Source organism: Micromonospora sp. RL09-050-HVF-A, assembly GCF_019374995.1.
GTDB classification, from domain to species: Bacteria; Actinomycetota; Actinomycetes; order Mycobacteriales; family Micromonosporaceae; genus Micromonospora; species Micromonospora antibiotica.
Map to the genome: position 1 here is coordinate 2,907,818 of NZ_JAGKQP010000002.1, position 57,671 is coordinate 2,965,488.

Sequence of the window (57,671 nt, forward strand, 5' to 3'; positions counted from 1 at the left end):
CCGGCGGCCCGGCGGTTGCCGTCGTCGGGCCCGGCCGCGGCAGCCGACCTCCCGGCAGCGATGACAGTCACCACTGGAGGCCCACATGGACCACGATCAGGTAGCCGGACGGCAGGCGCGGCCGGACGTCGCCGGCGGGGCACCGGTCGGCCGGCAACCCGACCGGGCAGCCGACCCCGGGCCGACCACCGGGCCGACGCCCACGCCGGACGACACGTCGGGGCTGCCCCCCGGCTACCGCCCCTGGCCGGCGCTGTGGGCGATGCTGGCGGGCATCTTCATGATCCTGCTGGACTCCACCATCGTCTCGGTGGCCGCCGACGCCATCTGGGTGGACCTCAAGACCGACCTCAACGCGGTCGTCTGGGTCACCAGCGGCTACCTGCTGGCCTACGTGGTGCCGCTGCTGCTGGCCGGCCAACTCGGTGACATGTTCGGCCCCAAGCGCCCGTACCTGCTCGGTCTGCTGCTGTTCACCGCCGCCTCGGTGTGGTGCGGGCTGTCACCCACCGCGGAGGTGTTGATCGCCGCGCGGGTGGTCCAGGGCCTCGGCGCGGCGCTGATGGCGCCGCAGACGATGGCCGTGATCACCCGCACCTTCCCCCGGCAGCAGCGCGGCACCGCCATGGCGGTGTGGGGTTCGGTGGCGGGGGTGGCGATCCTGGTCGGGCCGTTGGCGGGTGGCCTCCTCGTCGACGGGCTCGGCTGGCAGTGGGTGTTCTTCATCAACCTTCCGCTGGGCGTGGCCGCCTTCGTCGCCGCGACGGTGCTGGTGCCGACGCTGCCGGCCCACCGGCAGCGGGTCGACCACCCGGGCATCGCGTTGAGCGGGGTCGGGCTGTTCCTGGTGGCGTTCGGGCTCCAGCAGGGGCAACGGTACGACTGGGGGCTCGTGCGTGAGGTGGGTCCGGTGCCCATCACGGTGTGGAGCCTGATCGGCACCGGCGTCGCCACCCTGCTGCTGTTCGTGTGGTGGCAGACCCGGGCGGCCCACCCGCTGATGACGCTGGCGCTGTTCCGGGACCGCAACTTCGCCCTGTCCAACGTGGCCGTCGCCTGCATGGGTTTCTCGATCACCGGCATGGCCGTCCCGCTGATGCTGTTCGCGCAGAAGTCGATGGGCCTGAGCCCCACCGGGTCGGCGGCGCTCCTGATCCCCCTGGCCGTCCTCGCCGGGGCGCTGGCGCTGCCGGCGGGCAAGCTGGCCGACCGGGTGCACCCCCGCTACCTGACCGGGTTCGGTTTCGCCACCAACGCCGGCGCCCTCTTCTGGCTGGGTCTGGTGACCGGGGACGACACCCGGGTGGGCACCGTCCTGGCACCGCTCGCTCTGGTCGGTGTCGGCAACGCGTTCATCTGGGGGCCGCTGACGGCGACGGCCAACCGCAACATTCCGCTGCGGCTGGCCGGCGCCGGTTCCGGTGTCTACAACACCACCCGTCAGGTCGGTGCCGTGTTGGGCAGCGCCGCCGTCGGCGTACTCATGCAGCACCAGGTCGAGAGCAGGTTCGGGCAGTCCGGCGGCACGGTGTCGGCGGGGGCCGCCGCCCAGTCCACCGGGCCGCTGCCCGAGGTGCTGCGGGGATCATTCGCCGAGGCGATGGGCACGAGCATCTTCCTGCCGGCCGCCGCGTTGGTGCTCGGCTTCGTGGTGGTGCAGTTCTTCACCCACACCGAGCCGACTCACGATGCGTGAGCGGTGGCGGACCCGAACCACCGGGCCAGTTCGGCACGCAGTTCCTGCTGCTCGTCGCCGACCCACGCCACGTGTCCGTCCGGGCGCAGCAGCAGCGCGGGCACGTCCAGTTCCTCGCTGACGTCGTCGGCCCGGTCGACCCGGTCCGCCCAGCCCGCCACCGAGAGCCCGCCGGTCTGATCCAGCAGCAGCCCCCGCCCCTGGTGCATCAGCCCGTAGAGGCGTCCCCGCTTCAGCCCCACGTCGCGCAGCCGCCGGCCGAGCAGGTCGTGGCCCGCACCGAGGTCGTACCGGACCGAGATCGCGGTGATCTTCTCGATCAGGTACCGGTTGACCTCCTCGAAGTCCATCAGCTCCGCCACCAGCTTCCGCACCGCCTGCGGGCCCGCCTCCAGCGCCATCAGCTCGGTCTGCGCGCGGGTGTTGTCCAGCACGTCCGCCGCCACCGGCCGGCGCTCGGCCTGGTACGTGTCCAGCAGCGCGTCGGGTGCCCAGCCGGCGACCTGTGCGGCCAGCTTCCAGCCCAGGTTGAACGCGTCCTGGATACCGAGGTTGAGCCCCTGTCCGCCCAGCGGCGGGTGCACGTGCGCCGCGTCGCCGGCCAGCAGCACCCGGTCGACCCGGTACCGGTCGGCCAGCCGGGTGGCGTCGCCGAAGCGGGACAGCCAGCGGGGCGAGTGCACCCCGAAGTCGGTGCCGGCGGTCGCCTGCAACTGCTGCCGGAAGTCCTCGATGGTCGGGGGGACCGCCCGGTCCTCGCTCACCCCTGCGGCGGGTACGACGACGCGGTACAGCCCCTCGCCGTCCCCGACCGGGCCGACCCCGAACCGCAGCTGCGTCCTGCGTACCCGGGTCATCACCGCGACGACCTCGTCGTGCGGCGCGGTCAGCTCCATCACGCCCAGCAGCGTCTCGTTCCGGGTGGGCTCACCGGGAAAGCCGACACCCAGCAGCTTGCGAACGGTGCTGCGACCGCCGTCGCAGCCGACGAGATAGCGGGTACGCAGGCGGGTGCCGTCGGCCAGCTCGGCGGTCACCGCGTCGGCGTCCTGGCTCAGCCCGACCAGTTCGGTGCCCCGCCGGATCTCGACGCCGACCCCGGTGGCGTGCTCGGTCAGCAGCCGCTCGGTGACCGGCTGCGGGATGCCGAGGATGTATCCGTGCGCGGTGTCCATCCGCGACGGCCACTCCTTGGCGATGCCGGCGAAGTAGCCGCCGACCTGGAACTGTTTGCCGTGGGCGAGGAACCGCTCCAGCAGGCCCCGCTGGTCGAGGACCTCGATGCTGCGTACGTGCATGCCGAGCGAGCGCACCACGCTTGTCGGTTCGGCGTCGCGCTCCAGCACCACCACCCGTACGTCGTGCAGCCGCAGCTCCGTGGCCAGCATCAGGCCGGTCGGTCCGCCGCCCACGACGATGACGTCGATCATGGAATCCCCGTTCGGTTGTTCGCGCCGCCCGCTGCGTCGATACCAGCACATGCTTCGCGAATCACAGATTTCGCCAGGTTCTGGCGTCGAGTGGAGATTCTGCACCAGCACCGGGGTCTTGCCACAAGCCCCAGGGTGCGATATACGTTAGAGGTGGCAGGGAGGCGTCTACTCCCTGCCTTTGCTTTTGCCCGCTCCCGGCCTTCGCCGACCCGACCCGCCGCCGCCTGCTCGACAGCCTTCGCCGGGAAGACGGTCAGACCCTGGGCCAACTCTGTGCCCAGCTGGCCATGACCCGGCAGTCAGTGACGCAGCACATCGGCGTGTTGCAGGAGGCCAACCTGGTCAACGCCGTCCGGCGAGGCCGGGAGAAGTGGCACTATCTCAACCCCGTCCCCATCCACGAATTGCCGCAACGCTGGATCGCCGCCTTCGAGGAACCTCGGCTGCGGGTGCTCGACGGGATCCGCCGACAGGCAGAGGAGCCGCAGATGAACGTCACCAGGCCCACGTTCGTATACGTGACCTACATCCACGCCACCCCGGAACGGGTCTGGGAGGCGTTGACCGATGCGGACCTGACCGGCACCTACTGGGGCCACCGCAACGTCTCCGACTGGCGGCCCGGCTCCCGGTGGGAACACCAACGCACCGACGGCTCGGGCATCGCCGACGGCGGCGGCACGATCCTCGAAGCGACCCCGCCGACCCGGCTGGTGATGACCTTCGGCGACGTCGACGCCGAAGCCGGGCCGGACGCCTCCACGGTCACCTTCCTCATCGAACCGCACCGGGACATCGTCCGACTGACCGTCACGCACGTAAACCTGCCGTCCGACGACGACTTCGAGGCCGTCTCCGCCGGCTGGCCCGCGGTCATGGCCAACCTGAAGTCACTGCTCGAAACCGGCCGCGTGCTGCCCCAGGCGCCCTGGGAGATGCCCGCCGCCCAGCAGAACGGCCACGACGGCACAGAACGGACCGACTCGACGCGCCCCGACGCCGACCCTGCCGCCCGTAACGGATGAACCTGGACAACCCCGGGTACGCGGGCACCGGCAGAGCACCGACTGACCATGTCTGCGCTGGTGGGCCGGAGGTACCACCATGCGAACCACACCGCCACGATCGCCGGTGACCCGCTTCCACTCAGGTTTGCCGACCCAAGGGCGTCAGGCCGATGATCCTCGGGCGGCCACCGTCAGGACACCGCGAGCAATCGGAACTCGCAGCGGACGCCGCTGGCCTTGGCGAGCCGACCATCACCGGTCACGAGTGGGCAGGCCACCAGCTCCGCCGCCGCGACGTAAGCCGCGTCGTACGCCGTGACATTGCCCCGCAACTGCCACATCCGGTCGAGCAGCACAGCGATGGCAACCTCATCGATGACCAACGAGGGCAGGGTGTCGATCGCCTCCTGAGCCCGGGCAAGGCCCAGCTTCCCACCGAGAACCTTGCCTCTGATCACCGACATGACCTCAACCAGAAGATGGCTCGGTGCGGCCCAGTGCGGATCTCCGGTCAGCTCCGCCCGCGCCGCGTCGCCGACCGGCCCGTCGTCGACCAGGGCATCGGCCAGAACCGACGCATCCACGACGATCATGCCGCGCTTCCCCATGGTCCGCGCTGCTCCCGCTGGTCATTCAACTCGGCCGCGCTCTCCCCCGGTAGGGAGCGAGCACCGTCCGATCGGCCGGCGAAGCGATCAAGGGCCGCGGTGTTGCGCAGCCGCCGGGCCTGCGTTTCCACCAGATCCAGCAGGTACGCCTGGAGTGACTGCCCGCGCGCCTTGGCCTGTGCCGCCAGGGCGTCTCGTACTTCTTCCGGCACGTCCCGAATCTGGAGAGCAACCATGCATTCATTATGCATGCATCATCAACCGCTCGCCAGGAAAGGCTCGAAACTTCGATCAACCGGTTCGCATGACGACTGCGACATGGCCAAGAACCGCAGGTCAGAGAAGTCCGTGGGGCGGGCGGGGCTCGAACCCGCGACCGAGGGATTATGAGTCCCCTGCTCTAACCCGCTGAGCTACCGCCCCGATACCGCGCCGGATCGTAACCTGCCCGCCAGACCACCTGCCAGCACCCGAACCGGTAGGACGAGAAGTCACCGCCCGGTACGATGGGCAACGCGAGAATAACAGTCAGCAGTCGATCCGGACGCACCCGAACCGGTGTTGCGCGAGCCTGCGGATCAGCCCGCCGCGCGCAGTTCCGTGAGCACCGCCCCGGCCGTACGCCAGCCGCTGGCCAGAGCCCCCTGGATGGACGGACTGTCCCGGTGGTCACCGGCCACGAAGATCCCTCCGCCGAGCGCCACCGGCTTACGCAGCCGTCCCTGCGGCGGGGGTGCGGCGGGCAGGGCGTGCGGCACCGACACGGTGGTCAGGTGGTCCCAGTCCGCTGTGGAGCATCCGTAGAGCCGGTCCAGTTCGGCCCGGACCGTCGGCTCGGGCGGAGCGTCGGGGCCGACCACGGAGGTCGCCACGAGGTGCCGCCCGGCCGGGGCGTACGACGGGACGGCCCGGCTGACCACCACCGTGTTGGCGACGAGTTCCCGCCGGTCGCCGTCGACGAGCAGGATCGGCTCGTCGAGCGGCGCCTCGGGGGCGCTGTGGTAGTAGGTGGTGTAGCTGTGGGTGCGTACCCGGGGCAGGGTGGGCAGCAGCGTGGTCGCGGCCGGCGGGTCGGCGGCGACCACGACGGCGCGGCAGGCGATCTCACCGTCCGGGGTGCGGACCCGGCCGGGGGCGACCGAGGTGACCGGGGTGTCGCAGGTGATCAGGTCGGCGGGCAGCGGGGCGGCCACGGCCTGCGGCAGCGCGGCCATCCCCCGGGCGGGCAGGCCGATGCGGCCCCGGACGAAGGACCGCAGGATCATCGCCAGCACGCGGCTGGAGGTTTCCAGTTCCCGGTCGATGAGCACGCCGGACAGGAACGGCCGGATGAGCTCCTCGATGATGGTGTCGGACAGGCCGGCCCGGCGCAGCGCCGCCTCGCTGGTGGTCTCCGGCGCGGTCAGCAGCCGGTGCGCCGGCAGGGTGGCGCAACCGGTGGCGAGGGCGGCGAAGCGCAGCCGGTCGGCCAGCGAACCGATGCCGGCGAGCGCGGTAGCGGGTGCGCCGCCGGGTTCGCGCAGCGGATGGACCAGCCGGTCGAGCCGGTCGCCGCGGCGGACCAGCACCCCGGAGGTGAACCACCCGAGGTCGAGGGTGCCCAGGTCGAGCAGGGTGCCGAGCCTCGGGTACGCGGTGTTGAGCACCTGGAAGCCCCGGTCGAGCAGGTAGCCGTCGACGGTGTCGGTGGCGACCCGGCCGCCGATCCGGTCGCCGGCCTCCAGCAGCCGCCAGGGCACCCCGGCCCGGTGCAGCCGGCGGGCGACCGCCAGCCCGGCGAGTCCACCGCCGACGATCACCACGTCCGTCTCAGCGGGCACGTTGCACCTCCGTGTCGTTGCGCGCCGACCGGGACAGCCGGCTCGGCCACCACACCTTCGGCCCGATGTCGTACGACAGTGCGGGCACCAGCAGCGAGCGGACCACGATGGTGTCCAGCAGTACCCCTACGGCCACCGCCACACCCAATTCGACCAGTACCACCAACGGGAGTACGGCCAGCGCGGAGAAGGTGGCGGCGAGCACGATGCCGGCGGAGGTGATCACCCCGCCGGTGACGGTCAGCCCGGCCAGCACCCCCGCCCGGGTGCCCCGGCGGACCGACTCCTCGCGGACCCGGCTCATCAGGAAGATGTTGTAGTCGATACCCAGGGCGACCAGGAAGACGAAGGCGAACAGCGGGAACGACGCGTCGACGCCGGGAAAGTCCAGCAGGTAGCGGAAGATCACCGCGCAGAGGCCGAGGGTGGCCAGGAACGACAGCACCACCGTCGCGATCAGCAGCACCGGCGCGACCAGGGCCCGCAGCAGCAGCGCCAGGATGACCGCGATCACCGCCAGGACGACCGGGATGATGACGTTGCGGTCCCGGGTGGACGCGTCGGAGGTGTCCACGTCGATCGCGGTGAACCCGCCGACGACGGCGTCGGCGGCCGGCACCCGGTGCACCGCCTCACGCAGGTCGCGGATGGTCCGCTCGGCCGCATCGCTGTCCGGCGGGTCGGTGAGGGTCGCCTCCAGCTGCACCCGCCCGTCGACGACCAGGGGCGGGGCGTCCGGGTCCGGCGGACCGGTCTGGTCACGCCGGGTCACCGGGCGGACGGCGGCCACCCCGGGCACGCCCTGCGCGACCTGGGCGACCTGCCCGGCGCCCTGCTGGCGGGTGAAGATGGTCGCCGGGCTGCCGGTGCCGGCCGGGTAGTGCCGGGCGATCACCTCCTGCCCGGCGACCGAGTCGGTGCGGTCGGTGAACAGCTCCGACTGGCCGAGGGTGGTCGCACCGAGCTGGGTGAGGCCGAGGGTGAGCAGGGCCAGCACCACGGCGGTGGTCAGCCAGACCACCCGGGCCCGCCGGGCGACGAAGCCGGCGATCCGGGCCCACAGCCCGTGTTCGGCCTGTGGGTCCGCCCGGTCCACCCTGGGGGTACGCGGCCAGAACGCCCGCCGGCCGCCGAGCACCAGCAGGGCGGGCAGGAACGTCAGCATCACCAGCAGGGTGGCGGCGATACCGATGGCGGCGACCGGGCCGAGCGCCCGGTTGGAGTTCAGGCTGGACAACAGCAGGCAGAGCAGACTGACGATGACGGTCGCGCCGGAGGCGGCGATGGCCGGGGCGGCACCCCGCCAGGCGGCGCGCATGGCGTCCCAGGGGCGCTCGTGCCGGTGCAGCTCCTCCCGGTAACGGGCGATCAGCAGCAATGCGTAGTCGGTGCCGGCGCCGAAGACGAGCACGGTGAGGATGCCCTGGGCCTGCCCGTTCAGCTTGATCACGTCGTTCTTGGCCAGGGAGTAGACGAAGACCGACGCCAACGCGTACGACATCCCTGCCGCCAGCAGCGGAAAGACCCAGAGCACCGGGCTGCGGTAGACGATCAGCAGGATGATCAGCACCACCACCAGGGTGACCAGCAGCAGTGGCCCGTCGATGGCGGAGAAGACCTCGATCAGGTCGGCGAGCAGACCGGCCGGGCCGGCGACGTCCACGGTGAGCCCGTCGCGGTCGCCCCCCGCGATGCTCCGCAGTTCGTCGACCACCTGGCCGATCCGCTCCCCCTCGGAGTCGTCGATCGGCACCACCACCTGCAGGGCCTGCCCGTCCTGGCTGGCGATCGGTGGGGGCAGCGGCCCGACGACCCCGTCGACCTGGGCGAACCGGGCACTGTCGGCGACCGCCCGCCGGGTGTCGGCGGGGGTGATGCCGGTGCTTCGGGCATAGACCACCAGGGCGGGGGTGGTCGGCTCCGCGACGAAGCCGGCGGCCAGGTCCTGCGCCCGGGTCGCCTCGGCGTCGGCAGGCAGGAAGGAGGCGTTGTCGTTGGTCGCGACGTCGCCCAACTTTCCCGCGTACGGCCCGGCGATCCCACCGACGACCAGCCACGCCAGCACGACCGCCACGGCGATCAGCGTGGCCGCGCCCCGGCTCCGCCCACCGGCCATCCCCGGTCCACCCCTCAATCGACGCAGCAATCGACGCAACAGGAGTCTAGGTCGACAGTTGTCATCCTGCCGTCCGAATACGCCGCCCGGGGCCGAAACCGCCCATCCACCTCGCGTCAGCCCTCACGCCACCTGCCGGCGCTGCCCCGAGTCGTACTCCCGGCCCCCTCACCGCCCCGGCCCCCTCACCGCCACCGCCCCGGCCCCCTCACCGCCCCCGACCGGCGTACCCACCGTCCGCACCCGAGGATCGTGGAGACTTCTTGCTGCCCCGGCGACAACAAATCTCCACGGACGGACCCGGCGGCACCGGCGACAGCAGCCGGACACCGAGCGAGGCGAACGGAAGCGGGGCGGGCAGCAGAGCGGGGCGGGTAGCGGCGACGCGGGCAGCAGAGCGGCGCGGGCAGCAGAGCGGCGCGGGCAGCGGTGACGCGGGCAGGGGGCAGCAGAGCGGTGGGCGAAAACAGCAGAGCAGCAGAACGGAACAGCGGGGCGGGTAGCGGTGGCGCGGGTGTGGCGATGACCGCGCGCGGGTCGCGGCGGCGGGGGCGGGCGCAGGGAAAAGCCCGTCGGCAGGTGCCGACGGGCTCGTGGTGGGGATTGTGCTCCCCCGTTTGGACTCGAACCAAAAACCTGCCGGTTAACAGCCGGCTGCTCTGCCAATTGAGCTACGGGGGACTGCCGTGTCGCAGTGAACCGGATCTCTCCGGCGCTCGGCGACGGCACAAGAGTACAGGACTTCGGGGGGGTTCGGTCCAGGGGGTTGCCGCTTTCGACCGCGTCGCCACGGGGTGGGACGATCAGCCCCAACAATAAGGACAAATCGCCATCCCCACCCAAGCAGGTATGACTGCGGAGCAGGATGGGTAGTTAGCTGTCGACCGAGAAATTGTGGGGCGCGACGATGGTCGTTCCCGACCGGCACCACCGGGCGGGAACGACGGGAGCGTCAGGTACGGAAGGAGCCGCCATGCGCGGAAAGATCATGTTTCTTGGCGGGCTGGCTGCGGGCTTCGTCCTGGGCGCCCGTGCCGGCCGGGAGAAGTACGAGGAGCTGGTGGTGCGGGGCCGCAAGGTGCTCGACCACCCGACCGTCCAGGAGGCGGCCGGGGTCGCGCAGGCCCAGGCCAACCGCCTCTACAGCGAGGGCAAGGACAAGCTCGGCCAGTCCAAGCTCGGCGAGAAGCTGCACACCGGCAACGGTGGCAAGCCGGAGCTGACCCCGGCGGACGACGCCTTCGCGGGCGCCCCCGCCACCGTCGGCGCCAAGTCGGGCGTCAGCCCGACCAGCTCGTCGGTGACCACCCCGAAGCCCAAGGCGCCGGGCACCGGCACCAACGGCAGCACCCTCTGATCGTCCGTACGTCGTTCGGGCCGGTCGCCACGTGGCGACCGGCCCGAAGTACGTCTCAGTCCTTGCCGCTGCTGAACGCCGCGTCGAACGCCGCCGTCGGGGCGTCGAAGGCGAGCCGGCGGACGAACTCCAGCGCCTCCGGCGCACCGACCAGCCGGTCCATCCCGGCGTCCTCCCACTCCACGGAGATCGGCCCGGTGTAGCCGATCGCGTTCAACGCCCGGAAGCAGTCCTCCCAGGGGACGTCACCGTGGCCGGTGGAGACGAAGTCCCAGCCGCGCCGCAGGTCGGCCCAGGGCAGGTGGGAGGCGAGCCGGCCCCGCCGACCGTCCCCGGTGCGTACCTTCGCGTCCTTGCAGTCGACGTGGTAGATCCGGTCGGCGAAGTCGAAGATGAAGTTCACCGGGTCCAGCTCCTGCCACACGAAGTGCGACGGGTCCCAGTTGAGGCCGAACGCGGGCCGGTGGTCGATCGCCTCCAGGGTCCGCTTGGTGGTGTAGTAGTCGTACGCGATCTCGCTGGGGTGCACCTCGTGGGCGAACCGCACCCCCACCTCGTCGAAGACGTCGAGGATCGGGTTCCAACGGTCGGCGAAGTCCTGGTAGCCGCGTTCGATCATGGCCGGCGGCACCGGCGGGAACATCGCCAGGGTGTGCCAGATGGACGATCCGGTGAAGCCGACCACCGTGTCCACCCCGAGCTTCGCCGCCGCGCGGGCGGTGTCCTTGATCTCCTCGGCGGCCCGCTGGCGTACCCCCTCGGGTTCGCCGTCGCCCCAGATCCGGGCGGGCAGGATGTCCTGGTGCCGCTCGTCGATCGGGTGGTCGCAGACGGCCTGGCCCACCAGGTGGTTGGAGATCGTGAAGACCTTCAGGTTGTGCTTGGCCAGCGTCTCCCGCTTGCGCTCGACGTACGAGTCGTCGGCGAGCGCCTTGTCGACCTCGAAGTGGTCGCCCCAGCAGGCGATCTCCAGTCCGTCGTAGCCCCATTCGGAGGCGAGCCGACATACCTCCTCGAACGGCAGGTCGGCCCACTGGCCGGTGAAGAGCGTGATCGGTCGCGCCATCGTCTGTCTCTCCCCTGTTGTGGTGGGGATTCCTGGGCGGGACCGGGGCGAGGGTGACCGGGCCGGGCCTGTACGTCGGCGGCCGTGCCGGATCACCGGTGGGTGCACATGCACCTGGGCCCAACGGGTTGCGCCTCCCGTCGGGTCACCGGCCACCCGCAGGTCGCCGCCCACCACTCTAAGCCCACCCCACCCCCCACGAAACCCCTCTCCCCCACCCACCAGCCCCCGCTCCCCACCCGCCTCAGCCCGCCCACTCGCCCACTCGCCCACGACGATCAAGAGGTTTGCGTCACGACGGGCGACCCGCGTGACGCAAACCTCTTGATCACCGATGCGAACCCACGGACGGGAGCCGGGGGCGGAGTGGGTGGGTGGATGGGGTTACTGGGGGAGGGTCCACTTCTGGTTGGGGGCGGAGGAACTGCACGTCCAGAGCAGGACCACGGTGTTGTCGGCGGAGTTGTTGCCGGAGACGTCCAGGCACTTGCCCGAGGCGGGGTTACGCAGGGTGCCGTCGGACTGCGACGACCAGACCTGCGGGCTGCCACCGGTGCAGGTCCACAGCTGGATCTTCGTGCCGTTGGCGGTGCCGCCGCCCGAGACGTCCAGGCACTTGCCCAGCGCCTTGATCGGGCCGTTCGGGGTCACCGTCCAGGTCTGGCGGGCGCTGCCGTTGCAGGTGAAGATCTGGATCTGGGTGCCGTCGGCGGTGGCGCCGTTGCGCACGTCCAGGCACTTGCCGCCCAGGCCCTTGATCGGGCCGGTGCCGTTGGTCGGCGTGGTGCCGCCCAGCTCCTTGATCCGGATGTTGCGGAACGAGGCGTCGTCACCGGTGCCGTGGTTCTGGATGCCGATGTGGCCGGCGAGCGAGCGCACCGGGTTGGTGTTGGTGAAGTCGTTGATCTTCGCTCCGTTGAGGAAGACCTGGAGCCGCTCCCCCTCGACCAGCAGCTCGTAGGTGTTCCACTCCCCCGGCGGGTTCAGCGCCGCGTCCCGGGCTGCCTGGTCGGCGGCCTGGAACGAGTAGACCGAGCCGGTGGTCCGGTCGACGGTGTCGGTGGCGTCGATCTGCACCTCGTAGCCGTTGTCCATCGCCGAGTTCGGGTCGCTCGACGGCGGGAAACCGATCAGGACGCCGGAGTTGTCGTCCCCGTCCACCTTCCAGTCCAGCTTGAGCGAGTAGTTGGTGAACTGCTTCGCGCTGTACCAGAGCATGCCCAGCCCGCCGACGGAGCTGAGGGTGGCGTTGGAGTTGGTGAAGCTGCCCGGCCCGGCCTGCGACCAGCCGTTGGTGGAGCCGTTGTAGAGGGCGGTGTAACCGGTCTCGGGCCGGCAGTCGGCCTTCGTCCGGCCGGCCGCGTACCGGATGCCGCCGAGCAGGTGGGCCCGGAACGCCGGCTCGGAGTACGCCGACTGGTTGTGCCCGGCGCCGGTGTAGAACGACCGGCCGCCGTTGTACGTCTTGCACCACACGTGCGGGTGGTCGGCCCCCATCCCACCCCCCGAGTACGACGACTCGTCGAGGTTGGCCAGCACGTGCGCGGTGGAGCGGGCGTTGGTGCGGAAGTTGTACCACTCGTCGGTGCGCTGCCAGGTCGGGCCGAGGTGGGCGGTGGCCGCGTGCGCGCGGTCCTCCACCCGTACGGTGGCCTGCTGGATGGCCGGGTGGGAGGCGAACCACGCCCCGACCAGGTTGCCGTAGAACGGCCAGTCGTACTCGGTGTCGGCGGCGGAGTGCACGCCCATGTACCCGCCACCGGCGGCGATGTACGACTCGAAGGCGCTCTGCTGGCTGGCGTTGAGCACGTCGCCTGTGGTGTTGAGGAAGATCACCGCCTCGAACCGGGCGAGGTTGGCGCTGGTGAACTGGCCACCGTCCTCGGTGGCGGTGACGGTGAAGTTGTTGGCCGCGCCCAGGTCACGGATGGCCTGGGTGCCGACCGCGATGGAGTCGTGCCGGAAGCCGGCGGTCTTGGAGAAGACCAGCACGTCGTAGGCGACGTCGGCGGCCGACGCGGGGGTGGCCGGGGCGGTGCAGGCGAGGGCGGCGAGGACGGCGGTGGCCGCGCCGAGGATGGGCCGGAAAAGTCTCATGTCGTGCTCCAGTACGCCGGGGGCGCGGGACCGGACACTGCCGGTCCCGCGCCCGTCAGGTCAGGGCAGGGTCCACTTCTGGTTTGCGGCGGCGCTACAGGTCCACAGCAGGACCACGGTGCTGTCGGCCGAGGTGTTGCCGGAGACGTCCAGGCACTTGCCCGAGGCGGGGTTGCGCAGGGTCCCGTCGGTCTGCGCCGACCAGACCTGCGGGCTGCCGCCGGTGCAGGTCCACAGCTGGATCTTGGTGCCGTTGGCGGTGCCGCCGCCGTTGACGTCCAGGCACTTGCCCAGCGCCTTGATCGGGCCGTTCGGGGTGACCGTCCAGGTCTGCCCGGCCCCACCGTTGCAGGTGAAGATCTGCACCTGGGTGCCGTCGGCGGTGGCCGCGTTACGCACGTCCAGGCACTTGCCGCCCAGGCCCTTGATCGGCCCGGTGCCGTTGGTCGGCGGCGGGACGGTGCCGGTGTTGAGGGTGAACGCGTCCAGGTCGTAGAGCAGCCCGGTGCCACCGGCGAAGGTCAGGTAGAGCGTGGTGGTGCCGGTGGGTGCGCCGGACACCGTGCCGGTGACCGTGGTGAAGGTGTCCCAGCCGCCGGTGACCGGCACGGTGGCCTGCCCGAGCACGGTGCCGGTGGCCGAGCCGGCGCGGATCTGGAGGGTGCCGCCGGCACCGGCCGAGGAGACCCGGGCGGTGAACGAGGTGACGTTGCCGATCTGGTACGGGGAGAACCCGATCCAGTCCCCGTTCTCGATGTTGCCGACGGTCTTGCCGCCCTCGGCGGGGGTCTTGTCGAAGGTGGCGACGCCGGACGAGGTCTTGAAGTGCTCGGCCTGCCGGTGCCGGGGCTGGAGGGTGTGCTGGGTGTGCGTGGTGAGCCCACCGGCGTCGGTGTACTCGGCGTCGAAGATCGCGAAGATGTTCGCCGCGTCGTCGTGCTCGCCGTCGACCGGGATGGTGATCGTGCCGGAGCAGCCGTCGACCGAGGAGATCTGGTGACCGTGCTGGTCGTGGCCGAGCACGTAGGTCATCTTGACCTTGGTGCAGTCGACCGTGCCGTCCTCGGGGTCGGTGACGGTGATGCTGAACGGCACCGTGTCACCGAAGGAGAACAGCGAGCCGTCGACCGGGCCGTTGATGGTGACCGTCGGGGCGGTGTTGCCGACGCTGACCGTCACGCTGTTCGTGCCGGTCGCCCCCTGCGGGTCCCGCACGGTGAGCGTCGCGGTGTACGAGCCGTCCGCGGTGTACGTCTTCGTCGGGTTGGCCGCCGTGGAGGTGGTGCCGTCACCGAACGCCCACGAGTAGGTCAACGCCCCGCCCTCGGGGTCGGCGGAGCCGGCCGAGGAGAAGTTCACGGTCAGCGGCGCGGGTCCGGAGGTCCGGTCGGCGCTCGCCCGGGCGGCCGGCGCCCGGTTGCCGACGCCGACGTAGTCGAAGCGGTACAGGGCCGAGTTGGCGTCACCGTTGTAGTAGCCGGTGCCGTAGTCGAGCAGGTAGTACGCCCCGTCGGGGCCGAACGCGGAGTCCATCACCTGCTTGCCCACCCAGGGGAAGCTGTCGATGGTGCCGGGCGACCCGTCGGAGTTGACGTGGATCGGCTTGACCCAGCCCCGGCCGAACTCGGTGGCGAAGAACTGCCCGTCGAAGGTCTGCGGGAACTTCGTCGCCGAGGGGTTGTTCGGGTCGTACCGGTAGACCGGGCCGGCCGCCGGGGATTCGGAGCCGCCGCCGAACGCCGCCGGGCTGCCGGCGTCGCCGCCGTACCGGATCCAGGAGGGCTTGGCCGGCGGGAGGGTGGTCAGGCCCGTGTTGCGGAACGAGTTGTTGGTCGGCCCGCCGGTGCAGTTGTACTTGGGGCCGGTCGAGTTGGTGGCGAAGTTCCACTCGTTGTACGTCTCGGACGTGGTGTTGGTGCCGGTGCAGTACGGCCAGCCGTAGTTGCCGGGGCCGGTGACCCGGTTGAACTCGACCTGGCCGGAGGGGCCCCGGTTGGCGTTGGTGCTGCCGGCGTCCGGCCCGTAGTCGCCGACGTAGACGACGCCGGTGGCCTTGTCGACGCTGATCCGGAACGGGTTGCGGAAGCCCATCGCGTAGATCTCGGGGCGGGTCTTCGCGGTGCCCGGGGGGAACAGGTTCCCACTCGGGATCGAGTACGTCCCGTCGGCGTTCATCTTGATCCGCAGGAGCTTGCCCCGCAGGTCGTTGGTGTTGCCGGCGCCGCGCTGGGAGTCGTACGCCGGGTTGCGGTTGGTCCGCTCGTCCAGCGGCGAGTAGCCGGCGGAGTCGAAGGGGTTGCTGTCGTCGCCGGTGGACAGGTAGAGGTTCCCGGCGGCGTCGAAGTCCATGTCGCTGCCGACGTGGCAGCAGATGCCCCGGTCGGTCGCCACGTCCAGCACGTCGACCTTGCTGCTCTGGTTGATGGTGAAGTCGCTGTTGAGGGTGAACCGGGAGAGCCGGTTGACGCCCTGCCAGGCGGACCAGTTGCTGCCGGTGGCGGGCGCGTCGCCGCCGGGGGTGGACAGCGGCGGCGCGTAGTAGAGGTAGATGAACCGGTTGGTGGCGAAGTTCGGGTCGACCCCGAGGCTCTGCAACCCCTCCTCGTCGTGGGTGTAGACGGGGATGGTGCCGATCACCCGGGTCACCCCGGCGGAGTCGGTGCGCCGCACGGTGCCGTTGCGGGCGGTGTGCAGCACGGACCGGTCCGGCAGCACGGCCAGCGACATGGGCTCGCCCATCTCGTTGACGCCCCGGGCCAGCTCGACCTGCTGGAAGTCGCTGGCGTTGATGGTGTGCGCGGCGGCCGGGGCGGTCGGGCCGGTGGTGGTGGCGGCGACCGTACCGGCGGTGACGGCCAGCAGCAGTGCTGCTGCGGAGGGTAGCCACCGTCGGGAACGGTGACCGGTGTAGTCCTTTGTGGACATTGGAGGGCTGTCCCTTCCTGACGGATCACGGCCAGGGCGGGACGCGTGCCGCCGCGCCGGATGCCGGGGTGGTGGGGTGGAGTAGTGGGGTGTGGCAGGGCAGGCCGGGCGGCCGGGGGTGCCCCGGTCGGCCGGCCAGAACCCTCGGCCGGGGCGCGAACCGCCGGCGGAAGGTCGCTCGCCGAGGGGTTACCGCGCCGCCGGTTCACCTTGACGAAACATGCCCGTGATGCCACAAACATTAATGGTGACCTATGTCAATGTCCATACCCTCTGCCCACCGGTGTGGGTTTTCATCAGATGAAGCCCGTCCACCGGTCGGGCATCCCCGGTCCCGCGCCGAGCAGCGGCGGGCCGGTCGACCCGTGGGTCACCGAACGGTGACGAGCAGTTCCACCCCGGGTAGCCCCGGCCTGCCGCAGCCCGGCGGCACCGGCCGGCAGGCGGGGACGACCCGGCCGTACGGGAATCCACATTCATCTGATGAAAGACCGGGTGCCTGCCGGTCGGAGCACCGCCCACCGCGCCGGACCCACAGCCCGGACCGTCGGAGCGGCCCGGCTCAGCGCTGCCGGTGCACGGCCTGGTCGGCCAGGCCCGCCAGGGCGGCACGGGCCGGCTCCGCCAGCGGCACCTGGGCCAGCGCGACCCGGGCGGCGTCGGCCCGGACCCGGATCAGCCGCTCGATCTTCTCCCGCGCGCCGGTCGCCTCGATGATGGCCCGCAGGTCGGCGGCCCCCGCCGCGTCCAGCTCAGGATTGCCGAACAACTCCCGCAGCCGGGCGGCCTGCGCCCGGTCGGCGGCGTCGCGGGCCATCGCCATCATCACCGTCGGCTTGCCCTCCCGCAGGTCGTCCAGGATCGACTTCCCGGTCACCGCCGGATCACCGAAGACACCCAGCACGTCGTCGCGGAGCTGGAAGGCGTCCCCCAGCGGGTCACCGAAGTCGACGAGCGCGGCGACCAGCTCCGCCGGGGCACCGGCCAACGCCGCACCGATCTGCAACGGCCGGGTCACCGTGTAGCGGGCCGCCTTCATCCGGATCACGGTGAGCGCACTGGCCACCGAGCCGTCCCCGACCCCGGAGACCAGATCCAGGTACTCCCCCGCGATCACCTCGGTACGCATCCGGGCGAAGACCCGGTATCCCTGCCAGATCTGCGCGGAGGTCATCCCGCACTCGTGGAACATCTGATCCGACCAGGCCGCGCAGAGGTCCCCGCAGAGCAGGGCGGTGTTGCGGCCGTAGGTCTCCGGGTCGCCCCGCCACGCCGAACGGGTGTGCAGCTCGGCGAAGACCCGGTGCACCGACGGCGCACCCCGACGGTGGTCACTGCCGTCGAGGATGTCGTCGTGGATCAGCGCGAACGCGTGGAACAGCTCCAACGCCGCCGCGGCCACCACGATCGGGCGGTCGTCCGCTCCCCCGGCACCCCGCCAACCCCAGTAGCAGAACAACGGCCGCAGCCGCTTCCCGCCGGCCAGCACGAACCGGTGCAGGGCGGAGAAGATGCCCCGTGGGGCACCGTCCGGCCAGTCCGGGCCCTGCCGGTCGAGAAAGGCCACCAGCTCGGCGTCGAAGCGGGTCCGCAGCTCACTGGCGTCGGTCGGGGCGGCGGTGAGGGTCACCGCCGGTCCCCGTGCCCGGCGGGCCGGTCGGGGCCGTCGACGCCCCGTCGGCACCCGCTCCCAGCCCGGCGAGGTCCAGCAGCAGCGCCTTGACCTCCGTCGCGGCGAAGGAGTCCCGGGCCAGCGACGGGTCGGAACAGAGCAGCACCGGGCCGTCCGCCGGGTCGGCCGGCAACCGGCCGTGCGAACCCCGGACCGCCCGCGCCCCCGCGTCCAGACCCACCACGCTCATCAGGTAACGCATGCCGAGCTTCTTGCGGGCCAGCGCCACCCCCGCCCGCCGCTTCGCCGCACCCGGCGCGGCCGGGTCGAAGAACAGCTCCGCCGGGTCGTACCCGGGCTTGCGGTGGATCTCCACGTTCCGGGCGAAATCCGGGGCACGGGCGTCGTCGAGCCAGTAGTAGTAGGTGAACCAGGAGTCCGGCTCGGCCACCAGCACCAGTTCACCGGCCCGCTCGTGGTCCAAACCGGCCGCCGCCTTGCCCTCGGCGTCGAGCACCTCGGCCACCCCGGGCAGCCCGGCGCAGAGCTTCGCCACCGCCGCCACGTCCGCCGGGTCCTTCACGTAGACGTGGGCTATCTGGTGGTCGGCGACGGCGAACGCCCGGGACGTCCACGGGTCCAGGTACTCCATGCCGTCCTGGGTGTAGACCCGCAGCAGCCCCTCGGCGCGCAGCAGCCGGTTGACGTCCACCGGGCGGGAGACGTCGGTGATGCCGTACTCCGACAGTGCCACCACCGTCGCGTCGGCGGCCCGCGCGGCGTCCAGCAGCGGCGCGAGCACCGCGTCCAGCTCCGCCGCCGCGGCGGCGGCCCGCGGCGAGGACGGCCCGAAGCGTTGCAGGTCGTAGTCGAGGTGCGGGACGTAGACCAGGGTCAGGTCGGGGGCCTGGTCGGCGAGGATCCGCTCAGCCGCCTGACAGATCCAGCGGGACGAGGGCAGCCCCGCCCCGGCCCCCAGTAGGTGAACAGCGGGAAGGTGCCCAGCGCGGCGGTGAGCGTGTCGTGCAGCTCCGGCGGGTCGGTCCAACAGTCCGGTTCCTTGCGCCCGTCGGCGTAGTAGATCGGGCGGGGGTGACCGTCCAGTCGACGTCCGCGCCCATCGCGTACCACCAGCAGACGTTGGCCACCGTGTAGCCGGGCTCGACCCGGCGGGCCGCCTGCCACACCTTCTCCCCGCCGACCAGCGCGTGGTGCTGCCGCCACAGCAGCACCTCACCGAGGTCACGGAAGTACCAGCCGTTGCCGACGATGCCGTGCCCGGACGGCTGCTCACCGGTCAGCAGGGTGGCCTGCGCCGAGCAGGTGACCGCCGGCAGCACGGTACCCAGTTCGGCGGAGAACCCCTGCTCGGCGACGGCACGCAACCGGGGCATGTGGGCCAGCAGCCGGGGGGTCAGCCCGACCACGTCCAGCACCACCAGCCGGCGGCTCATGCCGACATCCCGCTGCGCCCGGCACGGCGGTGGCACCGCACGGTGCCCGGTCGGTGACGCTCGCTCATCGTCGTACCCCCAGGGTCGTCGGGACGGCTCGCTCGGCCGGGGTGAGGCCGAGGGTGACCAGTTCGTCGCGGGCGAAGGCCAGCTCGGCGGCGATCCCGAGGGCCAGCTCCGCATCGGTGCGGGGACGCCGCGCCGCCGGCAGCACCCCCCACGTGTACGTCTCGACGTCCAGGTGGTCGCAGCCGGCCGTCGGGCCGGCGAGCAGCGCGGCCAGCGCGGTGCGCAGCACCGGCAGGGTGGAGGTCAGCGGCGGCTCGGGCGGGGCGTGCAACGGCACGTGGTAGTGCACCCGCCACGCCCCGGGCAGCCGCGCGGCCAGCGCCTCATCCAGGTCGTCGGCCGCGTACCCCGGGTCGGCCGGGTCGGCGGCGTGGGCGCAGCCGGCGGTGCGGGTCTGGTGCAGGAACCTCGGCTCCACCCAGCGGCCCAGCGCCTCGGCGTCGGCGACCGGGTCGGCCGACTCCAGCGCGGCGGAGACCTGCACCTTGACCACCGGCAGTCCGGCGGAACGCAGCCGGGCCAGCGCTTCGACGGGCTCCTCCCAGGCGCAGGCGAGGTGGGCCAGGTCGAGACAGATCCCGAGGCGTTGCGGGTCGAGGTCGGCCAGCAGCGCGGCGGCCTGCCCGCTGCTCTCCACCACGCACCCCGGTTCCGGTTCGAAACCGACCCGCACCGGGCGGCCGGTGTCGCGTTCCACCTCGGCCAGGCCGGCGGTGAGCGCGTCGAGCCGGCGGCGGGCCGCCCCGGCGTGCGTCGGGTCCCAGGGCTGCCGCCAGGCCAGCGGCAGGGTGGAGATCGATCCCCTGGCGGCGTCGTCGGGGAGCAGGTCGGCCAGCACCCGGGCCAGGTCCAGGGTGTAGCGCAGCCGCTGCCCGGTGGTCCAGTCCGGGTGGTAGACCGCGCCCTTGACCACCGGGGCCTGGAAGGCCGCGTACGGGAAGCCGTTGAGGGTGACCACCTCCAACCCCCGGTGGGTCAGTTCGGCGCGCAGCCTGCGACGGGCGGCCGGGTCGGCGGCCAGCTCGGCGGCGACGGGGGCGGCCAGCCACAGCCCCAGGCCGAGCAGGTCCGAGCCGAGCGCCTCGCGCACCGGCAGGGCGTACGTGTCGAGTTGGGCGAGGATGCCGGCGGTGTCCTCGGCGGGGTGCACGTTGGTGCAGTAGCCGAGGTGGACGGTGCTGCCGTCGGCGTGCCGCAGCCGCATCAGTCGCCGCCGCGCAGGATGGAGTTGCCCTCGAAGGTGCCGGTGGACGTGGTGTCCAGGTCGGTCAGGTCGAGCCGGCCGGACTGCCCGTAGAACTCCACCGGGTTGCGCCAGAGCACCAGGTCGACGTCGTCGTCGGTGAACCCGGCGGCCAGCATCGCCTCACCGGTGGCCCGGGTCAGCAGCGGGTCGGAGCGGCCCCAGTCGGCGGCCGAGTTGACCAGCATCCGCTCGGTGCCGTACGTGCGCAGCAGCTCCACCATCCGCGGCGGCGACATCTTGGTGTCCGGGTAGATGGAGAAACCGAGCCAGCAGCCGCTGTCGCGGGCCAGCTTCACGGTCACCTCGTTGAGGTGGTCCAGCGCCACCCGGCCCGGCGCGATGCCGCTCTCGGCGACCACCGCGAGGCTGCGTTCGACGCCGCGCGCCTTGTCCCGGTGCGGGGTGTGCACCAGGGCCGGCAGGTCGTGGTCGACGGCCAGCGCGAGCTGGGTGGCGAACGCCTCGTCCTCGGCCGGGGTCATGTCGTCGTAGCCGATCTCGCCGACCGCGACCACGGCGTCCTTCTCCAGGTAGCGGGGCAGCAGGTCGAGCACCGGGCGGCAGCGCGGGTCGTTGGCCTCCTTGGGGTTCAGCGCCACGGTGGCGTGGTGCCGGACGCCGAACTGGCCGGCCCGGAACGGCTCCCAGCCGATCAGCGAGTCGAAGTAGTCGGCGAAGGAGGCGGCGCTGGTGCGCGGCTGCCCCAGCCAGAAGGCCGGCTCGACCACGGCACGGACCCCGGCGGCGGCCATCCGCTCGTAGTCGTCGGTGGTCCGCGACGTCATGTGGATGTGCGGGTCGAAGATGCGCATTCACGCCTCCCTGATGGTGAGCCGGTCGAGCAGTGCGGTGGCGTCGGCGGGGAGCTGCCGACCGGCGGCGTGCCGTTCCGCCGCGAGCGCGGCGAGCATGGTGGCCAGTTCCCCGTCGGCCCGGTCGTCGAGGTCGGCGACGACGGCCAGCGGCACCCCGATGAAGACGCACTTGAGCACCGCCTGCCGCCAGGCGTCCGCCGCCAGGTGCCGGGCGTACGGGCCGAGCGCGGCGGCGACCAGCCGGGTGTCGTTGGTGCGGATCGCGTCGTGCAGCAGCGGCACCCCGGCGTCGCCGATCGGCAGCAGCGGCAGGGCCTTGAGTACGGCCCGCTTCTCGGCGGCGTCGCCGTACCGGTAGACCTCCTCGGCCTGCGCGGCGGCCTGGTCGGCGGGGAGCGCGGCCAGCAGCAGCGCCCGCGCCGCCTCGTCGGCGGTCCAGCCGGGGGCGCCGGGCAGGTCGTGCCGGCCGCACCGCCGGGCGACGGCGGGAAAGTACCGTCCGACCGCGCCGGGCTCGGCCGCGACGCGGCGCAGTGCGGTCTCCAGCCAGTCGGGATCGGGTGCGCCCTCCAGCGCGGCCCGCAGTCGATCCGGTGTCATCCGTCTCCCCTCCCCAGGTGTGTGCGTCCGGCGGTGGTCAGTCCGCCCCGGTGGTGCCGGCGGGGGCGGGTGCCGCGCCCGCCACGAGGCCGGCGTCCCGGGCGGCGGTACGCAGGAAGTCCAGCGACCGGGCCGCCACGGTGGGTGCGGCGTGCGAGTGCCGGGGCAACTCCACGGCGACCAGTCCCCGGTAGCCGGCGTCGGCCAGGGCGCGCAGCACCGGCGGGAAGTCGATCTCGCCGGTGCCGAACTCCAGGTGCTCGTGCACCCCCCGGCGCATGTCGTCGATCTGCACGTTGACCAGGTGCCCGGCGACCTGGCGCACACAGTCCGCCACGGTCGACGACTCCAGGCAGCGGCAGTGTCCGATGTCGAGGGTGATGCCGAAGCGGGCCGGCTCGCCGAGGGCCCGGTGCAGCCGACGCCAGCCGGCGATGTCCTCGACCAGCATTCCGGGCTCCGGTTCGAAGCCCAGGGTCACCCCGGCCCGGTCGGCGGCGGCGGTCACCGTCGCGCAGCCGGCGACCAGCCGGTCCCACGCGACCTCGGGGGCGACGTGACCGGGTCGGATGCCGGCCCAGAAGGAGACCGCCTCGGCACCGAGGTCCGCGCCGACGCGGACGGCCCGGTCCAGGAAGTCGATCCGGCCGGCCGGGTCGTCGTGCAGCAGCGTCGGGGCATGCTTGCGCCACGGGTCGAGCAGGTAGCGGGCACCGGTCTCGACCACCACGCCGAGACCGAGCGCGGCCAGCCGGTGCGCCACGGCGTCGACCCGGCGGGCCAGTCCCGGCGCGTACGGGTCGAGGTGGTCGTGGTCGAGGGTGAGCGCGACCCCCTCGTAGCCGAGGTCGGCCAGCACCGTCAGGGCGTCGTCGAGCCGGTGGTTGGCGAAGCCGTTGGTGCCGTAGCCGAACCGCAGCCGGTCCACCTCGCCGGCCGGCGGGCCGGCGGGGTCGGCCGGGCGGTCCGGGGCCGGGCTGCGGCGGGGCGTGCCGGCAGCGGTCGGCGGGACGGCGTCCGGGGCGGTCATGTCGGGGAGAGTTTCCGGGCCAGCCGGCCGCCCAGCGGCGCGGCGAGCGCGACCAGCGCGCCGACCAGCCCGGCACCGGCGCGGGCGGTGAGCGCACCCTGCAACGAGGGCAGCCCGGTGATGCCGGCCCCGACGGCGGCCCGGACCCGGCCGGCGGTGGGGTCGGCGGCCACCCGGGCCTGCGCGCCGCCGTACCGGGCGACGTACCAGCCGGCCAACGCCACCGGCAGCGCGCCGGCGAGTGACCGGCCGACCCCGACGGCACCGGTGCGGACGCCCGGTGCGCTACGACGGCCGGGCGCGTCGGTCGCCGCCGGCGCATCGTCCACGGGGGACGGCCGGCCGGCGGGACGGGGCGGGGTGGTGGCGCGGGGCAGGGTGGTGGCGGCCAGCGCGACCAGGGCGGTGCCGGCGAGGGTACGCCGGGGCAGCGCCGCGTCGGCCCCGGTCACCTCACGACGGGACAGGGCGGTGACCGTCCAGGTGTGCGCGGCGACGGTCAGCGCCGCCGGCAGCGCCCGGACCGGTCGGCCGGACGACGCGCCGAGTAGCACGTCCAGCCCCCGGCAGGCGGCCATCACGGCGGGACCGGCGGCGGTGTTCTTGGCCACCAGGTCGTACCCCCAGATGGTGGCGGCGAGCGGGAGCGCGACGGCGGTGGCCCGCCGGCCGCCCACGGCGGCGGCCAGGCCCAGGCCGGCGGCGGTGAGCCCGATGGCGACCCCGGCGGCGGCGGCCGGGGTGATCCGGCCGCTGGGGATCGGCCGTTCCGGGCGTTCCTCGGCGTCCAACCCCCGGTCGGCCCAGTCGTTGGCGGCCATCCCGGCCCAGTAGAGCAGGACCGACGCGCCGGCCAGCCCGGCGGTACGCGGGCCGAGCACCCCGGCCGCCGCCGCCCCGGCCACCAGGTCCCCCGGTACGGACAGTGCGGCCGGTGCCCGGACCAGCTCGGCCAGGTCGGCCACGCTGGTCACCCGGCACCCCCGGCGTGCAGCTCCCGGGTGAAGTCGACCAGCCGCTGCCACTGCTCGCTCAGCGAGTGGGTGGGTGCGTCGATCGGGTCCTTGAAGAAGAAGGCCAGCTCGGGCAGGGGGCCGACCCGGCCGGCGGCGTGCGCGGCGGCGGTGAGCCGGGCCAGGTCCAGCACCAGCGGGGCGGCCAGCGCGGAGTCGCAGCCGTGCCAGGTGAACTCCATCCGCATCCCGGTGCCGAGGAACCCGGCGAAGGTGATCAGGTCCCAGGCGGTCTTGAAGTCACCGAGGTCCTCGACGTAGTCGATCCGGGTGCCGCCCTGCGGCACGTAGCCCAGCGTCTCGCCGAGGACCCGCTGCTTGCTGTCCACCTTGGCGGCGTTGGCGCCCGGCTCGGCCAGGGTCGCCCCGTCGCCGCCACCGAGCAGGTTGACCCCGGACCAGGAGCGCACCGCGAGGTGACGCATCGCGAACATCGGGGCGAGCACCGACTTGACCAGGGTCTCCCCGGTCTTGCCGTCGTGCCCGGCGTACGGCAGGCCACGCTGCGCGGCGAGCGCGGCGAGCGCCGGCAGGCGCAGCCCGGTGGACGGGGTGAAGTCGACGTACGGGCAGCCCGCCTCGACGGCCGCGTAGGCGTACAGCGAGCTGGGCGGCAGCACCTCGTCGCCGCTGGCGAGGGCGGCCCGCAGGGCGTCCGGGTCGGCGTGGCCGGGGTGCGGTGACGGGGCCGGTTCGGTGGCCGAGACGTTGACCACCACCACCCGGTCGAGCCGGTGCCGGTCGCGGAACGCGGTCAGGTCGGCGGTGACCGCGGCGGCCCGGTCGGCCTGACTGCCGCCGGTCGGCGCGGGCCGCAGGTCCTCCTCGACGGCGGCCAGGTCGGCGGCGAGCGCGGCGGCCAGCCGGCCGGGCAGCACCCCGGCGGCGGCGAGCGCCTCGGCCCGTTTGGTCAGCGGCGTGGTGGCCACGTCGTGACCGCCGAAGACCAGGTCGGCGAAGGGGGGCAGGGCGGGTCCCCGCAGGTCGGGTAGTTCGGTGACGCAGCCGGTGGGGGCGGTGAGGCCGGCCCGTAGGGCGAGCCCGCCGACGATGCCGGTGGTCGCGACGGAACCGCGCGCTCCCACCAGCCAGACACCTGTACGCATGGTGCTCCTTCCGGATGGAACGTGCTCGGTTCGGTCGTGCCGGCGGGGCGCGGGGTGGCCCCGCCCGCCCGGTCGTGCGGGATGGCACCGGTGACGGCGTAGACGTCGGCGGCGTCGACGCCGTACCCGGTCCCGCACGGCGTGCGGGCGGGGCTGGCAGGCAGGGCCGGTTCGGCGTCTCGGCCCTGCCTCCCCGCATCCGGCCAACGGCGGCGGCGCGCCCTCGGCCGGACGAATGGGTGGTGATGAACCGGATTCCCCAGGGAACCCGAATCATACTTATCTATATTCCTACTGGCGGCCCTCCGGTGCGACCGGGGAATCCCGGTCCGGCCGCACCGGACGGCCATCGTGCGCGTGTCCCCGGGCCGGGTGGCCCGGGTGCGCGCCCTCCACTGCCGACCCCGGCCCGGCCGCGGGGCGCAACCGCGGCCGGTCCCTCGCCGGTCGACGGCGGAGGTGCCTGGGTCAGACGGCGAGCGCGGCCAGGGCCGGCTCGACGTCGGTCCACCGTGAACCGAGATCCGCCGAGCGGGTCACCGCGTCCAGCACCAGCTGGACCTGCAACGCGTCGGCGAACGACGGGGTCGGGTCGACACCGTTGGCGACCGCCTCGACGAAGTCGCGCATCTCGTGGGTGAAGGAGTGCTCGTAGCCGATGATGTGGCCCGGCGGCCACCACGCCGCCATGTACGGGTGTTCGGCCTCGGTGACCAGGATCCGGGTGAATCCCTGCTCGGTCGCCGGCCGGGAGGCGTCGTAGAACTCCAACTCGTTGAGGCGTTCCAGGTCGAACACCACCGAGCCGAGCGAACCGTTGATCTCCACCCGGAGGGCGTTCTTACGGCCCGTGGCGAACCGCGTCGCCTCGTACGTGGCCAGTGCCCCGTCGTCGAGCCGGGCCACGAAGATCGCGGCGTCGTCGACGGTGACCGTGCCGGTCGCCGTCGCGGTGCCGTCGACCTCGGCGGCCAGTCCGCTCGACGCACCCGGCAGCGGGCGCTCCTTGACGAACGTCTCGGTCACCGCGCTGACCCCGGTGATCCGTTGGCCGGTCACGAACTGGGTCAGGTCGATGATGTGCGCCCCGATGTCACCGAGGGCACCGGAGCCCGCCTTGTCCTTCTGCAGCCTCCAGACCAGGGGGAACTGCGGATCGACGATCCAATCCTGGAGGTACGTCGCGCGGACGTGCCGGATCGTGCCGAGCCGGCCTTCGGCGACCAGTTGTCGCATCAGCGCGACGGCCGGCACCCGGCGGTAGTTGAACCCGCACATGGACCGGATCCCGGCGGCCCCGGCGGTGGCGGCGGCAGCGGTCATCGCCCGCGCCTCCTCCACCGTGTTGGCCAACGGTTTCTCGCAGATCACGTGCTTGCCGGCGGCGAGCGCGGCAAGGGCGATCTCGGCGTGGCTGTCACCTGGGGTGCAGATGTCGACCACGTCGATGTCGTCCGAGGCGACCAGGGCACGCCAGTCTGTGGTGTGCGTGTCCCAGCCCAGCCGGTCGGCTGCCTCGGCGACCTTCGCGGCGTCCCGGCCGCAGATCTGCGCCATCCGAACCCGGGCAGGCAGTTCGTACACCCGGTTCACGGTGCGCCACGCCTGTGAGTGCGCGGCGCCCATGAACGAGTATCCGATCATGCCGACCCGGAGTTCGCGGTGATGAGTGGACAAGGTGGGTCTCCCCCCGTGTATCAGAACCCGAGCTTGAGGTAGTTGCTCGCGTTCTCCTTGGTGATCGTCTCCGAGGCGAGGACGATCTCCTTGGGCACCTGGAGTTCCACCAGGTCGGACATGCCCTTGCCCTGGCCGATCAGGCGGGCCAGGGAGATGGCCGAGGAGGCCATCGACGGGCTGTAGGTCACGGTCGCCTTGAGCACCGTGTTGTCGGCCTGGATGTCCTCCATGGCCTTCTTCGAGCCGGCGCCGCCGACCATGAAGAACTCCTTGCGGTTGGCCTGGTTGACGGCGGCCAGGACACCGATGCCCTGGTCGTCGTCGTGGTTCCAGATCGCGTCGATCTTGGGCAGCGCCTGGAACAGGCCGGTGGCGGCCTGCTGGCCGGAGTCGGCGGTGAACTCCGCCGGCCGCCGGTTGGCCACCTTGAAGCCGGCCGTGGCGAGGGTGTCGGCGAAACCCTTGGACCGCTGCTGGGTCAGCTCCAGCGAGTCGATGCCGGGGATCTCGCCGATGACCGGGGCGCTGACACCCTTGGCCTTGAGCTGCGCCACGATGTAGTTCGCGGCGGCCACACCCATGCCGTAGTTGTCGCCCATGATCTGGAGCCGGTAGGCCAGCGCGTCCGGGAAGGCACGGTCCAGGTTGACCACCGGGATACCGGCCTTCATCGCCTCCAGGCCGAAGGCGTTGAGCTCCTTGCCGTCGTGCGGCAGCACCACGATGACGTCCGGCTTCTGGGCGACCAGGGTGGACAGCGCGGCCCGCTGGGCAGCCGCGTCCGCACCCGCCTCCACGGTCTTGAAGTCCACGTCGGAGTACGCCCCGGCCTGCGCCTTGGCGTTGTTGGTGATGGCGGCGATCCAGCCGTGGTCGGCGGCGGGGGCGGAGAAGCCGATGGTGACCTTCTTGCCGGGGGCGGCGTTGCCACCACCGGAGTTGTCGGCCGCCTTGGTCTGCGCCGCGGTCGGTGTGGACTCGTTGCTGGTGCAACCGGCGAGGAGCACACCGGCGCCGACCGCCGCACCGCCGAAGAGCAACCGGCGACGGGACAGGTCACGGGGCTGGGTCATGACGACCTCCTGAAATGACGGATGGTGGGGTGAAAAAGGTTGTGCTGATCCCGGCCACCGTCGGTGGCCGCCGGAATTGCGCTGGTGCGAAGGGGTAGGGACGTGCCCGGTCAGGCGGAGGTGGTGGCCTTGTTGCGGCCGAGGAACTGGGTGACGCTGCGGAACTGCACCTGCTGGATCAGGACGGCGCCGACGATGATGCCGCCCTTGACCATGTTCTGCGCCTCGGTGGACAGGCCGTTGATGGCGAAGAGGTTGGTGATGGTGGAGAAGATCAGCACCCCGAGCAGGGAGCCGACGATGGTGCCCCGGCCGCCGCTGAGCAGCGTGCCGCCGATGATGGCCGCGGCGATCGCGTCCAGCTCGTACAGGTTGGCCATGGCCGCCTGGGCGGAGTTGGCCTGCGCGGTCAGCATGATCGCGGCGATGCCGCAGCAGAGCCCGGACAGCGCGTACAGCAGCAGGGTGTGCCGCCGCACGTTGATCCCGGCGAGCCGGGCCGCCTCGGGGTTGCCGCCGACGGCGACCGTACGCCGGCCGAAGGTGGTCCGGTTGAGCAGCACCCAGCCGGCGGCGACCACGGCGGCCAGGATGTAGACCAGCAGCGGGATGCCGAGCAGGTCGGTGCTGGCGATGCCGTTGATGAAGGAGTTGTTCGACACCTGGGTCTGCTTGCCGGAGATCTGTGCGGCCAGGCCCCGGGCGGCGACCATCATGGCCAGCGTGGCGATGAACGCCACCAGCCGGCCGTAGGAGATGAGTATCCCGTTGACCACCCCGACCGCCGTGCCGACCACGATCGCGGTGAAGATCATGCCGCCGGCGCCGTAGCTCTGGGTGGCGAGCGTGGTCGCCCACACCCCGGCGAGGGCGACGATCGCGCCGACCGACAGGTCGATGCCGCCGCCGATGATCACGAAGGTCATCCCGACGGTGACCACCCCGACCACCGAGGCGAGCTTGAGGATGGTCAGCGTGTTGCCCCACACCCAGTCCGGGTCGGAGTAGAGGTCCCAGCGGGTCGCGGCGCCGATCACGACCAGCACCACCAGCACGCCGATCAGGCCGAGGTTACGCTTCGCGCCCTCACCCCCGTCGCCCTGCCAAAAGGACAACCCGCCCGTCCGCGGCTTCTCCTTGAGCGACGCCGTCACCGCCGGGTCGACCGGCGGGGACTGCGCCGGCAGGTCCGCCGGCCGGTCCGGTGTCGCGGTCCCGGTCGACTCACTCATGCCGTCACCTCGTTATGTCCACTGCGCTCGCTCATGCCGGCGCGCCTTCCATCAGAGACCCCGCCATGACGAGGTCGAGCACGGTGTTCTCGTCCAGTTCGCCGGCGGGCGCCTCGCGCACCATCCGGCCCTCGCGCATCACCAGCACCCGGTCGGCCAGACCGAGCACCTCGGGTACCTCGCTGGAGACCAGCAGCACGCCGACCCCCTGGGCGGCCAGGCCACGGATCACCCGGTACAGCTCGGCCCGGGCCCCCACGTCCACCCCCCGGGTCGGCTCGTCGAGCAGCAGCAGCCGGGTGTCGCCGAGCAGCCAGCGCCCGACCACCACCTTCTGCTGGTTGCCGCCGGACAGGGTGCGTACCGCCCGGCGCACGTCGTTGGGCCGGAGCTGGAGTTCGTCGGCGATCCGTTCCGCCTCGGCCCGCTCCCGCCCGGCGTTGGTGAAGCCGAGGCGGGCGTACCGGGTGAAGGTCGCCAGGGTGACGTTGCGGTGGATCGGCTCGCCGAGCAGCAACGCCTGACTCTTCCGCTCCTCCGGGGCCATGCCCATGCCGGCCCGTACCGCCGCGCCGACGCTGCCCGGCCGCAGGGTCCGGCCGCCCATCCGGACGGTGCCGGACTCGGCGCGGCGGGCCCCGTAGATCGTCTCCAGCAGCTCCGAGCGCCCGGAGCCGACCAGGCCGGCGATGCCGACGATCTCACCGGGACGGACGCTGAGCGAGACGTCGGCGAACTCGCCGGTGCGGCTCAGCCCCTCGACCCGCAGCAGCTCGTCACCGGCGGTCGGCGCGGTCGGGCGGTCCGGGAAGACGTACTCGATGTTCCGGCCGGTCATCCGGGCGACCAGGTCGCGGGTCGGGGTGTCGCGGGCCGGCAGGTTCGCCGCCGTGGTCCGGCCGTCCTTGAGTACGGTGACCCGGTCGCCGATCTCGCGGATCTCCTCCATCCGGTGCGAGATGTAGATGACCGCGATGCCCTGGGCGGTGAGTTCCCGGATGATCCGGAACAGGTTGTCGACCTCGTCGTGGGCCAGCACCGCGCTCGGCTCGTCCATGATGATCAGTCGGGCCTCGTGGGACAGCGCGCGGGCCATGCTGACCACCTGCTTGCCGGCGGCCGGCAACGCGCGCACCATCCGGCCGGGCGGGATCTCGCCGTGGCCGAGCCGGCTCAGGATCTCCCGGGTACGCCGGGCCATGTGGCCGCGCCGGACGAACCCGGCGACCTTGGGCTCGTGGCCGAGGAAGGCGTTCTCCGCGACCGAGAGGTCCTCGACCAGGTCGAGTTCCTGGTAGATGGTGGCGATGCCGGCGCGCATGGCGGCCTGCGGGTTGGCGAAGTGCACCGGCTCACCGCGCCACTGCACCTGGCCGGAGTCCGGCCGGTGCACCCCGGCGAGCACCTTGATCAGGGTCGACTTGCCGGCGCCGTTCTGCCCGAGCAGGCAGTGCACCTCACCGGCCCGCACCTCCAACTGCACGCCGTCGAGGGCGCGTACCCCGGGGAAGGTCTTGACCACGTCGGTCAGCCGCAGCACCACCTCACCGGCGACGGTGTCGGCGGGCGCCTCGACCAGCGGGCTGTTGTCCCCGGCGGCGGAGGTCGGTGCGTTGCTCATGATGCCTCCCCGAAGGCGACGTCGCTGGCGAGGACGGCCGCGCCGGCGACGCCGGCGCGCGGTCCCAGCTCGGACAGGACGACCGGCAGGTTGCCGGTGGCCAGCGGCAGCGATCGGCGGTAGACCACGCTGCGGATCTCGGCGAGCAGGATGTGCCCGAGGTGGGCCAGCCCGCCGCCGATGACGATCATCGAAGGGTTGGTGAAGCTGACCAGCCCGGCCAGCACCTGCCCGACCCGGCGACCCCCGTCGCGGATCAGCTGGATGCAGGTGACGTCACCCTCGATCGCCGCCTCGGCGACGTCGCGGGCGGAGACGGCACCCCGGGCGGCGAGCCGCTCGGCCAGCGCGGGCGAGGCGCCGGTACGCGCGGCGACGCCGGCCTCCCGGGCCAGGGCCGCTCCGCTGAAGAGCGCCTCCAGGCAGCCGGCGTTGCCGCAGGAGCAGGTCGGCCCCCCGGCGTCGACCTGGATGTGCCCGATGTCCCCCGCGCACCCGTCGGTGCCCCGGTAGACGTCGCCGCTGAGGTAGATCCCACACCCTATTCCGGTGCCGATCTTGATGAAGAGGAAGTCGTCGACCGAGTGCGCCACCCCCCCGTGCCGCTCCCCGATCGCCATGATGTTGACGTCGTTGTCGACCACCGCCGGGCAGCCGTGCTCCCGGCTGAGCAGCTCACGCACCGGGTAGCGGTCCCAGCCGGGCATGATCGGCGGCGACACCGGCAGCCCGTCGCGGAAGCTCACCGGCCCGGGGACGCCGACGCCGACGCCGTTGAGCCGCTCGTACGCCCCGTCCACCCGGGCCTTGTGCAGCAGGTCGTTGACCCGGTGCAGGATGGCCTTCGGACCGGAGCGGATGTCGGCCACCTCGGCGTACGCGGCGACCGGCTCCAGCCGCCCGTTGACCACCTCGACGTCGATCGAGCTGGCGCCCATGTCGACGGCGGCGAACCGGAGGTCGGGGTTCAGCTCGACCAGGGTGGAGCGACGGCCGCCCCGGGAGGCGGCCAGTCCGGCCTCGGCCACCAGGCCCAGCCCGACCAGGCGTTCCAACTCGGCGAGGAGCCGGGGACGGGGCATCTGCAACCGGTCACCCAGCTCGGCCCGGGACGCGGGCCCCTCGTCGCGGAGCAGCCGCAACAGCTGCACATGCAGGGGATCTGCCGCCCGCACGGGACTCACCTCCGTCTCAGGGTTCACATTGACGTCACGCCGATGTGTTGTGGTCGACACAGTAGGAGAGTTCCGAGGCGCATGTCCATACCTTCAGTCGTTCCGCCGGCAACTTTTGTCCGAAAGAACAAAAGCTACTAGTGGATCAAGAAAAGGTTGACAGACTGAGAAACATCCGCAACGACCTGCTACCACCACCGGGTGACCCTCGCACACCGGCCCCGCTCCGCGCGGCCGAAGCAGTACCGGATCAGGCCGGCCGTGACAAGTGGCCGCCCCGCCACGGAGACGCGGCGGGGCGGGGCGGGCGCGGCAGGCGCGGGTGGGGCGGGGCAGGGCAGGCGGGGCAGGGCGAGGCAGGGCGGGTGGGCGACGCAGGCGGGGCGGCGTGGGGCAGGCGGGGCGGCGTGGGGTCGCCGGTGGGTCAGCGGCCGGGGGCGGCGTTGCGCTTCTTGCGCAGCTTGCGGTCGTCGCGCAGCTCGACGTACGGCTCCTCGTCGGGGTCGTGGCCGGCGGAGATGGCCCGGCCCCGCTCCAGCTCGGCGTCGAACTCCGCACCGAGCAGGATCGCGATGTTGCTCAGCCAGAGCCAGATCAGGAAGATGATCACGCCGGCCAGCGCGCCGTAGGTCTTGTTGTAGGACCCGAAGTTGCTCACGTACAGGGCGAACAGGCCGGAGACGAGCAGCCAGAGCAGCACCGCCAGCACGCCACCCGGGCTGACCCAGCGGAACCCGCCGTGGCGGGCGTTCGGCGACGCCCAGTAGAGGATCGCGAACATCAGGCTGACCAGCACCAGCAGCACCGGCCACTTGGCGATGTTCCACACCGTCAGCGCCGTGGAGCCGAGCCCGATGGCGTTGCCGACCTGCTCGGCGAGGCCGCCGGTGAAGACCACGATCACCGCGGCGGCGAGCAGCAGCACCCCGACCAGGGCGGTCACCCCGAGCCGGATGGGCAGGGTCTTCCACACCGGCCGCCCCTCCGGCACGTCGTAGATGCTGTTCGAGGCGCGCATGAACGCGCCCACGTAGCCGGAGGCCGACCAGAACGCGGCGACCAGACCGATGATCGCGGCGACGCTGGCCAGCCCACCGGACTGGCCGGCCTGGTCGATCGCGGTCTCGATGATGGTACGGATGTTCTCCTCCGGCACCACCTGGCCGACCGTGTCCCGGACCCCACTGGTGGCCCGCTCGCCGAGCAGACCGAGGATCGAGATCAGCACCAGCATCCCGGGGAAGATCGACAGCACCCCGTAGTAGGTCAGCGCGGCGGCCCAGTCGGTCAGGCTGTCCTCCTGGAACTCCCGCCCGGTGCGCTTGAGCGCCGCCTTCCAGTCCGCCCGGTGCAGGTCGGCGGGGCTGTCCGGGCCGTCGTCGGGGCCGACCGGCCGGGTACGGAGGTCCGCGTCCCGCCGACCACCTCGCCGTCGGTCATCGGACACGGACTCGCCGGACACGCGCTCGCCCGACGGGCGGTCACCGGCCGTTCGGTCACCCGACCGGCCCCGGCCGCGCCGGGCTGCGGGCACGGTGGCCGCGTCGTCGGGCACGGTGGCCGCGTCGTCGCGGTCGGCGTGGGTCTCGTCGGAGGCCATCGCCCCTCCTCGGGGATCTGCGGGGTGTCGCCCTCCGACATGCCCCGCCGGACCCGCCGGCTAACCCCCGACCAGCAGTGCAAACCCATCCCCCTTGAGGCGATGCCGATCTGGGGAAGCGCACGTCCACCAACGCCGGACTTCAGTCGTGAGATCCAGGGCTACAGATGGGATGAAGGTGGCCTGACGATCGAACATCGGCGCGTCGACCCGTGTGACCCTGGCAAGTGTTATCGCAGATTTGCTATAGCCAGTGGGTGTCCTGGCCAGTCTGCTACCACCCTGGGGTCGAAACCGAGCTTCGCGCCCTCCCCACAACAGAACAGACAGCGATCGGTCACGCAGTCGAGAAGATGGAAGCCAGGGCCCGAACCTCGGCTACCCCCACTCAAGCTCCATCAAGACCACAAACAGCCTGCGGGAACTCCGCCCTCGCGGTGGACGCAGCCGATGGCGAGCCATCTACGGGCAGGTCGACGCCGCGTTCATCGTCGGCGCAATCGGCCCGAAGCGAGCGTCAACCAACGAAAATTCAACCGAGCAGTGATCGCCGCAGAGCAGAGGATCAAAGACGTAGAGGGCGCGTGACGAAACTCTCCGACCTGAAAACCGCGCAGCAAGTCATCGACGAACGCCGCCAGGACCCGGCGTTTCGAGCCGAGTGGGACCGGACGGCATTCGCCCGCGACATGGCCATCCGAAAATCACCCACGGTACGGTCGAGTTCATAGCCGCATAGCCCTTGAGTCTTCTGGGGAGACTCCGGGTCAACCGTCCCCACCGTCGAAAGCGACGCATCGGTCACATCCCCCGGGGCGTTCCGCCAGGCAGCAGGGACCTCTGAGTCGCTGGCCTCAACTCACCCTGGCGGACAGGAGCCTGGGCGCTGCGGGCTGAGGGCAGGGGTTTCCGCAGGATTGTGGAGATTTATTGTCGCTGGAGCGACAACAAATCTCCACAAGGACGGCGGCCCCGAGGGGAACCCGGGGCGGTGGCCCTGCTCGGAGAACGCAGCGCCACGAATCTCCGCCGTCATGGCCGGCCGCCCACCCGTGCCACGAACGCGCACCATGCTTGCGGCTCGAAGGCCAGCACCGGCCCGCCCGGATCCTTGGAATCACGCACGACCACCACGCCAGCCAGATTATCGGCCACCTCGACACAGTTCCCTCCATCAGGGCCGCTGCGGGTGCTCTTGCGCCACCAAGCATCACTCAGATCCATGTCTCCGCCACTTCTGCCATCAGTTCGAGGGACTGTTGCTGCGATAGTGCCTCACCACGGAGCGATTCCCACACCTCGACCATCTGCCGCACGTAGTCGACCCGGTCGATCACCTGACCGTGGCGCTGCCCTGCAAGGTAGACCAAGTCCTCAGCGTGCAGTGACGAGGCAAGCACGAAGGGTCCACCGAGGCCAACATATGCCCCGGCCGCCATCGGCACCACCTGGATGCGGACCCGAGGCAACGTCGAGCCGACCTTCACCAGATGAAGCAATTGATCGCGCATCAGTTGCGGTCCTCCGATGCATCGGTGCAGCACGTGCTCGTCGATTACGGCAGTGAATAGGGGTGGCCGCTCACGGTGAAGGATCGCTTGGCGATCAAGGCGGGTGGTCACATGCTGCTCGATCTCGTCAGGGGCGAACAGTCCGCCGCCGGACAGCAGTGCGTGGGCGTAAGCCTCGGTCTGCAACAGGCCCGGCACGCAGAGCGGTTCGAAAGTACGCAGCGCCGTCGCTTCCTGTTCGATGCCGGCCCAGTCGCGGAACCAGGGCACCACGGTTTCCCGGCTGATTCGTTTCTGGATGCGCTCGAACCGGCCGTCGGTGGTGAACACCGTGTCGCAGCGGCGCGCGAAGTCCAGGCTCGGCCGGCGTTCGCAGGTCTCCACCTTGGCCACCAGCGCGCCCGAATAGCTCAGCGCCTCGGCCAGCGCCGCCTGGGACATGCCGTTGGCGGCCCGCACGAGCCGCAACTCCTCCGCGAAGTGGTCCAGCATGGACGAACGTTCCACCAGACAGCCTCCGTACATCCTCGTACCGTTCCGGGTCGACCGGTCCACGCCTGGGCCGTCGGCAGGTCGAACCTCCCACCGTAGTCGGATCATCAACAGAATGTCACTCAGCGGGACCGCTCCCGGGATCGGACGGTGGGCGGAACCAGGCCGGGAGCGTCCGTCGGTGTCGTCGGCGGGCGCTCCCCTCCACCAGTGACGGAGGCTCGACCATGCGCCAGACCAGCCGGCCCCGCTGCGGATTCCCGCGTCACCCCCACCCCCGCAGCGGTCGGCCAGGGGTGCGCTGATGCCCCGGTACCGCCCACATGTCGCGGCCCGTCCCTCCTGGCGTTGCCGGGTGTGCGGGGCGGCCTGGCCGTGCTCGCCGGCCCGGTTGGCGCTGCTCGGCGAGTACCGCGAGGATCGCACCGCCATGTTGTTCTATCTGGGCACCCTGCTGGGCGAGGCGATGAGCGATCTCGCCACCCTGCACGACGGTGTCGCCCCACCCGACCTGACCGCACGCTTCGTGACCTGGGCAAGAGCCCGCTGACCCGGTCGGTATCGGTCCGCCTGGGTCAGCTTCGGTCGGCCTGGTCGGTATCGGTCGGCCTGGCCGGTCACCACGATCTCGCCGCGCCGGGGTCGAACCGCACCGCCAACCCCGACCCCCGCGACCATGATCGACTCAACGGGGCCGAGATGGCGGCATCCGCCTCGCGGCGACCACGCGACCTGGCCGGAGTTGCGAGACGTACCCGCCGAGAGTCAGAGGTCGGCCGGGGCGGTGGCGGCGCGGGCGGCGGCGACCAGTTGGTCGGTCTCGGCGCGTACCCCGTCGGCGTCGACCGGGGTGCCGGGGTCGTAGCGGACCGTCCAGGTCAGACCGTCCGCCCCGGCCACCCGCCGGGCCGCGATCCGGCCCGAGCCGCCGGGCACCGGGTGCTGCTGGGTGTACGCCACCGAGCGGGTCACCCGCGCCCGCACCTGGTGCGGCAGGTCCCCCGGATCGAGCAGCAGGTACGTCTCGACGGGACCGTCGGCGACCACCAGGTAACCATCCCGCTCGTCGATCGTCTCCGCCACCGTGACGGTCAGCTCCCGCCCGGACCAGACGGCCTTGAGGATGTCGTGCCAGCCCAGCCGCTCCGCCCGACCGGGCAGCCAGAGCCCGAGGTTGGTCGCCACCAGCACCCCGCCACCGGCACCTGCACCTGCACCTGCACCTGCTGACGCACTGTCAGCAGCCGACGCACCGTCGTCTCCGCCGTTGCCGACGGCGGCCCAGGCCAGCACCCGCTCCCCGGCGGTCAGGGCGGGGCGGGCGGCGGCGGGCAGCTTGGGCTTGCGGCCGAACAGTCCCATCAGAGTCCTCCCGCGGCCTGCTCGCGCAGGGCCCGCGCATGCTGTTCCAGCGAAAGCAGTTCCCCGAAGAGGGCGAAATACTCGTCCTTCTGGTTGACCGGGTTGATCCGCTGGATCTTGGACTTCAGGTCCCTGATCCGGGCGGTCACCGAGCCCCACTGCAACTGGGCGAGGGTGCTGGAGACGTACCTCGGGTCGGGTTCGCCGTCGATCCGCAGCGGCTCCACCGCCAGCTCACCGACGAGCGCCTGGGCGGCCAGGTCCTCGCAGGCGTCCCGCACGGCACCGATCCACACCGCGCCGCCGGCCGCCACCGCCACCCCGCCGGCCGCCGCGATCGCCGTACGGACCGCGACGTGCACCGGGTGCCGGTACTCGGCGGCCTCGACGGCGTCGAACATCGGGCCGGCGAGGACCGGCTCCTGGAGGGCGAGTTTCAACGCCTCCCGCTCGACCATCGACTCCGGGCTGTCCACGGCGGGCGCAGCCGCACGGGTCCGACCCCGGGGCGGGGCGGTGGCCTCCCGTTCGCCGGGGGAGTTGGCGGCGGCCAGCACCGCCCGCTGCACCGGCTCGATCTCCATGCCGAGGTCACCGGCGAGCTTGCGGACGTACTCGGGACGCTTCTCCCGGTCCTTGATCTTGGCAACCAGGGGCGCAGCCCGGCGCATCGCCTCGACCCGGCCGTCCACCGTGTCCAGGTCGTAGCGGTTGATCACGTGGCGAAGGGCGAAGTCGACGAGCGGCTCGCGGCGGGCCACCAGGTCACGGATCGCCAGGTCGCCCTTTGCCAACCGCAGGTCGCACGGGTCCATGTTGTCGGGGCTGACCGCGATGAAGGTACGCCCGACGAAGCGCTGGTCGTCCTCGAAGGCACGCAGCGCGGCCTTCTGCCCGGCGGCGTCCCCGTCGAAGGTGAAGATCACCTCACCGGCCACCGCGTCGGTGTCGAGCAGCAGCCGGCGCAGTACGCCGATGTGGTCCGCGCCGAAGGCGGTGCCGCAGGTCGCCACGGCGGTCGGGACCCCGGCCAGGTGGCAGGCCATCACGTCGGTGTAACCCTCGACGACGACCACCCGGCCCTGCTTGGCGATCTCCCGTTTGGCCTGGTCGATGCCGTAGAGCACGTGCGACTTCTTATAGATCGGCGTCTCGGGGGTGTTGAGGTATTTCGGGCCGTCGTCGTCGTCGAAGAGTTTCCGCGCCCCGAAGCCGATCACATCACCGGCGATGTCCCGGATCGGCCACATCAGCCGGCGACGGAACCGGTCGATCAGGGTGCCCGAGCGCGACGGCCGGGACAACCCGCCGGTGACCAGCTCGTCATGGGTGAACCCCTGCTGACGCAGGTGCTTGGTGAGCAGGTCCCAGGCGTCCGGGGCGAAGCCGCACCCGTACCGCTGCGCGGCGGCCCGGTCGAAACCGCGCCGGGCCAGGAACTCCCGGGCCGGACGGGCGCCGGCCGTGGTGAGCTGCGCCTGATAGAACTCCACGGCGGCGGCGTGCGCGGCCACCAGCCGCTGCTTCTGCCCCTGCTGCGGACGGGCCCGGGGCGCGGCCTGGTCACCCTCGACGTAGCGCAGCTGGATGCCGACCCGGTCGGCGAGCCGCTCGACGGACTCGACGAAGGTGAGATGCTCGGCGTCCATCAGGAACTTGATCGCGTCGCCACCGACGCCGCAACCGAAGCAGTAGAAGACGTTACGGGCCGGTGAGACGTTGAACGACGGGCTCTTCTCGTCGTGGAACGGGCACAGGCCCTTGAGGTTGCCGCCACCGGCCGACTTCAGGGTCACCGTGTCCGAGATCACCTCGGCGATGGAGGCACGCTCGCGGACCAACGCGATGTCCTCGTCCCTGATCCGCCCAGCCATGCGGTGCCACCCCCTCGGCCCTCCATCCTGCCCTGCCGGACCGACGATCCGTCGGGCGGGGGACGGGCGGCTGGCGAACGCCCGGCTCAGCGGGGAGGACGGTGCAGCCAGTGGGTGACCGGGGGCGGGTTCTCCTCGTCGTACGACCGGGCGGCCCGCACGGCGGCGGACAGGCCGGACCGGCGTCCCCGGTCCGGGTGCGGGTCGACCGCCGGGTCCCGGGCCATGTCACGCAGCAGCGCCACGGCGAGCCCGAGCATCACCACCACGAACGGCAGCGCCACCATGATGGTCGCCTGTTGCAGGGCGGCCAGGCCCCGGCGAGCAGCAGCGCCGCGGCGACCGCCCCGATCAGCACCCCCCAGAGCACCACGAGTACGCGGTGCGGGCGCAGTGCGCCGCCCGAGGTGAGCGCCCCCAGCACCAACGACGCCGAGTCGGCGCTGGTCACGAAGTAGAGCGCGATGAGCACCATGGCCAGCACGCTGGTGACGGTCCCCAGCGGGAGCGCGTCCAGCAGCCCGAACAGCGCCTGCTCACTGCCCGCTCCGACGTCCGCCACCAGATCGCGGGTGCCGCTGGCCTGGGTACGCAGGGCGCTGCCGCCCATGATCGCGAACCAGATCGCGCTGGCCCCGCTGGGCACCAGCAGTACCCCGACCAGGAACTGACGCACGGTCCGCCCGCGTGAGATCCGCGCGATGAAGGTGCCGACGAACGGCGCCCAGGAGATCCACCAGGCCCAGTAGAAGATCGTCCAGGACCCGAGCCACGCCGGGTCGGAGAACGCGCCGGTACGGGTGGACATGAACACCAGGCTGCTGAGGTAGTCACCGACCGACGCGGGCAGCACCTCCAGCGTGTAGATCGTCGGTCCCACCACGAACACGAAGACCATCAGCGCCACGGCCAGCAGGACGTTGGTGGTGGACAGCCACTTGACCCCCCGGTGCAGGCCGGAGAAGGCCGAGACGACGAAGGCCAGGGTCAGCGCGCCGATCACGGTCAGTTCCACCGACCGGGTGTCCGGTACGCCGGCCACCAGGTCCAGACCGGCGGCCACCTGGAGCGCGCCGAGGCCGAGGCTGGTGGCCGAACCGAAGACCGTGGCGAACACCGCGAGCAGGTCGATGGCCCGACCGGCCACCCCGTCGGCCCGCGCGCCGAGCAGCGGGTGGAACGCGGCAGAGATCCGGTTGTCCCGCCCCTTGCGGAATGTCGAGTACGCCAGCGCCAGCGCGGTGACGGCGTAGATCGCCCACGGGTGCAGCGTCCAGTGGAAGAGCGTGTACTGCATGGCCGCCGCGGCGGCACCCGGGGTCTGTGCCCCGACGCCGGTGGCCGGCGGCGGGGTGGCGTAGTGCTGGATCGGCTCGGCCACCGCGAAGAAGACCAGACCGATGCCCATCCCCGCGCTGAACATCATGGCGACCCAGGCCAGCGTGTCGAACTCCGGCCGGTCGTCGTCGGCGCCCAGCCGGATCCGGCCGTAGCGGGAGGCCGCGACGACCACCGCGAGCACCAGGAAGGCGTCCGCCGCGACGACGAAGAACCAGCCGAAGGTGCCGATCACCCAGGCCAGCCCGGACTCGCCGAAGTCGGCCAGCGAACCGCGCGCGGACACCCCCCAGAGCACGACCGCCAGCACCCCGCCGACGCCCAGGGTGAGCACCACCGGGTCGGGCCTGCCACCCGCCCGCGCATCTACGTCCCGCGCCCGCTCAGCCATGGTCACATCGTCCCGCCCGGTGACCCCGACAGCAGGCGATTGCGCCCATTCCCACGACCCGTGGGCGGTGCTCAGGTCAGGACCTCGGCCCCCTCGGCCTCCACCTGACGGTGCTCAGGTCAGGACCTCGGCCTCCTCGGCCTCCACCTGGCGGTTCCAGTCCGGCTTGGTGGAGCGCCAGCCCTCGTCGTCCATGCCGCGTCGCCAGTAGCCGGAGATCGACAGCGCCTCCCGGGGCACCGACCGCTCGACCCGCAGCAGCCGGCGCAACTCCTTGACGAACGTGGCCTCGCCATGCACGAAGGCGTGCACCCGGCCGGGCGGGAACTCCAGCTCCCGTACCGCCGCGACCAGGGCCTCGCCGACCGGTCGGCCGGCCCGGTGCAGCCAGGTCAACGCCACCGCGCCGGGGCTGGGCAACGACTGCTCGTCGGCCGGGTCGGCGATCTCGACCAGGACGACCGCCGGGGCACCCTCGGGCAGCCGCTCCAACGCGGCGCCGATCGCCGGCAGGGCGCTCTCGTCACCCACCAGCAGGTGCCAGTCCGCCGTCGGGTCCGGCGCGTACGCCCCGCCGGGGCCGGTGAACAGCACCTCGTCGCCGGGCCGCAGCCGCGCCGCCCACGGCCCGGCCAACCCCTCGTCGCCGTGGTGCACCACGTCGATGGTCAACTCACCGGCCGCCGCGTCCCAGGCCCGCACGGTGTACGCGCGCAGCCGGGGCCACTGCTCCCGGGGCAGCTCCCGCTTGATCGCCGTCAGGTCCAGCGGCCTCGGCAGGTCCACCCCCTCGGGCGGAAAGACCAGCTTGACGTAGTGGTCGGTGAACTCCCCCACCGGCAGTCCGACCAACTCCTCCCCACCGAGAACGAGTCGGACCAGGTGCGGGGTGGGCCGTCCGACCCGCACCACCCGCGCCGCAGTAACCATCTTGGAGCGCTCCACCATAAAACTAAGGCTACCCTAACTCCCCCCATCCCTCTCCCCCACCCCTCCGCCCCGCCCCTCGATCCGGTGATCAAGAGGTTTGCGTCACCCTCCCCGGTGATCAAGAGGTTTGCGTCAATCCAGCGATCAACTTTGACGTAAACCTCTTGATCAACTGACGCAAAGCTCTTGATCACCGGATCGAGGGGCGGGAGCGGGGGAGCGGAGGGCGGGAGCGGGGGGCGGGAGCGGGGCAGCGGGTTTCAGGTGAGGTGGGTGTGCCAGGTCAGGGCGGCGGGGTCGGTGAGGGAGGCGACCTGGTCGATGATGACGCGTAGGCGGGCCGGGTCGTCTCCGGCCTGCCGCCAGAGGGGGGCGAAGACCGGGTCGAGGGCGTCCGGGGCGCGGTCGACGAGCACGGTGACCAGTTCGGTGAGGACCTCCCGCTGACGGTCGTAACGGGTGCGGGCGTCCGGGCGGCACATCACGTACCGCCAGGCGATGCCCTTGAGCAGGGCACACTGCGCCCTGATCCGGCGCGGCACGACCAGGTCGGCGGCGTAGCGGTGGTGCGGGCCGGGGCCGAAGCGGTCCCGGGTCGCCCCGACCACGGTCGCCACGAACCGGCCGGTGAGCACGCTGGTGGTGGTCTTGAGGGCGACCTGCGCCCGGTGGCTGCCGTCGTACCCGGCCAACGGGGTGAGCACCGGGTCGGCGAGCAACTCGACAAGCACCCCGCCGAGGTCGTCCGGGGACTCCCCGGAGTAGACGGCGGCCACGTCGACGCAGAGCGCGGCGCGTTCGTCCGGGTCGTTCAGGAGGGGACGCAACGAGACGTACCCGCCGTGGATGCCGTCCTCGACGTCGTGCACCGAGTACGCCACGTCGTCGGCCCAGTCCATCACCTGCGCCTCCAGGCAGCGGCGGGCCCCGCCGGACGGGTCGGGATCAGCGGAGGTGGCGGTGGGGGCGGGGCTGCCGGCGCGTAGCCAGTCGAAGACCGGGCGGTCGTCGCCGTACACGCCGAACTTGCGCAGCCCGGGGCGGCGGGGCCACGGGTACTTGCTGACCGCGTCGAGCGCGGCCCGGGTGAGGTTGAGCCCCGCAGGGCTGCCGTCCGGGGCGAGCACCTTCGCCTCCAGCCGGGTGAGCACCCGCAGCGTCTGCGCGTTGCCCTCGAAGCCGCCACAGGACGCGGCGAGCCCGTCCAGGGTGTCCTCGCCGTTGTGCCCGAAGGGCGGGTGCCCGAGGTCGTGGGCCAGCCCGGCGGTGTCCACCAGATCCGGGTCGCAGCCGAGCCGGGCACCCATCTCCCGGGCGATCTGGGCCACCTCCAGCGAGTGGGTCAGCCGGGTACGCAGGAAGTCGTCGGTCCCGGCGACGTGCACCTGGGTCTTCGCGGCGAGCCGACGGAACGCCGCCGAGTGCAGCACCCGGGCCCGGTCCCGCTCGTACGGGGACCGGCCGTGGCCGGTGTCCTTGGGCGTCTCCTCGACCCACCGTTGCGCGTCGGCCGGCTGGCCGTCGACTGTGGGCATCTCAGCCCCGCCGGGGCTCGTCGTCGCCGGACAGGGCCGGCCCGAACATGCCGGACACAGCCGGCCCGAACATGCCGGACAGGGCCGGCCCGGACACGCCGGACAGGGCCGGCCCGAACGCAACCGGCCCGAACGCGCCGGGCGCGACCGGCCCTAACACGCAGGTCCCGGGTCGGCCGGCATCGACGGTGGCGCTCACCCAGCCGCTGCTCATCCGGTCACCCCTTCACGGTCGTACCCCATGGTCGCGGGAGCCCAGGTTACGCCGCACCGCGCCGGGGGCGCGCGCACCGCGGGCGCGCGCACCGGGAACCCCGCGACCCGGCCGGGCACCGACGCCGCGCGACGCCCACCGGCGGCGGGCCGGTGGACGTCGCGGGCGGTCAGCGGCTGTCGGAGCCGGTCGTCTCGATGGCGGCCCGGCCGGCCTCCAGCCGGGCGACCGGCACCCGGAACGGCGAGCAGGAGACGTAGTCCAGCCCCACCTCGTGGAAGAAGTGCACCGAGTCGGGGTCGCCGCCGTGTTCGCCGCAGACGCCGAGCTTCAGCCCGGGGCGGGCGGCCCGCCCCTCCTCGGCGGCGATCCGGATGAGCCGGCCGACCCCGTCGCGGTCGATCGACTCGAACGGGGAGATGCCGAAGATGCCCAGTTCCAGGTAACGCCAGAAGAATGCGCCTTCGACGTCGTCGCGGGAGAAACCCCAGCCCATCTGGGTGAGGTCGTTGGTGCCGAAGGAGAAGAACTGCGCCGCCTCGGCGATCTGGCCGGCGGTCAGCGCCGCCCGGGGTACCTCGATCATGGTGCCGATCAGCACCTCGACCCCGCTGTCCCCGACCACCTCGGCGATGATCTTCTCGGCTTCGGCGCGTACCGTCTCGAGCTCCTGGACGGCGCCGACCAGCGGGACCATGATCTCCGGGCAGGCCGCGCCGCCGTCGCGGGTGACCGCGACGGCCGCCTCGGCGATCGCGCGGACCTGCATCGCGAACAGGCCGGGGATGACCAGGCCGAGGCGTACGCCGCGCAGGCCGAGCATCGGGTTCTCCTCGTGCATCCGCCGGACGGCGGCGAGCAGCGCCTCCTCCTTGGCGACGTCCTCGCCGCGTTCCTGGGCGACGGCGACGTTGACCGCGAGCTGTTCCAGCGGGGGCAGGAACTCGTGCAGCGGCGGGTCGATCAGCCGGACGGTGACGGGGAGTCCGGCCATCTCGCGGAAGATCTCCACGAAGTCCTGGCGCTGCAGGGGCAGCAGAGCGGCAAGGGCGTCGGTGCGGTCGGTGTCGGTGGCGGCGAGGATCAGGCGTTCGACCAGTTCCCGCCGGTCGCCGAGGAACATGTGCTCGGTGCGGCACAGGCCGATGCCCTCGGCGCCGAAGCGCCGGGCGCGGGCCGCGTCCGCCCCGGTGTCGGCGTTCGTCCGCACCGCCAGCCGCCGCCGTGCGTCGGCGTGCGTCATGATCCGGTGTACGGCCCGGACCAGCGCGTTGTCGACGTGCGCCGGGTCGAGGCTGCCCTCGAAGTACTGGACCACCTCGGACGGCACGACCGGCACCTCGCCCAGGTAGACCTTGCCGGTGGTGCCGTCGATGGAGACGACGTCGCCCTCGGAGACGGTGCGCCCGCCGACGGTGAACCGCTTCGCCGGCACGTTGACCTCGATCTCGTCGGCCCCGGAGACGCAGGTCTTGCCCATCCCCCGGGCCACCACGGCGGCGTGGCTGGTCTTGCCGCCGCGCGAGGTGAGGATGCCCTGGGCGGCGATCATGCCGTTGAGGTCGTCGGGGTTGGTCTCCCGGCGGACCAGGATCACCGCCTTGCCCTCGGCGGCCAGCTCGACGGCGCGGGCGGAGGTGAAGACCACCGCGCCGGACGCGGCACCCGGGGAGGCCCCGATGCCCCGGGCGACCGGCGGGACGTCGTGGTCGAGCTGGAAGCGGGGGAACATCAGCTGGGCGAGCTGCGCGCCGTTGACCCGGTGCAGCGCCTCGTCGAGGTCGATCAGGCCCTCGTCGACGAGTTGCCCGGCGATGACGAACGCGGCGGCGGCGGTGCGCTTGCCCACCCGGGTCTGGAGCATCCAGAGCTTGCCCCGCTCGATGGTGAACTCGATGTCGCAGAGATCCTGGTAGTGCCCTTCCAGCCGGGCCATGATGTCGAGCAGCTGGTCGTAGGAGGTCTTGTCGAGCCGTTCCAGTTCCTGCAACGGCACGGTGTTGCGGATGCCCGCGACGACGTCCTCACCCTGGGCGTTGGCCAGGTAGTCACCGTAGATGCCCTGCGCGCCGCTGCCCGGGTCGCGGGTGAAGGCGACACCGGTGCCGGAGTCGGGGCCGAGGTTGCCGAAGACCATGGCCACCACGTTGACGGCGGTGCCGAGGTCGGCCGGGATGCGTTCCTGGCGGCGGTAGAGGATCGCCCGCTCGGCGTTCCACGACTCGAAGACCGCCCGGATGGCCAGGTCGAGCTGCTCGCGCGGCTCCTGCGGGAACTCCCGCCCGGTGTGCTCGGCAAAGATCTTCTTGTACGTCTCGACCAGCCCGCGCAGGTCGTCGGCGTCCAGGTCGAGGTCGTCGTGGGTGCCCTTGGCCCGCTTGGCCTCGTCGAGGGCGTGTTCGAACTCCTCGCCCGGTACCTCGCAGACGGTCTTGCCGAACATCTGGATCAGCCGGCGGTAGGAGTCCCAGGCGAACCGGTCGTTGCCGCCGGAGGCGGTCGGGTCCGCGCTGCCGCCGGCCTGGCGGGCGAGTCCTACGACGCTGCGGTCGTTGAGGCCGACGTTGAGGACGGTCTCCATCATGCCGGGCATCGAGAACCGGGCACCGGAGCGTACCGAGACCAGCAGTGGGTCGTCCGGGTCACCGAGACGACGCCCCATCTCCCGTTCCAGGGCTTGCAGGTGGGCCTCGATCTGGCCGGCCAGCCCGTCCGGCTCCCGCCCGGTCGCCAGGTACGCCTGGCACGCCCCGGTGGTGATGGTGAAACCGGGCGGCACCGGCAGGCCGAGATTGGTCATCTCGGCGAGATTGGCGCCCTTTCCACCGAGCAGGTCCTTGAGATCCTTGTTGCCCTCGGCGAAGTCGTAGACGTACTTGTCCGTCTCGTGCGCTGTCACCAGAAGCCTCCCACGCGCGCCGGAATTGACACTTAACGAAGGTTCAGTTCTGACCTACCCCGGGGCCGACCTCCGGCAATCCGGCCTGGTCAGCGATCGGTGGGCGAAGGTTAAGCGAACATCGGGCAGCCTGGGACCGTTCGGTGACAATAGGCACAGCCATCACGACTATCCGCGTTCGCGCCGGTTTCTGGGAACGCTTCCATGCGCACGATCACGCAATTCCGCTTCCTCCTCGTACTCTTGACGTCACCGGTTCCGCAAACCTGACCTTTGCCATATCCCTCGCGAATACACCCCGGAGCTGCCCCGTGTCGCTCACCCCGCCGCCCGGCCTCGTCCCCGCCCCAGCCCCCGAGCAGCCAGCCCCCGCCGACCTCCCGTCCCCGCCCGACCAGGCCCCCACCATGCCGGCCGCGCCGACAACGGACGGGCCCGCGACGGGTGGGCCCACGACGGGTGGGCCGACGACGGGTGGGCCGACGACGGGTGGGCCCACGACAGGCTTCGTGGTCACCGGGGGCGAGCCGGCTGCGGCCGAGCTGGCGGGCAGCGCCGCCGGAGCCGCCGAACGGCTGCTCACCCGGCCGTCGGTCGGGTTGGGCGACGTGGTGCCGGCGCCCGCGTCGGTGAGGCCGCAGCCGGCCGCGAACTTCGTCCTCCCGGCCGATGCGGCGGTACGGGTGAGCGCCGACCCGGCCGCCCGGGACGTCGCCGAACGTCTCGCGGAGTTGCTGCGTCCCGCCACCGGCCTGCCGCTGCCGGTCACCGACCTGCCCACGATCCCGGGCACGCTGATGCTCACCCTGTCCGCCACCGCGCCGCGCCCGTCGGCGCCGGCGGCGCGGGAGTGGGCAGCGGAGGAGTACCGCGTCGACGTCGACGTCGACGGGGTACGCATCACCGCCGGCACCGCGACCGGCCTCTTCCACGGTGTGCAGACGCTGCGGCAACTGCTGCCGGCGGCCGTCGAGAGCCGGACCACGGTGGCCGAGCGGTGGGTGGTGCCCGGCGGCACGATCGTCGACCGCCCCCACTTCCCCTACCGGGGCGCGATGCTCGACGTGGCGCGGCACTTCTTCACCGTCGACGACGTGTGTCGGGTGATCGACCACCTGGCCCGGTACAAGCTCAACCACCTGCACCTGCACCTCACCGACGACCAGGGCTGGCGGATCGCCGTCGACTCCTGGCCCCGGCTGACCACCGTCGGCGGGCGCACCGAGGTGGGCGGCGGCCCCGGTGGCTGGTACACCGCCGCCGACTACCGACGCATCGTCGGGTACGCCGCCCGGCGGCACGTCACCGTCGTCCCCGAGGTGGACCTGCCCGGCCACACCAACGCGGCGCTGGTCGCCTACCCGGAGCTGGCGCCGGACAAGGTCGCGCCACCGCCGTACACCGGCACCGAGGTCGGCTTCAGCTACGTCGACCCCACCGACGAGCGGACGTACGACTTCGTCGCCGACGTGCTCGGCGAGGTGGCCGCGCTGACCCCCGGGCCGTGGCTGCACATCGGCGGTGACGAGGCGTACAAGGTGAAGGGGGCGGCGTACACCGGTTTCGTGGAGCGGGTGCAGCAGATCGTCGCCGGGCTCGGCCGGACCGTGGTCGGCTGGCACCAGATCGCCCCCGCCGACCACGTCGACGGCCGGGTCCTGCAGTGGTGGGGCACCGACGGCGACGACCCGACCGTCGCCGAGGCGGTACGCCGGGGCGCCCGGCTGATCCTCTCCCCCGGCAACCACGCCTACCTGGACATGAAGTACGCCCCGGACACACCGCTCGGCCACGACTGGGCGGGCCTGATCGACGTGCACCGGGCGTACCACTGGGACCCGGCGACCCACCTGACCGGCGTCCCGGCGGAGGCGGTGCTCGGCGTGGAGGCCCCGCTCTGGACCGAGTCGGTGACGTCGTTGGCCGAGATCGAGTTCCTGCTCCTCCCCCGGCTGCCCGCCCTCGCCGAGGTGGCCTGGTCCGCGCCGTCGACCCGGAGCTGGGCGGGCTTCCGGGAGCGGCTGGCCGGCCACGGCCCGCGCTGGCAGGCCGCCGGCATCACGTTCCACCCGTCCCCGGAGATCCCCTGGCCCCACCCCTCCGACAACGTCCGAATCGCCGGCAGACCCACCACCAGCCCGCCAGCCTCGACCACTTTCCGTCACATCCGGCCACGGGCAGACCAAAATCACTTAGAGTAACCGATTTTTCGGTCCCATTCCGGGTCCAGCCGGTCCCATCATCCCCAGAACCTGCCTGAGCTGCCCATTCTCCCCAACTCCCGGCGACCCCCACCAACCCCCATCCGCATCCTTTGCTCTGCCGCCACATACGCACCAGACACAAAGCGTGACCGTCGCGCCGAGGGCAGCAGAGCAAAGGATGCGGGCGGGTCTGGGGTGGGGGGTGCGAAACATGACGCTGAGTGACCGAATTGAGAGGTCGGCGACGGGGTCGTCGGATTCGGGGCACCGCTGGCGGACCAGCCCACCGGCCCGGTGACGGAGGCCACCCGTAGGTCGGAATCGTGGGCCGGCCGGGGTCGTTACAACTGGCATCCGCGATCGCACCCCCCGGCCGGCCCCGCTCGGCCGGAGGCACGGGAGCGCCGCGGAACGGACGCCCCCGGAGCACGCCGCCCCGGAACGCGAGCCACCCCTCTTCACCTGCCCCACGGCGCGACCGCGCCCATCCCGCACCCCCTGCGGACGTACGCGGGCGTGGACCCCCGAGATGCAGAGGAGCACGACATCATGCGTACCGACATCCTGCGTAAGACCGTGCTGACCGCTGCCGGCCTGACCGTCACCGCCGGTGGTATCGCCGGCCCCGCGCTGGCCGCCCAGGCCGCCGAGACGACCCGACCCGCCGCCGTCGTGCAGACCGACCGCAAGCCGGCCGGCGAGCGCGAGTTGAAGGTCGACTACGCCGCGCAGCCCAACTTCTACTACTGCGGCCCCGCCGCCACCCGGAACGCCCTGAGTGTCCAGGGCAAGAACATCGACGTCGACGCCATGGCCAAGGAGATGGGCACCACCGAGGACGGCACCGACAGCATCAACGACATCACCCCGGTGCTGAACAAGGAGATCGGCCGCAACGCGTACCGCAGCACCGAGATCCCGGTCGACAAGGTCGACGGCAAGCGCATCGCGCAGCTGCGGGCCGACATCGTCCGGGCGGTGGACGACGGCCGGGCCGTGGTCGCCAACATCGCCGGCACCGCCACCGACACCGACGGCAACACCCACGCCTTCGAGGGTGGGCACTACATCAGCGTCGTCGGCTACCGCGACGGTGGGCGGGTCGTGACGATCGCCGACTCCGCCAACCCGGACACCGCCTCCTACCGGATCGACGTCGACGAGCTGGCCCACTGGATCGCCAGCCGCGGCTACGCCTCCTGACCCGCCCCACACCGGTCATACGAAGGGCCGGCCCCCTCGGGGGTCGGTCCTTCACCGTCGGCACCGCCGACCGGCGGACCACCCCGGACAACCCGAACAGCACACCACCCCGGCCGGCGGAACACCCCGGACACCCCCAGGCGGCGGACGACCCCGGGCGGCGGACGCCCCGTCGACGACGGGCGGCGGACGGCGACCGGGTCGGTCGGTCTCAGCCGCCCGAGTCGTCCAACTCGGCGCCCTCGGGGACGGTGTCGTCGTCCCGGCTAGCCAGCCAGCCCTCGGGCAGGAAGACCTTGCCGGGAGAGTTCGTCCGGCCGCGCGGCTGACCGAGGGCGGCCACCGGGAACGGTTCGGCCGCGTCCAGCTTGCCGAGCAGGTCGTCCAGCTGGGCCAGGCTCTCGATCATGGCGAGTTCCCGGCGCAGCTCGCTGCCCACCGGGAAACCCTTCAGGTACCAGGCGACGTGCTTGCGGAAGTCGGTGCAGCCGTCCCGCTCGCCCCGCGCCGGGGTACGCGAGCCGGCGGTGAACTGTTCCACCAGCAGTTCGGCGTGCCGCCGCATGGTCACCGCCACCTCGCCGAGGGTCGGCAGCCGACGCTCCGGTCGGTCCTCGAATGCGGCCTCCAGGTCGGCGAAGAGCCACGGCCGCCCCAGGCAACCCCGGCCGACCACCACCCCGTCCACCCCGGTGTGGGCCACCATCCGCAACGCGTCGTCGGCCTCCCAGATGTCACCGTTGCCGAGCACCGGCACGTCGAGCGCCTGCTTGAGGGTGGCGATGGCGTCCCAGTCGGCGGTGCCGGAATACCGCTGCGCGGCCGTACGCCCGTGCAGGGCGACCGCCGCCACCCCGGCGTCCTGGGCGGCCAGCCCCGCCTCGACGTACGTCAGGTGATCGTCGTCGATGCCCTTGCGCATCTTGACGGTGACCGGCACCCCGGCGGGTGACGCGGCGTCCACCGCCGCCCTGACCAGCCGGGCGAAGAGCCGCCGCCGCCAGGGCAGAGCCGAGCCACCGCCCCGGCGGGTCACCTTGGGCACCGGGCAGCCGAAGTTCAGGTCGATGTGGTCGGCGAGGTCACGCTCCACCACGATCCGCACCGCAGCCGCGGTCACCTCCGGGTCGGTGCCGTAGAGCTGGAGGCTACGCGGCTGCTCCTCGGCACCGAAGGCGATCATGCGCAGGGTCTTCGGGTTCCGCTGCACCAGCGCGATCGTGGTGATCATCTCGCAGACGTAGATGCCACCGCCCTGCTCCCGGCAGAGCTGCCGGAAACCGACGTTGGTGATGCCGGCCATCGGCGCGAGCACCACCGGCGGCCACACCCGGTGGGGGCCGATGGTGAGCGGGCGCAGGACCGCAGCGGGACTGGTCACGTACCCCAGAATCCCATGCCGTCGGCGGCCCGCCCACCGCCGGTCCCCGGCCGCCGCCACGGCAGTGGGCAAACCCGCACCACGACGGCGACCGGTGTACGGCTTCAGTACGTGCCGGGTTCGGCGAGGATCAACCCGCAGACGTCCACGATGACCGAGGTGGCCGCGTTGACGTAGACGCCGAACGACAGCGGGGTGCCGTCGTGGCTGCCCAACTGCACCTCCACCAGGTTCGACAGCACCTGGTTGGGCCCCCACCAGTTCAACGAGGACGTGCCCGGCCGGGCCGTCGACGAGCTGTACGCGGTGAGGAAGCCGCCGGAGACGGTCCCGGCCACGGTGACGTTGACATACGCGGCGGTGGCCTTGCCGGCCAGCGCCGGCGGCACGTTCTTCACCGTCACGTGGATGATCTTGCCGGCGCCGAGCTTGCCGGCGAGCACGTTCCCCGCGCCGGCCACCACGTTGCCGCCGTAGGTGCCCATCGCACGGGTGTCCAGGATGCGCGTCGGCGCGACCGCCAGCGTCCGGTTCGCCCAGCGGGAGGTGTTGACGTACCGCTTCGTCGCGTCCCTGCCCCCGATGACCAGGTCACCCGACTCGTTGATCGCCAGCGAACCGGTAGGCAGCTCCGCCGGGATCGCCGCGTCCGCAGTGGGCGCGAGGATCAGCGGCGGACGCCCGTCGGCGTGGGTGAGGGTCAGCGTCGGGGCGGCCGACGAGCCCCCGGTCAGCAGCGTCCCGGTCGTACCGGCGTCGTTGGTCAACCCGGCGCGGACCGGGTCGCCGGCAGCCGCCTCGGCCGGCGTGGCGACGACGGCCGCGACCGGGACACCCGCACCGACGGCGAGGCCGCCCTTCACCAGCCGCCGACGGGTGGCCGAGGGGCTCTGGTCGCTGGTCATGCTGCTGTCCTCCTCGTGGTCACGCACCGGTCCGCACCTCGCGGTCACCGCGCTCGGCGGCTTCCCTGATCACCCGGGCCCGGACTCTGCCGGCACCGACGCGACCGCCCTGGGCGGCCTTCGCGTTGATCACCGCCGACTCCGGGTGGAACACCAGCAGGCCGGTGACGTCGAGGATCACCGCCGCCGCGCCAGCGGCCACCCAGACCGCCACCACGTCGGGGTAGTAGTCTCCACCGGCGGTCTCGTAGCCGCCGAGCTGGGAGATGACGCCGTTGGAGAGCAGCTGGCCGGCGTCCCACCAGTTGATCGTGGAGGCGGTGGGCAGCTCACCCCGACCCCAGACGGTGGCGAACCCGCCCCGCGCGGTGTTGGCCACGGTGACGTTGCCCATCAGGCCGTCGCCGTAGTCGACGATGTCGCGCAGGTGCACGACCAGCAGGGTGTCGGCAAGTACCCGGCCCTGCGGATCGACCCGGCCGGCCCCCTCCAGGAGCCGGGCGCGACCGGTCGCGCTGCGACTGTCGAGCACCCGGGTCGGCGGGATCGGCACCAGCATGGTGGCGTTCGCCGTGGTCAGCGTCTCGTGCTGCACCACCGCGCTGTCGACCACCCGCTGCACGCCCAGGCCGTCGGCGGTGGAGACCAGCCCGCCGCCCCACCCGAAGCTGGACGGCCGGCGGGTCAGCCGGAGGGTCGCACCGGTGCTGTTCTCCAGGGCGAGCGTTGCGGCCCCGCCGTCGGCGGCGCTGGTCACGACGGTGTGCAGGCCGCCGGTGGTGGTCCCGCCGAGGACGACCGGGTCTCCGGTCGCAGCGGCGGCGGGCGCAGCGGCGGGCGCGGCGTTGGCTGTGGTGGCGGCGGCGGGCGCAGCGTTGGCTGTGGTGGCGGCGACCGCCGCGCCGCCGGTGACGGCGGCCCGCCGCAGCAGGGCCCGCCGGGAGGCGGCCGGGTCAGGTTCGGACGACGTCATTCTTCGTTCCCCCGTCGGCTGGTCGGATGGCGGCGTTCGGGGCGCGGTGCGCGCCTCCGGCCGCCTAGGCACGGTTGACGAGCACCTGGCTCGGGTGACCGACCAGCAGGCTGGTCAGGTCGAGGATCACGTGGGTCGGCGAACTGGTGGCCTGGAGCGTCAACACGCTGCGGTACGCCCCAACGGCACCGAGCTCGGTGAAGAGGAAGTTCGACAGGACCTGGCCGCTGGTCCACCAGTTCACCGTGGACGTGACCGGCCTGGGGCCGCTGCCCCACACGGTCAGCACGCCGCCACCTGTCATCCCGGTCACGGTCACGTTGCCCTTGAGGGCATAACCGTCCCGGACGTAGCCGTCCAGACTGAGCACGACCGGCTTGCCGGGGACCAGCCGGCCGGTGGCGTCCAGGTCGCCCGCGCCGGAGACGATGGCCCGGCGCAGGTTCGGATCCCGGGTGTCGAGCACCCGGGTCGGCGCGACCGCCACCGAGGTGGTCGCCCACTCCGAGGTCCAGGCCCAGCCGGCGGTTGCCTGGTCGGCGTCGTCCCCCCCGGCCTTGACGAACAGGTCGCCCTGGTCGTCGACGGCCAGCGTGCCGAGCGCGGCGTCCAGCACCTGCGGATAGATGCTCTCGCCGGGCACCAGCCGCAGCGGCGCACCCCCGGTGTTCCTCAGTAGCAGCGTGCCGTAGCCGCTGGTGGCGTTCACCGTGGTGGTGGCCGGGCCGGCGTCGTTGGTCGTACCCATGGTGAGGTTGCCGCCCGGGGCGGCCTGCGCGGTGCCGGGCAGGCCGACCGTGGCGGCGACACCCGCGCCGGCCGTGCCGGCGACGACCGTGGCGGCCCGGCGCAGCAGACGACGACGATCCGGGTCGTGGTCGTGGTCGTGGTCAGGCTGCGACGCACGCGTCATTTCACACCCCCGTGTAGAGATTCAGCACCGCTGATGCTGACACGGCCCACCGACCCATTCAAGGACTGAACGGACACAGCTACCGACCGATGCCCGGCCCGGGACCCGGCCCCGCCCGGCAACGCGACCCACCCGGCCTCGGCCCGGCAACGTGCCGGCCCCGCCCCGGACAGCGGGGCGGGGCCGGCACGACGGCGGTCGGGGTCAGCAGCCGGGCAGCCGCTCGATCAGGTAGCGCTCGACCTGGTCCAGGGCGACCCGCTCCTGGGCCATGGTGTCCCGGTTCCGCACGGTCACCGCTTCGTCATCGAGGGTGTCGAAGTCGACGGTGACGCAGAACGGGGTGCCGATCTCGTCCTGCCGGCGGTAGCGGCGGCCGATCGCCTGCGAGTCGTCGAACTCGACCACCCAGCGCTTGCGGAGCTGGGCGGCGAGCCCCTTGGCCTTGGGCGAGAGCGCCTCGTTGCGCGACAGCGGCAGCACCGCCACCTTGACCGGGGCCAGCCGGGGGTCGAAGCGCATCACGGTGCGCTTGTCGACGCCGCCCTTGGTGTTCGGGGCCTCGTCCTCGTCGTACGCCTCCAGCAGGAACGCCAGCACCGCGCGGGTGAGGCCGGCGGCCGGCTCGATGACGTACGGCACCCAGCGCTCGTTGCGGGTCTGGTCGAAGTACGACAGGTCCACGCCGGAGTGCTTGCTGTGCGTGGCCAGGTCGAAGTCGGTGCGGTTGGCCACCCCCTCCAGCTCGGCGAACTCGGTGCCGCCGAACCGGAACCGGTACTCGATGTCGACGGTGCGCTTCGAGTAGTGGGAGAGCTTCTCCTTGGGGTGCTCGTAGAAGCGCAGGTTCTCCTCGGACAGGCCCAGGTCGAGGTACCAGTTCCAGCGCTCCTGAAGCCAGTACTCGTGCCACTGCTCGTCGGAGCCGGGCTCGACGAAGAACTCCATCTCCATCTGCTCGAACTCCCGGGTCCGAAAGATGAAGTTGCCCGGGGTGATCTCGTTGCGGAACGACTTGCCTGTCTGCGCGATGCCGAACGGCGGCTTCTTGCGGGCGGCGGTCGCCACGTTGTTGTAGTTGACGAAGATGCCCTGGGCGGTCTCCGGGCGCAGGTAGTGCAGGCCCTCCTCGCTCTCCACCGGCCCGAGGTAGGTCTTCATCAGGCCGTTGAACATCTTGGGCTCGGTGAAGGTGCCCTTGTTGCCGCAGTTGGGGCAGTTCAGCTCCTGCAACGAGGTCAGCGGCTTGCCGTGCTTCTCGGCGTACGCCTCCTCCAGGTGGTCGGCGCGGAACCGCTTGTGGCACGACTGGCACTCGGTGAGCGGGTCGACGAACTCGGCGAGGTGGCCGCTGGCCTCCCAGACCTTGCGGGCGAGGATGACCGCCGAGTCGAGGCCGACGACGTCGTCGCGCTGCTGGACCATCGCCTTCCACCACTGCCGGCGGACGTTCTCCTTCAGCTCCACACCGAGCGGACCGTAGTCCCACGCCGAGCGGGTGCCTCCGTAGATCTCACTGGAGGGGAAGACGAAGCCTCGGCGCTTGGCGAGGCTGACGACGGCGTCGATACGGTCGGCTGGCATGTTTCCTCCTACGCCGGCTGGCGGTCGGCGTGGCCATGAGGTGGGTGGGACCGGACGGTCCGGGACAACGGTACGACCAGCAGCGCCCCGGGCCCAGCAGAATACCGGTGCCGGCTCAGCTGACCCCGCACACCTCCATGCCGCCGGTCTGCTGGTCGGCGGCGAGGGTGACCTGCTGGGTGCCCCGCCCACCACCGTTGAAGGTGACGTCGACCGGCACGGTCAGGGTCTGCGGGTCGACGTCACCGACCCGGTAACTGGCCACGGCCGGCTCCTCGGCGATCCGGCGGGTGAACTCGCCCCGGGACTCCCGCCGACGCGCGTCGTCGCAGAGCTTCTCGTACGCCTTGCCGTACTGCTTGTCGACCAGGGCGCGGTAGTAGTCGTCGGTGACCGCCTGACCCTGCTCCTCGATGGCCTGCACGTTGCTGACCACCAGCCCGACGGCTGCCGCGCCGCCGCCTCCGCAGCAGATCAACAGGGCGAGCGCCCCGACGCCGAGGCCCAGCCAGAGCCGCTTACGGCTGCCCTCGGTGGGTGGGGCGGCGAACGGCGGGGCCACCCCGGGACCCTGGGGTGGGGCGGGCACCCCCGGGTCACCCGGGGCGGTGGGCACCCCCGGGGCACCCGGCGGGGCGGGCACGCCCGGATCACCCGGGGCGGCCGACGGCGGGGTGCCGTCCGGGCCGGGTGTCGCGGGGTACGGCGGTGGGGCTGCCGGGCCGGGAGCGGTCATAGGAGCAGGGTAGTGCCCCCGGGCTCAACGCTGCGGACGCGCGGCCCGATCAGGCTCGACGCTGCGGCACGCGGCCCGACCGGGCTCAGCGGTGCGGACTCGCGGCCCGGTCGCTGTCGACCACCACCACCTCGCCGTCGGGGGCGGCGCCGGCCAGCGTCTCGTACGCCGAGGGTTCGTCGACCGACTCGGCGAGCAACGGCACGGCGGTGATCTTGACGTCGAACCCGCCCAGCGCCCGCCGGTACGTCCCGACCGACTCCCACTCGGTGAGCAGGCACCAGTGCCGGGGGTCGTCGAGGGCGCGCAGGAGTTCACCGCGCAGGTAGCCGGGGCGGGCGGCGAGCGCGGCCAGCGCGGCGTGCGCCCGGGCGGTGAAGTCGTCCGACGCCTCGACGGCGACCACGAACCGGTTGGTGACCAGCACCGGGTTCCTCCTCGTAGAGTCTGTGGGATGCAGCCTACGCAGCGCCCTCTGCTGGCCCGGTTGGCCCGGGCGAACCCGACGTCGGTGTTCCTCGCCACCCTGGCGCTGGTGCTGGTGGCGCTCTTCGCGCCCGGCCCGGTCGGTGGGCTGCTGCTGTTGGCGCTGGCCGCCGGGCTGGCCTATCTGCTGGCCACCACCTGGCCGGTGCAGGCGCCACAGACCCGGCTGTTGCGGTTGGTGATGTTGACGCTGCTGGCCACGGTGGCCCTGGTCAAGCTCTTCTGACATGCACTCATGCGTTTTTGACAATCATTCTCGTTTTCACGGACAGTTGCCGACATGACCGCCCGCACCCTGCCCCGCGCCCTGACCGCCGTCGCCACCGCCCTGCTCGTCCTGACCGGTGGCACCGCCTGCTCGACCGACGGGGCCGGGGCCGACCCGGACCGGGTGGACGTGGTCGCCGCCTTCTATCCCCTCCAGTTCGTCGCCGAGCGGGTCGGCGGGGACGCGGTCACCGTCACCAACCTCGCCAAGCCGGGTGCGGAGCCGCACGACCTGGAACTCAACCCCCGGCAGGTCGGCCAGGTCAGCCAGGCCGAACTGGTCTTCTATCTCAAGGGTTTCCAGCCGGCGGTGGACGAGGCCGTCGCGCAGAACGCCGCCGACCGGGCCTTCGACGTGACAACCGTCGTACCGCTGCGGGACGCGACAGCCGACGGGCACGACCACGAGGGTGAGGACGGTCACGCCGAGGAGAGCGGCGGCAAGGACCCGCACCTCTGGCTGGACCCGACCCGGCTGGCCACCGTCGCCGACCAGCTGGCCGAGCGGCTCGGCGCCGTCGACCCGGACCGGGCAGCCGACTACACGACCAGGGCCCGGACGCTGCGCGGCGAGCTGGAGAAGCTCGACACCGAGTACGCCGCCGGCCTGAAGACCTGCCAACGCCGGGAGATCGTGGTCAGCCACGCCGCCTTCGGCTACCTCGCCGAGCGCTACCAGCTGGAGCAGATCGGCCTCACCGGGCTCACCCCCGACACCGAGCCCGCCCCGCAGCGGCTGGCCGAGGTCGCCCGCGAGGCCCGCGAGCACCGCGCCACCACGATCTTCTTCGAGACGCTGGTCAGCCCGAAGGTCGCCGAGACCATCGCCGCCGAGGTCGGCGCGAAGACCGCGGTGCTCGACCCGATCGAAGGGCTCTCCGTCGACGGGGGTGGGGACTACCTTTCGGTGATGCGCACCAACCTGACCACGCTCCGTACCGCCCTGGGGTGCTCGTGACCACACCCGTGATCCAGGTCGGGCACGCCTCGGTCGGCTACGACGGCCGCCCGGTGCTGCGGGA

At 72.1% G+C, this 57,671-nt stretch carries 45 protein-coding genes, 2 tRNA genes and 2 pseudogenes (1 of these 49 cut by a window edge); 9 read left to right on the top strand and 40 right to left on the bottom strand.

From position 1 onward, the window contains the following. Positions 1-85 precede the first annotated feature (85 nt). The gene (locus J7462_RS12455; RefSeq protein ID WP_219464212.1) at positions 86-1,696 is read left to right on the top strand and encodes a DHA2 family efflux MFS transporter permease subunit; all 1,611 of its coding nucleotides are present in this window, start codon (positions 86-88) and stop codon (positions 1,694-1,696) included. Here the strand turns inward: J7462_RS12455 and rox are convergent. Beyond that, positions 1,684-3,126: a rifampin monooxygenase gene (gene rox, locus J7462_RS12460; RefSeq protein WP_219464213.1), complete on the bottom strand. Its 1,443-nt coding sequence runs from the start codon at positions 3,124-3,126 to the stop codon at positions 1,684-1,686. The two genes, J7462_RS12455 and rox, sit on opposite strands and share 13 nt — an antisense overlap. 140 nt (positions 3,127-3,266) lie before the next feature. Here rox and J7462_RS12465 point away from each other — a divergent pair, with 140 nt between their 5' ends. Beyond that, positions 3,267-4,154: an SRPBCC domain-containing protein gene (locus J7462_RS12465; protein ID WP_219470278.1), complete on the top strand. Its 888-nt coding sequence runs from the start codon at positions 3,267-3,269 to the stop codon at positions 4,152-4,154. A 173-nt stretch (positions 4,155-4,327) separates the two neighbouring features. Here J7462_RS12465 and J7462_RS12470 read toward each other — a convergent pair whose 3' ends face one another. The 6 genes from J7462_RS12470 to J7462_RS12495 form a co-directional block, all read right to left on the bottom strand. Continuing rightward, on the bottom strand, positions 4,328-4,744 hold the full coding sequence (locus tag J7462_RS12470) for a type II toxin-antitoxin system VapC family toxin (RefSeq protein ID WP_219464215.1): 417 nt from the start codon (positions 4,742-4,744) through the stop codon (positions 4,328-4,330). Beyond that, a complete protein-coding gene (locus J7462_RS12475) occupies positions 4,726-4,980 on the bottom strand; it encodes a hypothetical protein (RefSeq protein ID WP_092381133.1) in 255 nt (84 codons plus the stop codon). Before J7462_RS12475 ends, J7462_RS12470 begins: the two co-directional genes overlap by 19 nt. A 113-nt stretch (positions 4,981-5,093) precedes the next feature. Continuing rightward, positions 5,094-5,167: transfer RNA gene (locus tag J7462_RS12480), tRNA-Ile, on the bottom strand. Between the two features lie 155 nt (positions 5,168-5,322). Continuing rightward, the gene (locus tag J7462_RS12485) at positions 5,323-6,564 is read right to left on the bottom strand and encodes an NAD(P)/FAD-dependent oxidoreductase (RefSeq protein WP_219464216.1); all 1,242 of its coding nucleotides are present in this window, start codon (positions 6,562-6,564) and stop codon (positions 5,323-5,325) included. Further along, a complete protein-coding gene (locus tag J7462_RS12490; protein WP_219464217.1) occupies positions 6,554-8,680 on the bottom strand; it encodes an MMPL family transporter in 2,127 nt (708 codons plus the stop codon). Before J7462_RS12490 ends, J7462_RS12485 begins: the two co-directional genes overlap by 11 nt. A 608-nt stretch (positions 8,681-9,288) precedes the next feature. Beyond that, positions 9,289-9,361, bottom strand: a tRNA-Asn gene (locus tag J7462_RS12495). Positions 9,362-9,653: 292 nt separating this feature from the next. On the opposite strand from J7462_RS12495, the gene J7462_RS12500 reads away from it, so the two are divergent. Beyond that, complete coding sequence (locus J7462_RS12500) at positions 9,654-10,037, top strand: hypothetical protein (RefSeq protein WP_219464218.1); 384 nt, start codon at positions 9,654-9,656, stop codon at positions 10,035-10,037. Between the two features lie 55 nt (positions 10,038-10,092). Here the strand turns inward: J7462_RS12500 and J7462_RS12505 are convergent, their stop codons facing one another. From J7462_RS12505 to J7462_RS12595, 19 genes and pseudogenes are all read right to left on the bottom strand, one after another. Further along, positions 10,093-11,103 carry a sugar phosphate isomerase/epimerase gene (locus J7462_RS12505; protein WP_208568840.1) on the bottom strand — a complete coding sequence of 337 codons (1,011 nt, stop codon included), beginning with the start codon at positions 11,101-11,103 and terminating at the stop codon, positions 10,093-10,095. 384 nt (positions 11,104-11,487) lie between these two features. Beyond that, a complete protein-coding gene (locus J7462_RS12510) occupies positions 11,488-13,200 on the bottom strand; it encodes a ThuA domain-containing protein (RefSeq protein WP_219464219.1) in 1,713 nt (570 codons plus the stop codon). Positions 13,201-13,260: 60 nt separating this feature from the next. After that, a complete protein-coding gene (locus J7462_RS12515; RefSeq protein ID WP_219464220.1) occupies positions 13,261-16,125 on the bottom strand; it encodes a carbohydrate-binding protein in 2,865 nt (954 codons plus the stop codon). 562 nt (positions 16,126-16,687) lie between these two features. After that, entirely contained in the window at positions 16,688-17,755 is a 1,068-nt protein-coding gene (locus J7462_RS12520; protein WP_219464222.1) for a polyprenyl synthetase family protein, read from the bottom strand. Further along, a pseudogene (locus J7462_RS12525) lies at positions 17,721-19,191 on the bottom strand (alkaline phosphatase family protein). Before J7462_RS12525 ends, J7462_RS12520 begins: the two are co-directional and overlap by 35 nt. 64 nt (positions 19,192-19,255) lie before the next feature. After that, entirely contained in the window at positions 19,256-20,464 is a 1,209-nt protein-coding gene (eboE, locus tag J7462_RS12530) for a metabolite traffic protein EboE (protein WP_219464223.1), read from the bottom strand. After that, on the bottom strand, positions 20,464-21,318 hold the full coding sequence (locus J7462_RS12535) for a TatD family hydrolase (protein WP_219464224.1): 855 nt from the start codon (positions 21,316-21,318) through the stop codon (positions 20,464-20,466). The genes eboE and J7462_RS12535 overlap by 1 nt, the downstream gene beginning before the upstream one ends. Further along, positions 21,319-21,921, bottom strand: coding sequence for an EboA domain-containing protein (locus J7462_RS12540; RefSeq protein WP_219464225.1), 603 nt, complete (start codon positions 21,919-21,921; stop codon positions 21,319-21,321). A gap of 37 nt (positions 21,922-21,958) precedes the next feature. Next, positions 21,959-22,951, bottom strand: coding sequence for a sugar phosphate isomerase/epimerase (locus J7462_RS12545; protein WP_219464226.1), 993 nt, complete (start codon positions 22,949-22,951; stop codon positions 21,959-21,961). After that, a complete protein-coding gene (locus J7462_RS12550) occupies positions 22,948-23,925 on the bottom strand; it encodes an SCO3242 family prenyltransferase (protein WP_219464227.1) in 978 nt (325 codons plus the stop codon). Before J7462_RS12550 ends, J7462_RS12545 begins: the two co-directional genes overlap by 4 nt. Continuing rightward, entirely contained in the window at positions 23,922-25,070 is a 1,149-nt protein-coding gene (locus tag J7462_RS12555; RefSeq protein ID WP_219464228.1) for an inositol-3-phosphate synthase, read from the bottom strand. Before J7462_RS12555 ends, J7462_RS12550 begins: the two co-directional genes overlap by 4 nt. Before the next feature lie 468 nt (positions 25,071-25,538). Continuing rightward, on the bottom strand, positions 25,539-26,714 hold the full coding sequence (locus tag J7462_RS12560) for a Gfo/Idh/MocA family protein (protein WP_374197575.1): 1,176 nt from the start codon (positions 26,712-26,714) through the stop codon (positions 25,539-25,541). A 53-nt stretch (positions 26,715-26,767) separates the two neighbouring features. Then, positions 26,768-27,823 carry a substrate-binding domain-containing protein gene (locus J7462_RS12565; protein ID WP_208568829.1) on the bottom strand — a complete coding sequence of 352 codons (1,056 nt, stop codon included), beginning with the start codon at positions 27,821-27,823 and terminating at the stop codon, positions 26,768-26,770. 110 nt (positions 27,824-27,933) lie between these two features. Further along, positions 27,934-29,055 carry an ABC transporter permease gene (locus J7462_RS12570; RefSeq protein WP_219464232.1) on the bottom strand — a complete coding sequence of 374 codons (1,122 nt, stop codon included), beginning with the start codon at positions 29,053-29,055 and terminating at the stop codon, positions 27,934-27,936. A 31-nt stretch (positions 29,056-29,086) separates the two neighbouring features. Further along, the gene (locus tag J7462_RS12575; protein ID WP_255597692.1) at positions 29,087-30,676 is read right to left on the bottom strand and encodes a sugar ABC transporter ATP-binding protein; all 1,590 of its coding nucleotides are present in this window, start codon (positions 30,674-30,676) and stop codon (positions 29,087-29,089) included. Beyond that, positions 30,673-31,851, bottom strand: a complete 1,179-nt coding sequence (locus J7462_RS12580; protein WP_208568827.1) for an ROK family transcriptional regulator — start codon at positions 31,849-31,851, stop codon at positions 30,673-30,675. The genes J7462_RS12575 and J7462_RS12580 overlap by 4 nt, the downstream gene beginning before the upstream one ends. A 424-nt stretch (positions 31,852-32,275) precedes the next feature. Further along, positions 32,276-33,451: a YihY/virulence factor BrkB family protein gene (locus J7462_RS12585; protein WP_255597693.1), complete on the bottom strand. Its 1,176-nt coding sequence runs from the start codon at positions 33,449-33,451 to the stop codon at positions 32,276-32,278. Between the two features lie 1,032 nt (positions 33,452-34,483). Then, complete coding sequence (locus J7462_RS12590) at positions 34,484-34,675, bottom strand: DUF397 domain-containing protein (protein ID WP_219464234.1); 192 nt, start codon at positions 34,673-34,675, stop codon at positions 34,484-34,486. Continuing rightward, entirely contained in the window at positions 34,666-35,454 is a 789-nt protein-coding gene (locus tag J7462_RS12595) for a helix-turn-helix transcriptional regulator (protein ID WP_219464235.1), read from the bottom strand. The genes J7462_RS12590 and J7462_RS12595 overlap by 10 nt, the downstream gene beginning before the upstream one ends. A 304-nt stretch (positions 35,455-35,758) precedes the next feature. On the opposite strand from J7462_RS12595, the gene J7462_RS12600 reads away from it, so the two are divergent. Beyond that, positions 35,759-36,004 (top strand): flavin reductase, encoded by a 246-nt coding sequence (locus tag J7462_RS12600; protein ID WP_219464237.1) that lies wholly within the window; start codon positions 35,759-35,761, stop codon positions 36,002-36,004. Between the two features lie 215 nt (positions 36,005-36,219). Here the strand turns inward: J7462_RS12600 and J7462_RS12605 are convergent, their stop codons facing one another. The 7 genes and pseudogenes from J7462_RS12605 to ppdK form a co-directional block, all read right to left on the bottom strand. Next, on the bottom strand, positions 36,220-36,816 hold the full coding sequence (locus J7462_RS12605; RefSeq protein ID WP_219464238.1) for a hypothetical protein: 597 nt from the start codon (positions 36,814-36,816) through the stop codon (positions 36,220-36,222). Then, complete coding sequence (gene dnaG, locus J7462_RS12610) at positions 36,816-38,690, bottom strand: DNA primase (RefSeq protein WP_219464240.1); 1,875 nt, start codon at positions 38,688-38,690, stop codon at positions 36,816-36,818. Before dnaG ends, J7462_RS12605 begins: the two co-directional genes overlap by 1 nt. Before the next feature lie 86 nt (positions 38,691-38,776). Further along, positions 38,777-40,419, bottom strand: a pseudogene (locus J7462_RS12615) (BCCT family transporter). Between the two features lie 114 nt (positions 40,420-40,533). Then, positions 40,534-41,367, bottom strand: a complete 834-nt coding sequence (locus J7462_RS12620) for a siderophore-interacting protein (protein ID WP_219464242.1) — start codon at positions 41,365-41,367, stop codon at positions 40,534-40,536. 242 nt (positions 41,368-41,609) lie between these two features. Next, positions 41,610-42,884: a deoxyguanosinetriphosphate triphosphohydrolase gene (locus J7462_RS12625; RefSeq protein WP_219464243.1), complete on the bottom strand. Its 1,275-nt coding sequence runs from the start codon at positions 42,882-42,884 to the stop codon at positions 41,610-41,612. Between the two features lies 1 nt (position 42,885). Then, entirely contained in the window at positions 42,886-43,098 is a 213-nt protein-coding gene (locus J7462_RS12630) for a hypothetical protein (RefSeq protein WP_219464244.1), read from the bottom strand. Positions 43,099-43,267: 169 nt separating this feature from the next. Continuing rightward, the gene (ppdK, locus tag J7462_RS12635) at positions 43,268-45,997 is read right to left on the bottom strand and encodes a pyruvate, phosphate dikinase (protein WP_219464245.1); all 2,730 of its coding nucleotides are present in this window, start codon (positions 45,995-45,997) and stop codon (positions 43,268-43,270) included. 407 nt (positions 45,998-46,404) lie between these two features. Between ppdK and J7462_RS12640 the strand changes: the two genes are divergently transcribed. After that, positions 46,405-48,198 (top strand): beta-N-acetylhexosaminidase, encoded by a 1,794-nt coding sequence (locus tag J7462_RS12640; RefSeq protein WP_219470283.1) that lies wholly within the window; start codon positions 46,405-46,407, stop codon positions 48,196-48,198. A gap of 552 nt (positions 48,199-48,750) precedes the next feature. Next, entirely contained in the window at positions 48,751-49,404 is a 654-nt protein-coding gene (locus tag J7462_RS12645; protein ID WP_219464246.1) for a C39 family peptidase, read from the top strand. A 211-nt stretch (positions 49,405-49,615) separates the two neighbouring features. On the opposite strand, the gene dusB is transcribed toward J7462_RS12645, so the two are convergent. The 7 genes from dusB to J7462_RS12680 all read right to left on the bottom strand — a co-directional run bounded on the left by dusB (position 49,616) and on the right by J7462_RS12680 (position 56,323). Continuing rightward, positions 49,616-50,785 (bottom strand): tRNA dihydrouridine synthase DusB, encoded by a 1,170-nt coding sequence (gene dusB, locus J7462_RS12650; RefSeq protein WP_219464247.1) that lies wholly within the window; start codon positions 50,783-50,785, stop codon positions 49,616-49,618. 104 nt (positions 50,786-50,889) lie between these two features. Further along, positions 50,890-51,717, bottom strand: coding sequence for a hypothetical protein (locus J7462_RS12655; protein ID WP_219464248.1), 828 nt, complete (start codon positions 51,715-51,717; stop codon positions 50,890-50,892). Further along, positions 51,710-52,663 carry a hypothetical protein gene (locus J7462_RS12660; protein ID WP_219464250.1) on the bottom strand — a complete coding sequence of 318 codons (954 nt, stop codon included), beginning with the start codon at positions 52,661-52,663 and terminating at the stop codon, positions 51,710-51,712. The genes J7462_RS12655 and J7462_RS12660 overlap by 8 nt, the downstream gene beginning before the upstream one ends. A 64-nt stretch (positions 52,664-52,727) precedes the next feature. Beyond that, positions 52,728-53,576 carry a hypothetical protein gene (locus tag J7462_RS12665; RefSeq protein ID WP_219464252.1) on the bottom strand — a complete coding sequence of 283 codons (849 nt, stop codon included), beginning with the start codon at positions 53,574-53,576 and terminating at the stop codon, positions 52,728-52,730. Positions 53,577-53,780: 204 nt separating this feature from the next. After that, complete coding sequence (locus J7462_RS12670; protein ID WP_219464254.1) at positions 53,781-55,160, bottom strand: glycine--tRNA ligase; 1,380 nt, start codon at positions 55,158-55,160, stop codon at positions 53,781-53,783. Between the two features lie 115 nt (positions 55,161-55,275). Beyond that, on the bottom strand, positions 55,276-55,749 hold the full coding sequence (locus J7462_RS12675) for a hypothetical protein (RefSeq protein ID WP_208570144.1): 474 nt from the start codon (positions 55,747-55,749) through the stop codon (positions 55,276-55,278). A gap of 232 nt (positions 55,750-55,981) precedes the next feature. After that, positions 55,982-56,323, bottom strand: coding sequence for an antibiotic biosynthesis monooxygenase (locus J7462_RS12680; protein WP_208570085.1), 342 nt, complete (start codon positions 56,321-56,323; stop codon positions 55,982-55,984). A 27-nt stretch (positions 56,324-56,350) separates the two neighbouring features. Between J7462_RS12680 and J7462_RS12685 the strand changes: the two genes are divergently transcribed. The 3 genes in view from J7462_RS12685 to J7462_RS12695 are tightly spaced (at most 54 nt apart) and all read left to right on the top strand, a layout consistent with a single transcriptional unit that may run on beyond the window. Further along, complete coding sequence (locus J7462_RS12685; protein ID WP_219464256.1) at positions 56,351-56,608, top strand: DUF6703 family protein; 258 nt, start codon at positions 56,351-56,353, stop codon at positions 56,606-56,608. 54 nt (positions 56,609-56,662) lie between these two features. Beyond that, the gene (locus tag J7462_RS12690) at positions 56,663-57,607 is read left to right on the top strand and encodes a metal ABC transporter substrate-binding protein (RefSeq protein WP_219464257.1); all 945 of its coding nucleotides are present in this window, start codon (positions 56,663-56,665) and stop codon (positions 57,605-57,607) included. Further along, positions 57,604-57,671, top strand: partial view of a metal ABC transporter ATP-binding protein gene (locus J7462_RS12695; RefSeq protein WP_219464258.1) — the start only. It continues 694 nt past the right edge of the window; 68 of the gene's 762 nt are visible here — the first part of the coding sequence; the start codon lies at positions 57,604-57,606; its stop codon lies off the right edge, out of view. The genes J7462_RS12690 and J7462_RS12695 overlap by 4 nt, the downstream gene beginning before the upstream one ends.

Bases quoted from the DNA above. Each gene is read 5' to 3' on its own strand.
- J7462_RS12455 (WP_219464212.1), top strand. From the start codon at position 86: ATGGACCACGATCAGGTAGCCGGACGGCAGGCGCGGCCGGACGTCGCC.
- rox (WP_219464213.1), bottom strand. From the start codon at position 3,126: ATGATCGACGTCATCGTCGTGGGCGGCGGACCGACCGGCCTGATGCTG.
- J7462_RS12470 (WP_219464215.1), bottom strand. From the start codon at position 4,744: ATGGGGAAGCGCGGCATGATCGTCGTGGATGCGTCGGTTCTGGCCGAT.
- J7462_RS12475 (WP_092381133.1), bottom strand. From the start codon at position 4,980: ATGGTTGCTCTCCAGATTCGGGACGTGCCGGAAGAAGTACGAGACGCC.
- J7462_RS12490 (WP_219464217.1), bottom strand. From the start codon at position 8,680: ATGGCCGGTGGGCGGAGCCGGGGCGCGGCCACGCTGATCGCCGTGGCG.
- J7462_RS12500 (WP_219464218.1), top strand. From the start codon at position 9,654: ATGCGCGGAAAGATCATGTTTCTTGGCGGGCTGGCTGCGGGCTTCGTC.
- J7462_RS12505 (WP_208568840.1), bottom strand. From the start codon at position 11,103: ATGGCGCGACCGATCACGCTCTTCACCGGCCAGTGGGCCGACCTGCCG.
- J7462_RS12510 (WP_219464219.1), bottom strand. From the start codon at position 13,200: ATGAGACTTTTCCGGCCCATCCTCGGCGCGGCCACCGCCGTCCTCGCC.
- J7462_RS12515 (WP_219464220.1), bottom strand. From the start codon at position 16,125: ATGTCCACAAAGGACTACACCGGTCACCGTTCCCGACGGTGGCTACCC.
- eboE (WP_219464223.1), bottom strand. From the start codon at position 20,464: ATGCGGCTGCGGCACGCCGACGGCAGCACCGTCCACCTCGGCTACTGC.
- J7462_RS12535 (WP_219464224.1), bottom strand. From the start codon at position 21,318: ATGCGCATCTTCGACCCGCACATCCACATGACGTCGCGGACCACCGAC.
- J7462_RS12540 (WP_219464225.1), bottom strand. From the start codon at position 21,921: ATGACACCGGATCGACTGCGGGCCGCGCTGGAGGGCGCACCCGATCCC.
- J7462_RS12545 (WP_219464226.1), bottom strand. From the start codon at position 22,951: ATGACCGCCCCGGACGCCGTCCCGCCGACCGCTGCCGGCACGCCCCGC.
- J7462_RS12555 (WP_219464228.1), bottom strand. From the start codon at position 25,070: ATGCGTACAGGTGTCTGGCTGGTGGGAGCGCGCGGTTCCGTCGCGACC.
- J7462_RS12560 (WP_374197575.1), bottom strand. From the start codon at position 26,714: ATGATCGGATACTCGTTCATGGGCGCCGCGCACTCACAGGCGTGGCGC.
- J7462_RS12565 (WP_208568829.1), bottom strand. From the start codon at position 27,823: ATGACCCAGCCCCGTGACCTGTCCCGTCGCCGGTTGCTCTTCGGCGGT.
- J7462_RS12570 (WP_219464232.1), bottom strand. From the start codon at position 29,055: ATGAGTGAGTCGACCGGGACCGCGACACCGGACCGGCCGGCGGACCTG.
- J7462_RS12575 (WP_255597692.1), bottom strand. From the start codon at position 30,676: ATGAGCAACGCACCGACCTCCGCCGCCGGGGACAACAGCCCGCTGGTC.
- J7462_RS12585 (WP_255597693.1), bottom strand. From the start codon at position 33,451: ATGGCCTCCGACGAGACCCACGCCGACCGCGACGACGCGGCCACCGTG.
- J7462_RS12590 (WP_219464234.1), bottom strand. From the start codon at position 34,675: ATGGATCTGAGTGATGCTTGGTGGCGCAAGAGCACCCGCAGCGGCCCT.
- J7462_RS12595 (WP_219464235.1), bottom strand. From the start codon at position 35,454: ATGCTGGACCACTTCGCGGAGGAGTTGCGGCTCGTGCGGGCCGCCAAC.
- J7462_RS12600 (WP_219464237.1), top strand. From the start codon at position 35,759: ATGCCCCGGTACCGCCCACATGTCGCGGCCCGTCCCTCCTGGCGTTGC.
- J7462_RS12605 (WP_219464238.1), bottom strand. From the start codon at position 36,816: ATGGGACTGTTCGGCCGCAAGCCCAAGCTGCCCGCCGCCGCCCGCCCC.
- dnaG (WP_219464240.1), bottom strand. From the start codon at position 38,690: ATGGCTGGGCGGATCAGGGACGAGGACATCGCGTTGGTCCGCGAGCGT.
- J7462_RS12620 (WP_219464242.1), bottom strand. From the start codon at position 41,367: ATGGTGGAGCGCTCCAAGATGGTTACTGCGGCGCGGGTGGTGCGGGTC.
- J7462_RS12625 (WP_219464243.1), bottom strand. From the start codon at position 42,884: ATGCCCACAGTCGACGGCCAGCCGGCCGACGCGCAACGGTGGGTCGAG.
- J7462_RS12630 (WP_219464244.1), bottom strand. From the start codon at position 43,098: ATGAGCAGCGGCTGGGTGAGCGCCACCGTCGATGCCGGCCGACCCGGG.
- J7462_RS12640 (WP_219470283.1), top strand. From the start codon at position 46,405: ATGCCGGCCGCGCCGACAACGGACGGGCCCGCGACGGGTGGGCCCACG.
- J7462_RS12645 (WP_219464246.1), top strand. From the start codon at position 48,751: ATGCGTACCGACATCCTGCGTAAGACCGTGCTGACCGCTGCCGGCCTG.
- J7462_RS12660 (WP_219464250.1), bottom strand. From the start codon at position 52,663: ATGACGTCGTCCGAACCTGACCCGGCCGCCTCCCGGCGGGCCCTGCTG.
- J7462_RS12665 (WP_219464252.1), bottom strand. From the start codon at position 53,576: ATGACGCGTGCGTCGCAGCCTGACCACGACCACGACCACGACCCGGAT.
- J7462_RS12670 (WP_219464254.1), bottom strand. From the start codon at position 55,160: ATGCCAGCCGACCGTATCGACGCCGTCGTCAGCCTCGCCAAGCGCCGA.
- J7462_RS12685 (WP_219464256.1), top strand. From the start codon at position 56,351: ATGCAGCCTACGCAGCGCCCTCTGCTGGCCCGGTTGGCCCGGGCGAAC.
- J7462_RS12690 (WP_219464257.1), top strand. From the start codon at position 56,663: ATGACCGCCCGCACCCTGCCCCGCGCCCTGACCGCCGTCGCCACCGCC.